Origin of the sequence: Pseudomonas sp. yb_5 (assembly GCF_043103865.1) — a bacterium.
Taxonomy (GTDB): Bacteria; Pseudomonadota; Gammaproteobacteria; order Pseudomonadales; family Pseudomonadaceae; genus Aquipseudomonas; species Aquipseudomonas putida_Y.
The window spans coordinates 1-49,145 of record NZ_JBICKE010000076.1; the positions used below are offsets into that span (position 1 = coordinate 1).

47 protein-coding genes and 1 other RNA gene are annotated in these 49,145 nt (G+C 61.8%); 12 read left to right on the plus strand and 36 right to left on the minus strand.

Annotated features, from left to right (window positions below; translation table 11 throughout):
• Positions 1 to 60 precede the first annotated feature (60 nt).
• A complete protein-coding gene (locus tag ACF8GF_RS11990) occupies positions 61 to 516 on the plus strand; it encodes a DUF721 domain-containing protein (protein ID WP_392487964.1) in 456 nt (151 codons plus the stop codon).
• A 47-nt stretch (positions 517 to 563) separates the two neighbouring features.
• On the opposite strand, the gene lpxC is transcribed toward ACF8GF_RS11990, so the two are convergent.
• The 18 genes from lpxC to rsmI form a co-directional block, all read right to left on the minus strand.
• Positions 564 to 1,475, minus strand: a complete 912-nt coding sequence (gene lpxC / locus ACF8GF_RS11995) for a UDP-3-O-acyl-N-acetylglucosamine deacetylase (protein WP_003251873.1) — start codon at positions 1,473 to 1,475, stop codon at positions 564 to 566.
• 112 nt (positions 1,476 to 1,587) lie between these two features.
• Positions 1,588 to 2,784, minus strand: a complete 1,197-nt coding sequence (gene ftsZ, locus ACF8GF_RS12000) for a cell division protein FtsZ (protein WP_003251871.1) — start codon at positions 2,782 to 2,784, stop codon at positions 1,588 to 1,590.
• A gap of 55 nt (positions 2,785 to 2,839) precedes the next feature.
• Entirely contained in the window at positions 2,840 to 4,102 is a 1,263-nt protein-coding gene (ftsA, locus tag ACF8GF_RS12005; protein ID WP_003251867.1) for a cell division protein FtsA, read from the minus strand.
• Positions 4,103 to 4,116: 14 nt separating this feature from the next.
• Complete coding sequence (locus ACF8GF_RS12010) at positions 4,117 to 4,986, minus strand: cell division protein FtsQ/DivIB (protein ID WP_176682615.1); 870 nt, start codon at positions 4,984 to 4,986, stop codon at positions 4,117 to 4,119.
• Positions 4,987 to 4,991: 5 nt separating this feature from the next.
• Positions 4,992 to 5,948 (minus strand): D-alanine--D-alanine ligase, encoded by a 957-nt coding sequence (locus tag ACF8GF_RS12015; protein ID WP_021784157.1) that lies wholly within the window; start codon positions 5,946 to 5,948, stop codon positions 4,992 to 4,994.
• Positions 5,945 to 7,393 (minus strand): UDP-N-acetylmuramate--L-alanine ligase, encoded by a 1,449-nt coding sequence (gene murC / locus ACF8GF_RS12020; protein ID WP_176682614.1) that lies wholly within the window; start codon positions 7,391 to 7,393, stop codon positions 5,945 to 5,947. Before murC ends, ACF8GF_RS12015 begins: the two co-directional genes overlap by 4 nt.
• Positions 7,386 to 8,465, minus strand: coding sequence for an undecaprenyldiphospho-muramoylpentapeptide beta-N-acetylglucosaminyltransferase (gene murG / locus ACF8GF_RS12025; protein ID WP_176682613.1), 1,080 nt, complete (start codon positions 8,463 to 8,465; stop codon positions 7,386 to 7,388). Before murG ends, murC begins: the two co-directional genes overlap by 8 nt.
• Positions 8,455 to 9,669 (minus strand): putative lipid II flippase FtsW, encoded by a 1,215-nt coding sequence (gene ftsW, locus ACF8GF_RS12030; protein WP_218115239.1) that lies wholly within the window; start codon positions 9,667 to 9,669, stop codon positions 8,455 to 8,457. The genes murG and ftsW overlap by 11 nt, the downstream gene beginning before the upstream one ends.
• Positions 9,666 to 11,012, minus strand: a complete 1,347-nt coding sequence (gene murD / locus ACF8GF_RS12035; protein ID WP_209969721.1) for a UDP-N-acetylmuramoyl-L-alanine--D-glutamate ligase — start codon at positions 11,010 to 11,012, stop codon at positions 9,666 to 9,668. The genes ftsW and murD overlap by 4 nt, the downstream gene beginning before the upstream one ends.
• 6 nt (positions 11,013 to 11,018) lie before the next feature.
• Entirely contained in the window at positions 11,019 to 12,101 is a 1,083-nt protein-coding gene (gene mraY, locus ACF8GF_RS12040) for a phospho-N-acetylmuramoyl-pentapeptide-transferase (RefSeq protein WP_016498046.1), read from the minus strand.
• Complete coding sequence (gene murF, locus ACF8GF_RS12045) at positions 12,101 to 13,468, minus strand: UDP-N-acetylmuramoyl-tripeptide--D-alanyl-D-alanine ligase (protein WP_392487965.1); 1,368 nt, start codon at positions 13,466 to 13,468, stop codon at positions 12,101 to 12,103. The genes mraY and murF overlap by 1 nt, the downstream gene beginning before the upstream one ends.
• The gene (locus tag ACF8GF_RS12050; RefSeq protein ID WP_339444278.1) at positions 13,461 to 14,951 is read right to left on the minus strand and encodes a UDP-N-acetylmuramoyl-L-alanyl-D-glutamate--2,6-diaminopimelate ligase; all 1,491 of its coding nucleotides are present in this window, start codon (positions 14,949 to 14,951) and stop codon (positions 13,461 to 13,463) included. The genes murF and ACF8GF_RS12050 overlap by 8 nt, the downstream gene beginning before the upstream one ends.
• Positions 14,948 to 16,687 carry a penicillin-binding protein 2 gene (locus ACF8GF_RS12055; protein WP_176682789.1) on the minus strand — a complete coding sequence of 580 codons (1,740 nt, stop codon included), beginning with the start codon at positions 16,685 to 16,687 and terminating at the stop codon, positions 14,948 to 14,950. The genes ACF8GF_RS12050 and ACF8GF_RS12055 overlap by 4 nt, the downstream gene beginning before the upstream one ends.
• Positions 16,687 to 16,980: a cell division protein FtsL gene (gene ftsL, locus ACF8GF_RS12060; RefSeq protein ID WP_176682610.1), complete on the minus strand. Its 294-nt coding sequence runs from the start codon at positions 16,978 to 16,980 to the stop codon at positions 16,687 to 16,689. The genes ACF8GF_RS12055 and ftsL overlap by 1 nt, the downstream gene beginning before the upstream one ends.
• Positions 16,977 to 17,924 carry a 16S rRNA (cytosine(1402)-N(4))-methyltransferase RsmH gene (gene rsmH, locus ACF8GF_RS12065; RefSeq protein WP_003251843.1) on the minus strand — a complete coding sequence of 316 codons (948 nt, stop codon included), beginning with the start codon at positions 17,922 to 17,924 and terminating at the stop codon, positions 16,977 to 16,979. Before rsmH ends, ftsL begins: the two co-directional genes overlap by 4 nt.
• Complete coding sequence (gene mraZ / locus ACF8GF_RS12070; protein WP_021784148.1) at positions 17,921 to 18,376, minus strand: division/cell wall cluster transcriptional repressor MraZ; 456 nt, start codon at positions 18,374 to 18,376, stop codon at positions 17,921 to 17,923. Before mraZ ends, rsmH begins: the two co-directional genes overlap by 4 nt.
• A 308-nt stretch (positions 18,377 to 18,684) precedes the next feature.
• An RNA gene (rnpB, locus tag ACF8GF_RS12075) (RNase P RNA component class A) lies at positions 18,685 to 19,061 on the minus strand.
• Positions 19,062 to 19,128: 67 nt separating this feature from the next.
• A complete protein-coding gene (gene rsmI / locus ACF8GF_RS12080) occupies positions 19,129 to 20,004 on the minus strand; it encodes a 16S rRNA (cytidine(1402)-2'-O)-methyltransferase (RefSeq protein WP_176682609.1) in 876 nt (291 codons plus the stop codon).
• A gap of 186 nt (positions 20,005 to 20,190) precedes the next feature.
• On the opposite strand from rsmI, the gene ACF8GF_RS12085 reads away from it, so the two are divergent.
• The 4 genes from ACF8GF_RS12085 (at position 20,191) to ACF8GF_RS12100 (ending at position 23,634) form a co-directional block, all read left to right on the plus strand.
• Positions 20,191 to 22,008 carry a penicillin-binding protein activator gene (locus tag ACF8GF_RS12085; RefSeq protein ID WP_176682608.1) on the plus strand — a complete coding sequence of 606 codons (1,818 nt, stop codon included), beginning with the start codon at positions 20,191 to 20,193 and terminating at the stop codon, positions 22,006 to 22,008.
• Positions 22,008 to 22,379, plus strand: coding sequence for a YraN family protein (locus ACF8GF_RS12090; protein ID WP_392461360.1), 372 nt, complete (start codon positions 22,008 to 22,010; stop codon positions 22,377 to 22,379). Before ACF8GF_RS12085 ends, ACF8GF_RS12090 begins: the two co-directional genes overlap by 1 nt.
• An 86-nt stretch (positions 22,380 to 22,465) precedes the next feature.
• On the plus strand, positions 22,466 to 23,059 hold the full coding sequence (locus ACF8GF_RS12095; RefSeq protein WP_012053657.1) for a phosphoheptose isomerase: 594 nt from the start codon (positions 22,466 to 22,468) through the stop codon (positions 23,057 to 23,059).
• Positions 23,056 to 23,634, plus strand: a complete 579-nt coding sequence (locus ACF8GF_RS12100) for a BON domain-containing protein (protein ID WP_392487966.1) — start codon at positions 23,056 to 23,058, stop codon at positions 23,632 to 23,634. Before ACF8GF_RS12095 ends, ACF8GF_RS12100 begins: the two co-directional genes overlap by 4 nt.
• Positions 23,635 to 23,723: 89 nt before the next feature.
• On the opposite strand, the gene ACF8GF_RS12105 is transcribed toward ACF8GF_RS12100, so the two are convergent.
• The 7 genes from ACF8GF_RS12105 to rplM all read right to left on the minus strand — a co-directional run bounded on the left by ACF8GF_RS12105 (position 23,724) and on the right by rplM (position 28,587).
• Positions 23,724 to 24,155, minus strand: coding sequence for a ClpXP protease specificity-enhancing factor (locus ACF8GF_RS12105; protein WP_176682605.1), 432 nt, complete (start codon positions 24,153 to 24,155; stop codon positions 23,724 to 23,726).
• A gap of 10 nt (positions 24,156 to 24,165) precedes the next feature.
• A complete protein-coding gene (locus ACF8GF_RS12110; RefSeq protein ID WP_392487967.1) occupies positions 24,166 to 24,789 on the minus strand; it encodes a glutathione S-transferase N-terminal domain-containing protein in 624 nt (207 codons plus the stop codon).
• A gap of 116 nt (positions 24,790 to 24,905) precedes the next feature.
• The gene (locus ACF8GF_RS12115; protein WP_392487968.1) at positions 24,906 to 25,685 is read right to left on the minus strand and encodes a cytochrome c1; all 780 of its coding nucleotides are present in this window, start codon (positions 25,683 to 25,685) and stop codon (positions 24,906 to 24,908) included.
• On the minus strand, positions 25,685 to 26,896 hold the full coding sequence (locus ACF8GF_RS12120; RefSeq protein WP_176682602.1) for a cytochrome bc complex cytochrome b subunit: 1,212 nt from the start codon (positions 26,894 to 26,896) through the stop codon (positions 25,685 to 25,687). The genes ACF8GF_RS12115 and ACF8GF_RS12120 overlap by 1 nt, the downstream gene beginning before the upstream one ends.
• Positions 26,896 to 27,489 (minus strand): ubiquinol-cytochrome c reductase iron-sulfur subunit, encoded by a 594-nt coding sequence (gene petA / locus ACF8GF_RS12125; protein ID WP_003251823.1) that lies wholly within the window; start codon positions 27,487 to 27,489, stop codon positions 26,896 to 26,898. Before petA ends, ACF8GF_RS12120 begins: the two co-directional genes overlap by 1 nt.
• A gap of 262 nt (positions 27,490 to 27,751) precedes the next feature.
• Complete coding sequence (gene rpsI / locus ACF8GF_RS12130; protein WP_003251821.1) at positions 27,752 to 28,144, minus strand: 30S ribosomal protein S9; 393 nt, start codon at positions 28,142 to 28,144, stop codon at positions 27,752 to 27,754.
• Between the two features lie 14 nt (positions 28,145 to 28,158).
• Positions 28,159 to 28,587 carry a 50S ribosomal protein L13 gene (rplM, locus tag ACF8GF_RS12135; protein WP_003251819.1) on the minus strand — a complete coding sequence of 143 codons (429 nt, stop codon included), beginning with the start codon at positions 28,585 to 28,587 and terminating at the stop codon, positions 28,159 to 28,161.
• 258 nt (positions 28,588 to 28,845) lie between these two features.
• On the opposite strand from rplM, the gene ACF8GF_RS12140 reads away from it, so the two are divergent.
• The gene (locus ACF8GF_RS12140; protein ID WP_392487969.1) at positions 28,846 to 29,886 is read left to right on the plus strand and encodes an NADP(H)-dependent aldo-keto reductase; all 1,041 of its coding nucleotides are present in this window, start codon (positions 28,846 to 28,848) and stop codon (positions 29,884 to 29,886) included.
• 190 nt (positions 29,887 to 30,076) lie between these two features.
• Complete coding sequence (locus ACF8GF_RS12145) at positions 30,077 to 30,997, plus strand: GlxA family transcriptional regulator (RefSeq protein ID WP_172402841.1); 921 nt, start codon at positions 30,077 to 30,079, stop codon at positions 30,995 to 30,997.
• Between the two features lie 103 nt (positions 30,998 to 31,100).
• Here the strand turns inward: ACF8GF_RS12145 and zapE are convergent, their stop codons facing one another.
• The 3 genes from zapE to ACF8GF_RS12160 form a co-directional block, all read right to left on the minus strand.
• Complete coding sequence (zapE, locus tag ACF8GF_RS12150; RefSeq protein ID WP_014592295.1) at positions 31,101 to 32,195, minus strand: cell division protein ZapE; 1,095 nt, start codon at positions 32,193 to 32,195, stop codon at positions 31,101 to 31,103.
• Between the two features lie 165 nt (positions 32,196 to 32,360).
• A complete protein-coding gene (locus ACF8GF_RS12155) occupies positions 32,361 to 33,710 on the minus strand; it encodes a tryptophan--tRNA ligase (protein WP_392487970.1) in 1,350 nt (449 codons plus the stop codon).
• A gap of 25 nt (positions 33,711 to 33,735) precedes the next feature.
• Positions 33,736 to 34,371, minus strand: coding sequence for an alpha/beta hydrolase (locus ACF8GF_RS12160; RefSeq protein WP_176682598.1), 636 nt, complete (start codon positions 34,369 to 34,371; stop codon positions 33,736 to 33,738).
• A 135-nt stretch (positions 34,372 to 34,506) separates the two neighbouring features.
• Between ACF8GF_RS12160 and ACF8GF_RS12165 the strand changes: the two genes are divergently transcribed.
• Positions 34,507 to 34,944, plus strand: coding sequence for a YhcB family protein (locus tag ACF8GF_RS12165; protein WP_010952432.1), 438 nt, complete (start codon positions 34,507 to 34,509; stop codon positions 34,942 to 34,944).
• A gap of 162 nt (positions 34,945 to 35,106) precedes the next feature.
• On the opposite strand, the gene ACF8GF_RS12170 is transcribed toward ACF8GF_RS12165, so the two are convergent.
• On the minus strand, positions 35,107 to 36,303 hold the full coding sequence (locus ACF8GF_RS12170) for a methionine gamma-lyase (protein WP_392487971.1): 1,197 nt from the start codon (positions 36,301 to 36,303) through the stop codon (positions 35,107 to 35,109).
• 127 nt (positions 36,304 to 36,430) lie between these two features.
• On the opposite strand from ACF8GF_RS12170, the gene ACF8GF_RS12175 reads away from it, so the two are divergent.
• Positions 36,431 to 36,910, plus strand: a complete 480-nt coding sequence (locus ACF8GF_RS12175) for an Lrp/AsnC family transcriptional regulator (protein WP_003251803.1) — start codon at positions 36,431 to 36,433, stop codon at positions 36,908 to 36,910.
• 85 nt (positions 36,911 to 36,995) lie between these two features.
• Here the strand turns inward: ACF8GF_RS12175 and cysN are convergent, their stop codons facing one another.
• From cysN to ACF8GF_RS12190, 3 genes are all read right to left on the minus strand, one after another.
• A complete protein-coding gene (gene cysN / locus ACF8GF_RS12180) occupies positions 36,996 to 38,897 on the minus strand; it encodes a sulfate adenylyltransferase subunit CysN (RefSeq protein ID WP_084852049.1) in 1,902 nt (633 codons plus the stop codon).
• Positions 38,898 to 38,912: 15 nt separating this feature from the next.
• Entirely contained in the window at positions 38,913 to 39,830 is a 918-nt protein-coding gene (gene cysD / locus ACF8GF_RS12185) for a sulfate adenylyltransferase subunit CysD (protein ID WP_003251799.1), read from the minus strand.
• 220 nt (positions 39,831 to 40,050) lie between these two features.
• Positions 40,051 to 40,809 (minus strand): Nif3-like dinuclear metal center hexameric protein, encoded by a 759-nt coding sequence (locus tag ACF8GF_RS12190; protein ID WP_392487972.1) that lies wholly within the window; start codon positions 40,807 to 40,809, stop codon positions 40,051 to 40,053.
• Between the two features lie 168 nt (positions 40,810 to 40,977).
• Between ACF8GF_RS12190 and algW the strand changes: the two genes are divergently transcribed.
• Entirely contained in the window at positions 40,978 to 42,138 is a 1,161-nt protein-coding gene (algW, locus tag ACF8GF_RS12195) for a Do family serine endopeptidase AlgW (RefSeq protein WP_392487973.1), read from the plus strand.
• A 129-nt stretch (positions 42,139 to 42,267) separates the two neighbouring features.
• Here the strand turns inward: algW and ACF8GF_RS12200 are convergent, their stop codons facing one another.
• The 4 genes from ACF8GF_RS12200 to ACF8GF_RS12215 form a co-directional block, all read right to left on the minus strand.
• On the minus strand, positions 42,268 to 43,032 hold the full coding sequence (locus ACF8GF_RS12200; protein ID WP_003251792.1) for an amino acid ABC transporter ATP-binding protein: 765 nt from the start codon (positions 43,030 to 43,032) through the stop codon (positions 42,268 to 42,270).
• A 10-nt stretch (positions 43,033 to 43,042) separates the two neighbouring features.
• On the minus strand, positions 43,043 to 44,140 hold the full coding sequence (locus ACF8GF_RS12205) for an amino acid ABC transporter permease (RefSeq protein ID WP_176682595.1): 1,098 nt from the start codon (positions 44,138 to 44,140) through the stop codon (positions 43,043 to 43,045).
• Positions 44,141 to 44,150: 10 nt separating this feature from the next.
• Entirely contained in the window at positions 44,151 to 45,329 is a 1,179-nt protein-coding gene (locus ACF8GF_RS12210) for an amino acid ABC transporter permease (RefSeq protein ID WP_176682594.1), read from the minus strand.
• A gap of 67 nt (positions 45,330 to 45,396) precedes the next feature.
• Positions 45,397 to 46,425 (minus strand): amino acid ABC transporter substrate-binding protein, encoded by a 1,029-nt coding sequence (locus ACF8GF_RS12215; RefSeq protein WP_176682593.1) that lies wholly within the window; start codon positions 46,423 to 46,425, stop codon positions 45,397 to 45,399.
• Between the two features lie 332 nt (positions 46,426 to 46,757).
• On the opposite strand from ACF8GF_RS12215, the gene ACF8GF_RS12220 reads away from it, so the two are divergent.
• Both ACF8GF_RS12220 and rhlB read left to right on the plus strand, forming a co-directional pair.
• Positions 46,758 to 47,414, plus strand: coding sequence for an alpha/beta hydrolase (locus ACF8GF_RS12220; RefSeq protein WP_021784125.1), 657 nt, complete (start codon positions 46,758 to 46,760; stop codon positions 47,412 to 47,414).
• Between the two features lie 100 nt (positions 47,415 to 47,514).
• Entirely contained in the window at positions 47,515 to 48,957 is a 1,443-nt protein-coding gene (gene rhlB, locus ACF8GF_RS12225) for an ATP-dependent RNA helicase RhlB (protein WP_392487974.1), read from the plus strand.
• Positions 48,958 to 49,145: the final 188 nt, after the last annotated feature.

The window sequence follows — 49,145 nt, forward strand, 5'->3', positions numbered from 1 at the left end:
GAGGCCGGCACAGGCAACGGAGATGTTAGACTGTGCCCACGTCACCTCACGCGTACCCCCATGGCCTATAAACCCTCCCCCGCCCAGCCGCCCTCCGCCCTGCTGCGCCAGGTGCGCCCGCTGCGCCTGCTACTGAACCAGGCCGAGCGCCTGGAGCACTTGCAGCGCCTGCTGGAAAGCCAGTTGCAACCGGCTGCCCGCGAGCACTGCCATGTGGCGTCCTGGCGCGATGGCACTTTGTTGCTGGTGGTAACCGACGGCCACTGGGCAACCCGGCTGCGCTACCAGCAGAAACGTTTGCTGGCGGCACTGCAGGCCATGGAAGCATTCGGCAACCTCAGGCGCATCCTGTACAAGGTACAGCCGCCGCTGGTGCCGGCCAAGCGTGGCGGGCATGCTGCCGAGCTTTCGAACAGTGCGGCCGAGAGCCTGCGCGACACCGCCGAGGGCATTACCGACCCCAAACTGCGCGCAGCACTGGAACGGTTGGCCGCCCACGCCCTGGTCAAGCCATAGAAAAGGCCACCCGAAGGTGGCCTTAATGAACTAGAGAGTGTTCGAACTTACACGGCCGCAACAGGGCGCATGTACGAGATCGGTGCCGTACTGGCATCTTCGAAAGTGACCACTTCCCAGGCATCGGTTTCAGCGATCAGCTTGCGCAACAGCTGATTGTTCAGCGCGTGGCCGGACTTGAAGCCCTTGAACTCGCCGATCAGGCTGTTGCCCAGCAGGTACAGATCGCCGATGGCGTCGAGGATCTTGTGCTTGACGAATTCGTCTTCGTAACGAAGGCCGTCTTCGTTGAGCACGCCGTCCTCATCGACCACGATGGCGTTCTCGACACTGCCACCCAACGCAAGGTTGTGCTTGCGCAGGTACTCGATGTCACGCATGAAGCCAAAGGTACGCGCGCGGCTGACTTCCTTCACGAACGAGGTGCTGGAAAAGTCGACGCTGGCGCTCTGGGTCCGGTTGCGAAGCACCGGGTGATCGAAATCGATCTCGAAGCTCACCTTGAATCCTTCGAAAGGCAGGAACGTGGCGCGCTTGTCGCCCTCCTCCACGGTAACCTCACGCAGGATGCGGATGAACTTCTTGGCTGCGTCCTGTTCTTCCAGGCCGGCAGACTGAATCAGGAATACAAAAGGACCGGCGCTGCCATCCATGATCGGCACTTCCGAGGCGGAGAGCTCGACGTAGGCGTTATCGATGCCCAGACCCGCCATGGCGGAGAGCAGGTGCTCGACCGTATCGACCTTGACGTCACCGTTGACCAACGTCGTCGACATGGTTGTCTCGCCGACGTTGGCCGCACGCGCAGGGATCTCGACCACAGGGTCGAGGTCGGCGCGGCGGAAGACGATGCCGGTGTCAACAGGTGCAGGCTTGAGGGTCAGGTAAACCTTCTCCCCGGAGTGCAGACCGACACCTGTGGCACGGATGGTATTCTTCAGGGTGCGTTGTTTAATCATGGCATTGGCCGCTTCAGCGCAAATTGCGAACAGGTATCAACAAAGGCTGGGGATGATAACAGACCCAACCTTTGATGAATACCAATCACCTTTATACCCCTGATAAATTCCATTAATCAGCCTGACGACGCAGGAATGCCGGGATATCGAGGTAGTCCAGGTCATCCTGAGGGTTCAGTTTAGCGGCTGCGGCAGCACCTGCATGCGCCTGGTTGCGCATGACGGTCGGGCGCTCCAGGTCACGGTAGTTGACCGCTGGCTGCTCCTGGCGCACCGGCGCAGGATTGGACGCTTCGTACGCCTGCTGGGCAGTCTGCAGGGTGTTGTCGACGACCTTCACAGGCTTCTCGATGCGTGCACCCAGACCAGTGGCCACCACGGTCACGTGCAGTTCGTCGCGCATGTCGGGGTCGATCACGGTGCCGACCTTGACCATCGCGTGGTCGGAGGCGAAGGCTTCGATGATGCTACCCACGTCGGAGTACTCACCCAGCGACAGGTCCGGGCCTGCGGTGATGTTCACCAGGATACCGCGGGCGCCCTGCAGGTTGACGTCTTCCAGCAGCGGGTTACGGATAGCTGCCTCGGTGGCTTCACGCGCACGGTTCGGGCCGCTGGCGCAACCAGTACCCATCATGGCCATGCCCATTTCACCCATCACGGTACGCACGTCGGCGAAGTCGACGTTGATCATGCCGGGGCGCTTGATGATGTCGGAGATACCGCGTACGGCACCGGCCAGTACATCGTCAGCCTTGGCGAAGGCGGACAGCAGGCTGGCATCCTTGCCCAGGATGGTCAGCAGCTTCTCGTTGGGGATGGTGATCAACGAGTCGACGCTTTCAGCCAGCATGCGGATGCCTTCATCGGCGATCTGCATGCGCTTGCGGCCTTCGAACGGGAACGGACGGGTCACCACTGCAACGGTGAGGATCCCCATTTCCTTGGCCACTTCGGCAATGATTGGCGCTGCACCGGTACCGGTACCGCCACCCATGCCAGTGGTGATGAACACCATGTTGGTGCCCTGCAGCACTTCAGCGATGCGCTCACGGTCTTCCAGCGCGGCCTGACGGCCGACTTCCGGATTGGCACCGGCACCCAGGCCCTTGGTCACACCCGTGCCCAATTGCAGGATGGTGCGTGCGCCAATGTTTTTCAGCGCCTGGGCATCGGTGTTGGCGCAGATGAATTCCACGCCTTCGATGCTGCTCTTGACCATGTGATTGACGGCGTTGCCGCCACCACCACCAACGCCGATCACTTTGATGACCGGGCTTTGCGGGACGTTGTCTACGAGCTCGAACATTTTCCCTCTCCTTACAGTTCTCTAGTTGTCGCGCCTACCACTACTGCTTTGAAACTTAGAAGTTGCCCTGGACCCATTTCTTGAAGCGTTCAAGCACTGGGGCCTTCGGTTCATCGCCATAGCTGTTGCTGCTGCTGTTGCTGTTACCGGTCAGGGCCAAGTCTTCGGACTGCTTCAGCAGGCCGTAGGTGAGCAAGCCCACACCAGTGGAATAGATCGGGTTGCGCACCACGTCGCTCAGCCCCCGAACGCTGTGCGGCACGCCCAGGCGTACCGGCATGTGGAAGATTTCCTCGGCCAGTTCCACGGCGCCTTCCATCTTCGCGGTGCCGCCGGTGAGGACGATGCCAGCGGGCACCAGGTCTTCGTAGCCGCTGCGGCGCAGTTCGGCCTGGATCAGGGTGAAGAGCTCGTCGTAACGTGGCTCCACCACCTCGGCCAGGGCCTGGCGCGACAGCTCGCGCGGTGGACGATCGCCCACGCTCGGCACCTTGATGGTCTCGCCAGCGCCAGCCAGTTTGGCCAGGGCGCAGGCGTAGCGGATCTTGATTTCTTCGGCGTACTGGGTCGGGGTACGCAGGGCCATGGCGATATCGTTGGTCACCTGGTCGCCAGCAATCGGGATGACCGCCGTGTGGCGGATGGCGCCCTCGGTGAAGATGGCGATGTCGGTGGTGCCGCCACCGATGTCCACCAGGCACACGCCCAGCTCTTTTTCATCATCGGTCAGCACCGAGTAGGCCGAAGCCAGCTGCTCGAGAATGATGTCGTCGATTTCCAGGCCGCAGCGGCGCACACACTTTTCGATGTTCTGGGCGGCGTTGACCGCGCAAGTGACCACGTGAACCTTGGCTTCCAGGCGCACGCCAGACATGCCCAGCGGCTCGCGCACGCCTTCCTGGTTGTCGATCACGTAGTCCTGCGGCAAGGTGTGCAGCACGCGCTGGTCGGCCGGAATCGCCACGGCCTGGGCAGCGTCGAGTACGCGCTCCAGGTCGGCCAGGCTGACCTCGCGGTCACGAATGGCGACGATGCCGTGGGAGTTCAGGCTGCGGATGTGATTACCGGCCACACCGACGAACGCCGAGTGGATACGGCAACCGGCCATCAGTTGCGCCTCTTCCACGGCGCGCTGGATCGACTGCACGGTGGACTCGATGTTCACCACCACGCCTTTTTTCAGGCCACGGGACGGATGGGTGCCGATCCCGACGATTTCCAGGGTGCCGTCTTCGCCCACTTCGCCCACCAGCGCCACCACCTTGGAGGTGCCAATGTCCAGCCCGACGATCATTTTGCCGCTATGCGCGTTTGCCATGGTCCTGCCTCTCTCTAATTCTTCGCAACGGCGGGTTGGGCCGTCGTCGGTGCAATCGGTTCCCGCCAACCAACGGCAAGTCCGTTGGAATAACGCAGATCAATGCGGGCGATAGTGGTGATCTGGTCTTTGAGTGTCTTGTCGTAAATGGCAATGAAACGGCGCATCTTCTCCACCAGATGATCGCGCCCCAGCAGCAACTCGATGCCTGGCCCGGCACTGCTCGCACCGGTGGTCAGGAACCAGCTGCCTCGCTCGCGCAGCTCCAGGCGAGCGATGGAAAAGCCCAAGGGGCGCAGCATCTGGCTCAGTACCTGATACTGCTGCATGACTTGTTGCTGAGCACGCTGCGGCCCGGCCAGCTGCGGCAGGTGCTCATAGTTGGCCAGCTCGCGCGGGGTGAAAGCCTGACCCTGGTTGTTCAGCAGGGCTGCATCACCCCAGCGTGCCACCGGCAGCTGTTCTTCAAGGCGGATCACCACCTCGTCGGGCCACACCCGGCGCACTTCGGCGTGGGCGATCCACGGCATCTGCTCGAGCTCGGCCCGCATCGCCGGCAGGTCGACGCTGAAGAAGCTCGCCGCCACATAGGGCGCGATACGCTGCTGCACCGACTGCTGACTGATGTAGCTAAGGTCGCCCTGCACATCGATCTTGGTGATCGGGCGGTCGGCGTACGGCATCAGGCGAACGGCACCCTCATAGGCACCAAAGCCGGCCGCCACCAGCAACACCGGCCACAGCAAGCGCTTGAGGCCGCCCAGGCTTGGCCGAGGCAGGCGCGCCGATACGGGCTCGTCGGCCACCAGCCGGCTGGCACCACGCGGCACCGGCTTGCTACGGCCGGTAACGGGTTGCTGCTGACGTATCATTGCGCCTTGCATGGTTATTAACCTCGCGTCGCCACGCTTTCGGCCAGGATTGCCAGCACCAGTTGCTGGAAGTCCAGGCCAGCCGCGCGGGCCGCCATGGGCACCAGGCTATGATCTGTCATGCCCGGTGCAGTGTTGACTTCGAGCAGCCAGAACCGGCCCTGCTCGTCCTGCATCACGTCCAGCCGCCCCCAGCCCTCGATGCCAATGGCATTGCAGGCGCGCGCGGTCAGGTCGATCAGTTCCTGTTCCTTGACGCTATCCAGCCCGCACGGGATGCGGTACTGGGTATCGTTGGCGATGTACTTGGCGTCGTAGTCGTAGAACACGTGCGGCGTACCCAGGGCGATCGGCGGCAGCACCTGGCCGCGCAGTACCGCGATGGTGAACTCCGGACCGTGGATCCACTGCTCCACCAGTACCTGGGAATCGTATTTGGCGGCGTCCTGCCAGGCGGCGACCAGTTCCTGGGCGCTGTTCACCTTGGCCATGCCGATGCTAGAGCCTTCATGGGCGGGTTTGACGATAAGTGGGAAGCCCAGTTCCGTACTGGCCTGCAAACAATCGCTTTCGCTCGCCAACACTGCGTGGCGTGGTGTGGGAATGCCCAGGCTCTGCCACACCTGCTTGGTGCGCAGCTTATCCATCGCCAGCGCTGAAGCCAGGATGCCGCTGCCGGTGTAGGGGATGCCCAGGCACTCCAGCAAGCCTTGCATGCTCCCGTCTTCACCGCCACGGCCGTGGAGGATGATGAAGGCGCGGTCGATCTTCTCGCTTTGCAGGCGCGCGAGCAGGTCGTCACCGACGTCGATGGCGACCACGTCGACACCGGCAGTGCTCAGTGCATCAATCACTGCGGCGCCGGACTTCAACGACACCTCTCGCTCGGCGCTCTTGCCACCGTAAAGCACAGCGACGCGGCCGAACGCCTTGACGTCCAGGGTCGAGTGCAGCTTGTCGTAGGCGCTGGTCATTTCGACTTCTCCTGCTTGGCGCCTGCGAACAGCGGGCTTTTCATCAACTGCGGGGCCAGGCCGCCAACATCACCGGCACCCTGGCAGAGCAGGATGTCGCCAGCGCGCAGCAGTGGCTTGACCAGCGGCGCCAGCTCGGCGCCGCGCTCGATATAGATCGGGTCCAGCTTGCCGCGCTGGCGGATGCTGTGGCACAGCTGACGGCTGTCGGCACCGGGGATCGGCTCTTCACCGGCCGGGTAGACCTCCATCAGCAGCAGCACGTTGGCATCACCCAGCACCTGGACGAAATCGTCGTACAGGTCGCGGGTGCGGCTGTAGCGGTGCGGCTGGTAGACGATCACCAGACGGCGGCTTGGCCAGCCACCGCGTACAGCCTTGATCACCGCAGCCACTTCGGTCGGGTGATGGCCGTAGTCGTCGACCAGCATCACACTGCCGCCTTCGACCGGCAGCTCACCGTACACCTGGAAGCGACGGCCGACACCCTGGAAGCCGGACAGGCCCTGGATGATGGCCTCGTCAGTAATGCCTTCGTCAGTGGCGATGGCAATGGTGGCCAGGGCGTTGAGCACGTTGTGGTTGCCGGGCATGTTCACGGAAACCTCCAACGGCTCGCGATCACGGCGCAGCACGGTGAAGTGGGTCTGCATGCCCTGCTGACGCACATTGATGGCGCGGATGTCGGCCTCTTCGCTGAAGCCGTAGGTCACGGTCGGGCGCTTCACCTGCGGCAGGATCTCGCGAACCACCGGGTCGTCCAGACACATCACCGCCAGCCCATAAAACGGCAGGTTGTGCAGGAACTCGACGAAGGTTTTCTTCAGCTTGTTGAAGTCACCTTCGTAGGTCGCCATGTGGTCGGCATCGATGTTGGTGACCACGGCCACCATCGGCTGCAGGTGCAGGAAGCTGGCATCGCTTTCGTCTGCTTCGGCGATCAGGTAGCGGCTGGTGCCCAGCTGGGCATTGGTGCCGGCAGCGGTAAGGCGGCCACCGATGACGAAGGTCGGGTCCAGGCCACCTGCGGCGAACACTGAAGCCAGCAGGCTGGTCGTGGTGGTCTTGCCGTGAGTACCGGCAACGGCCACGCCATGGCGGTAACGCATCAGCTCGGCGAGCATCTCGGCACGCGGCACCACCGGAATGCGCCGTTCCAGGGCGGTGGCGACTTCCGGGTTGGCCGGGTTGATGGCGCTGGACACCACCAGCACATCGGCGGTGGCGGCGTTCTCGGCGCGGTGGCCGACGAAGATCTCGGCGCCGAAGGACTCCAGGCGCTCGGTAACCGGCGAGGCCTTAAGGTCCGAACCGGACACTTCATAGCCCAGGTTCAGCAAGACTTCGGCAATACCGCACATGCCAACGCCGCCGATGCCGACGAAGTGAATGCGGCGAATACGGCCCATCTTCGGCTGGGGCATGGCTTTCTGGCTCTCAACCATGGGCCACCTCCAGGCAGATATCGACCACGGTGCTGGTTGCAGCAGGTTTGGCCAGGCGCCGTGCGGTGCCAGCCATGACGTTGAGTTTCTCGGGTTGCATCAGCACCTCGTTCAGGCGTTCAGCAAGTTGCGCTGCGCCAGTTGTCGCTTGTGGCATCAGGAAGGCAGCGCCTTCGCGGGCCAGATATTGGGCGTTGTGGGTCTGGTGATCGTCGATCGCATGGGGCAAAGGCACCAGCATCGAAGGCAGGCCTGCTGCCGCCAGTTCGCTGACGGTCAGGGCACCGGCCCGGCACACCACCAGGTCGGCCCAGCCATAAGCTTGGGCCATGTCTTTGATGAAGGGCTCTACCTGAGCCGCGACACCCGCCTCGTGATAACGCTCGGCGGTGATCGGCGCGTGTTGCTTGCCGGCCTGGTGGAACACCTCTGGCCGCAGCGCGGCGGGCACTTCGGACAGGGCCTTAGGCAACAATTTGTTCAATGGTTCCGCACCCAGGCTGCCCCCCAGCACCAAAAGGCGTGCACGGCGCTCGCCCAAGGGCGCACGTTGCGCGTCCATGAAGAGTTCCGGGCGCACCGGGTTGCCGGTGGTGCGACGTTTGTCGCTGGCCTCGAAGGTGTTCGGGAAAGCTTCGCAGACCCGCGCCGAGAGTGGCACCAGCAACCGATTGGCGGTACCGGCCCTGGCGTTCTGCTCATGGATCACCAGTGGCACGCCGCACAGCCGCGCGGCCACGCCGCCGGGGCCGGTCACATAGCCGCCAAAGCCCAGGACACATACGGGCTTGAGCTGGCGAATGATGCGCCGTGCCTGCAGTACGGCCTTGACCAAGATGAAAGGCGCCTTGAGCAACGACAGCTTGCCCTTGCCACGCAAGCCGCTGACCTGAATCAGATGCAATGGCAAACCCGCCTGCGGCACCAGTTCGTTCTCGATGCCACGCGGGGTGCCCAGCCAGTGCACGCTGTAACCGCGCGCCTGGAACTCACGGGCGCAGGCCAGCGCCGGGAACACGTGCCCCCCGGTGCCGCCGGCCATGATCAATACATTTTTGCCTTCAGCGGCCATGACTGGTCTCCTCGGCAAAATCGCTTTCGCTGAATTCGTGCTCCTCACTGCCCAGGTGCGTGCGGCTCTCCCACTCGATGCGCAGCAACAGGCCCACGCAGGCGCAGCAGATCACCAGCGAGCTCCCCCCGTAACTGAGAAACGGCAGGGTCAGGCCCTTGGTCGGCAGCAGGCCGACGTTCACACCGATGTTGATCAGGAACTGGCCAATCCACAGGAAAGCCAGGCCGAACGCCATGTAGGCGGCAAAGAACTGTTTGGCTTTTTCGGCCCACAGGCCGATGTAAAGGGCGCGCACGGTGACAAACACGAACAGCGCGACGGTCAGCAGCGAGCCGACCACGCCCAGTTCTTCCGCCAGGACCGAGAACACGAAGTCGGTGTGCGCTTCAGGCAGGTAGAACTGCTTCTGCACACTGTTGCCCAGGCCAACGCCCAGCCACTCGCCACGGCCAAAGGCAATCAGTGCCTGGGTCAGCTGGTAGCCGGAGCCGAACTGATCGGCCCAGGGGTCGGTGAAGGTGATAAGGCGCGCCATCCGGTAGGGCTGCGCCTGCACCAGGACAAATACCGCCAGCACCGCCAGCACCACCATCAGGCTGAAGCGGAACAGCCCCACCCCTCCCAAAAACAACATGGCCGCCGCCGCGCCCATCATCACCACGGTGGCGCCGAAGTCCGGTTCCATCAGCAGCAAGGCGGCCATGGGCAGCAGCACGATGAACGGCTTGAAGAAGCCCATCCAGGTTTCGCGCACCTCGGTCTGTCGGCGTACCAGGTAGCCGGCCAGGTAGATGACCACGAACACCTTGGCGATTTCCGAAGGCTGAACGTTGAAGAAGCTGAAACCGATCCAGCGCATGGAGCCGTTGACTTCACGGCCAATCCCCGGCACCAGTACCAGTACCAGCAGGCCGAAGGCGCCAAGCAGCATCATGAAGCCCATGCGCTGCCAAGTGGCGATCGGCACCAGCAGCGTTGCACCACAGGCCACCAGGCCAAGGAACACGTACACCAGGTGGCGGAACATGTGATATAGCGGGTTGCCGGACTGTACAGCAGCCACTTCCGAGGATGCCGAAGTGATCATCACCAGGCCCAGGCCCAGCAAGGCCAGGCAACCGGCGAGCATCGGGAAGTCCAGGTCGATGCCACGGCCGCTGATCAGCGGCGACGGGTAGGGCTTGAAGATGCCGAAGATCATGCAAGACCTCCCGCTGCCTGGGCGAACAGGCGCCCGCGTTCCTCGAAGTTCTTGAACATGTCAAGGCTGGCGCATGCCGGCGACAGCAGCACGGCATCGCCGGCCCGGGCCAGCTCGGCACACTGCTGTACGGCATCGTCAAGGGTCTTGACCCGAACCAGTGGCACAGCATCGCCCAACGCCTCGGCCAGGCGCTCGGCATCACGGCCAAGCAATACCACGGCGCGGCAGTAACGCTTGACCGGCTCGCGCAACGCAGTGAATTCGGCACCTTTGCCATCACCACCGGCGATCAGCACCAGCTTGCCTTCGATATCGGCGCCCAGGCCTTCGATGGCGGCCAGGGCAGCACCGACGTTGGTGGCCTTGGAGTCGTCGTACCAGTTAACGCCGTTACGCTCGCGCACCCACTGGCACCGGTGGGCCAGGCCACTGAACTCGCGCAGGGCCTCGAGCATCGGCTCGAACGGCAGACCGGCAGCATGGCCCAAGGCCAGTGCTGCCAGGGCGTTGCTCTGGTTGTGGGCGCCGCGAACCTTCAGTTCGCGCGCCGGCATCAATGCCTGGAACTCGAACGCCAGGTATTTTTCACCACCCACTTCGCGCAGGCCAAAGGCTTTGAAGTCCGGCTGGCCGAGGCCGAAGGTCCAGCATGGGCGGCCCTCCACGGGCAATGGCCGGCTGAGGGCATCCTGACGGTTCACCACCACCTGCCTGGCCCCGCGGAAGATCCGGTGCTTGGCCAGGTGGTAGGCCGGAAGGCCGCTATAGCGGTCCATGTGGTCTTCGCTGATGTTCAGAACGGTCGCCACTTCGGCGTTGAGCTGGTCAGTGGTTTCCAGCTGGAAGCTGGAAAGCTCCAGCACGTACAGTTCGATGTCATCGGCCAGCAGGTCGAGCGCCGGGGTACCGAGGTTACCGCCCACGGCCACGCGTTTACCGGCCTTGGCGGCCATTTCACCGACCAGCGTCGTGACGGTGCTCTTGGCGTTGGAACCGCTGATGGCAATGATCGGCGCCTTGGCATGGCGAGCAAACAGCTCGATGTCGCCAGACAGCTTCACGCCACGCGCGGCCGCCTGCTGCAAGGCCGGCGTGGCCAAGGCCAGACCGGGGCTCACGTACAACTCGTTGGCGCGGCACAGGAAGTCCACGTCCAGTTCACCACAGCGCACTTCCACCTGCGGGTAATCACGGCGCAGGGTTTCCAGTTCCGGCGGTTGCTCGCGGGTATCGGCGACCGCAAAGGCAATGCCCCGGCTCGCCAGGAAGCGAACCAGGGACATGCCGCTCTTGCCGAGGCCGACAACGATGCGGAATTGGTCGGAAGCGATCAAAGACACGCTCATCTACCTCAATTTCAGGGTTGCAAGGCCAATCAGTACCAGGATCACGGTGATGATCCAGAATCGGACGATCACCCGAGGCTCTGGCCAGCCCTTGAGTTCAAAGTGGTGGTGAATCGGCGCCATGCGGAACACGCGCTTGCCGGTCAGCTTGAAGGAGGCGACCTGGATGACCACCGACAGGGTTTCCACCACGAAGATGCCGCCCATGATGAACAGCACGATTTCCTGACGCACGATGACGGCGATGGTGCCCAGCGCGGCGCCCAGCGCCAGCGCGCCGACGTCACCCATGAACACTTGCGCCGGGTAGGTGTTGAACCACAGGAAGCCCAGGCCGGCACCGATCAGCGCGCCGCAGAACACGATCAGCTCGCCCGAGCCCGGCACGTAGGGGATCAGCAGGTACTCGGCGAACTTCACGTTACCCGACAGGTAGCAGAAGATGCCCAGCGCGCCGCCGACCATCACCGTCGGCATGATTGCCAGGCCGTCGAGGCCATCAGTGAGGTTGACCGCGTTGCTCGAACCGACAATGACGAAGTAGGTCAGTACGACGAAGCCGACGCCCAGCGGAATGGTGACATCCTTGATGAACGGCAGGATCAGCGTGGTCTCGACGCTGGTTGGCGCCGTCTTGTACAGGAACACCGCCGCCGCCAGGCCGAACACCGACTGCCAGAAGTACTTCCAGCGGCTCGGAAGGCCACGGGAGTTCTTTTCGATCACCTTGCGGTAGTCATCGACCCAGCCAATGGCACCGAACGCCAGGGTGACGATCAGCACAACCCACACATAGCGGTTGCTCAGGTCGGCCCACAGCAAGGTGCTGATGGCAATGGCCGACAGGATCAGCGCACCACCCATGGTCGGGGTACCGGACTTGGACAGGTGCGATTGCGGGCCGTCGTTACGCACGGCCTGGCCGATCTGGCGAATTTGCAGGGTACGGATCATCCAGGGGCCCAGCCACAGCGCCAGGGACAACGCGGTCAGTACACCAAGAATCCCGCGCAGGGACAGGTACTGAAAGACCGCGAAGCCTTTATGGAACTGTTGCAGATACTCGGCCAACAGCAGCAGCATTAATGTTTCTCCCCGCTGGCACCGCACAATGCCGCCACGACGTTTTCCATCGCAGCGCTGCGCGAGCCCTTGATCAAGATAGTGGTGTCACTGGCTTTCTCGGCGCTAACCGCATCGATCAGCTCAGCTTGAGTAGCGAAATGGCGGCCATTGGCGCCGAACGCCTTGACCGCATGTGTCATGTTGGAACCCACTGCGTACAGGGCGTCGACCTTGCCACGCGCGTAGTCACCCACCTGACGGTGGCCTTCTTCCGCCCATTGCCCCAATTCGCCGATATCCCCAAGCACCAGAACGGTGCGTCCGGAAAAGCCGGCGAGTATATCAATGGCTGCGCACATAGAGGTGGGATTTGCGTTGTAACTGTCGTCGATTACCCGTACCCCGTTCGGCGCGATCTGCGCCACGGTACGCCCCTTGACCGGTTGCACGGCCGCCAGGCCTGCGGCAATGCCGCTCAGGCTCAGACCAACGGCATGTGCAGCGGCGGCGGCGGCCAGGGCGTTGCTGACGTTGTGTTCACCCAGCACATTGAGTTGTACGGCTACCGTTTCACGGGCGCCATGCAGGGTGAACGACGGGCAGCCGCGGGCATCGCGACCAATGTCTGAAGCGTGGAAATCGGCCTTAGGGTTGCTGCGTGCAAAACTGACGACCTTGTGCGCACCGGCACGCGCCTTCCAGATGTCAAAAGCTTTGTCGTCCAGGTTGAGGATGGCAATACCGCCCTCGCCCAGGCCTTCGAGAATCTCGCCCTTGGCTTCGACGATCTTGTCCGGGCCGCCGAATTCGCCAACGTGGGCAGTACCGGCGTTGTTGATGATGACCACCTGCGGTTGTGTCAGGCCCACGGTGTAGCGGATTTCGCCAATGCGCGAGGCGCCCAGCTCGATCACTGCTGCGCTGTGCTCCGGGGCGATTTCCAGCAGTGTCAGCGGTGCGCCGAGGTCATTGTTCAAGTTGCCGCGGGTGGCGTGCACCAGGCCACCGGTACGCAGGATGCTGGCGAGCATCTCCTTGACTGTGGTCTTGCCGCTGGAACCGGTAATGGCTACTACAGGCTTGTCGAAAGCCGCGCGGTTCAGGGCGCCGAGCTGACCCAGTGCTGCCCGGCAATCCTTGACCAGCAACTGCGGCAGGTCGACACCGGCCACTTCATGCTCGACCAGGGCGGCTACTGCGCCTTTGGCTTTTACATCAGCCAGGTAGTCATGGCCATCGAAACGCGGGCCGGCCAGGGCGACGAACAGTTGCCCGGCGCTGACACTGCGGCTATCGATGCTGACACCGGTGAACGTGGCGTCGGCACCAATTTGTTGACCATTCAGTGCTGTGGTCAGCTGGCTGAGTGACAGCGGCTTAAGCATGTGGAGCCTCCCAGGCTGCAAGTGCCTTTTCGGCTTCGGTCAAATCTGAGAAATCATGGCGCTCGCCATTGATTTCCTGGTAATCCTCGTGCCCCTTGCCGGCCAGCACGATCACGTCGTTGGCAGCGGCAGTGGCGATCAGGTGCGCAATGGCTTCGCCACGGCCGGCGACGAACTCGACGTCGTCAGGCCTGGCGAAACCGGGGCGGATATCATCGAAGATGCGCAACGGATCTTCAGTACGTGGGTTGTCGTCGGTGACCAGTACGCGGTCGGCCAGGCGCTCGGCCACTTCGGCCATCAGCGGGCGCTTGCCGCGATCACGGTCACCGCCGCAGCCGAACAGGCACAACAACTTGCCATGAGCGTGCGGGCGCAGGGCCTCGAGTACTTTTTCAAGCGCATCCGGCGTGTGTGCGTAGTCGACTACCACCAGCGGCTTGTCGCCGCCACCCAGGCGCTGCATGCGGCCTACCGGCCCCTGCAATTGCGGGGTAACCTTGAGGATCTCGTCCAGCGCATAGTCCAGCGCCAGCAGGGTCGCCACCGCGGCAAGCATGTTGCTCAGGTTGAAGCGGCCCAGCAACTGGCTGCGCAAGATGCGCTCACCTTGGGCAGTGACGATCGTAGCGCGCACGCCATCGTCACTGAACACGGCTTCGCGGCAGAACAGCGAGGCCTCAGGGCTTTCCAGGCTATAGCTCAACAGCCGGGTTTCGATATGGTCGACACTCGGGCGGCGAGCAAAGTCGTCGGCCAGGCGACGACCAAAGCCGTCATCCAGGTTGACCACCTGGCAACGCAGGCTCGGCCAGGCGAACAGCTTGGCCTTGGCGGCCTCGTAGGCCTCCATGCTGCCGTGATAGTCGAGGTGGTCGCGGGACAGGTTGGTCATCACCGCAATGTCAAATTCCAGTGCGGCAACCCGGCCTTGCTCCAGGGCATGGGAAGACACTTCCATGGCCACGGCCTTGGCGCCGCCTTTCTTGAGGTCATTGAGGGTCGACTGCACGGCAATCGGGTCGGGCGTGGTCAGGCGGCCGCTCTGCAACTCGCCGTAGAAACCGGTACCCAGGGTGCCAATCAGGCCGCAGCGCTGGCCAAGCAGGTCGAGCGCCTGGGCTACCAGTTGGGTAACGCTTGTCTTGCCGTTGGTGCCGGTCACACCGACCAGATTCAACTGGCGGCTCGGTTCACCATAGAAGCGCCCGGCAATATCTGAAAGCTGAGCGATCAGGCCTTTGACCGGAATCAGGGGCGCATCGGTCAGCGGCAGCACGTTGGCGCCCTGTTCTTCATAGGCCACGGCGGCAGCGCCGCGGGCCAGGGCATCGGCGATATGCTCGCGACCATCGACCTTGGCACCCGGCACGGCCAGGAACAAGTCCCCCGGGCGCACACTGCGGCTGTCCAGGGTCAGCTCACGGATCAACGGATCACGGCTGGCGTGGGCGAAAAGTTTGCTTAATGGCATTGTCATCATCCACGCCCTCCCTTGGCTGCTGCTGCATTGACTTGCGATGGCACGACTGGTGCCGGTGGCGGCAGGTTGTCTGGCGGCACGTTCATCAGGCGCAGGGTGCCGGACATGACGTTGCTGAATACAGGCGCCGAAACCAGGCCACCGAAGTACCCCCCCTTTCTCGGCTCATCGATGACCACGACGATGGCGTAGCGCGGGTCGCTCATTGGCCCGAAGCCGGCGAACAGCGAGCGGTAGGCGTTTTCGGTGTACCCCTTGGCACCCACGGTGGCCTTGCGCGCGGTGCCGGACTTGCCGGCCACGTGATAGAACGGCACCCGGGCCCGGAACACGCCGCGCGGCGCTTCGATCACCTGCTGCAACATGCCCTGAACAGTTTCGGCGACTTCCTTCGGAATGGCCTGCACGGCTTCCGGCGTCTTGTCGACCTTGATGATCGACAGCGGCACCATCTTGCCGTCGTTGGCCAGCGCCGCGTAGGCATGCACCAGCTGCAGGGCGGTCACCGACACACCGTAGCCATAGGACAGGGTTGCGGTCTCGGCCTTGCGCCACTCGCGGTGGTTGGGCAGGTTGCCGACACGCTCGCCCGGGAAGCCAAGGCCGGTGTACTGACCCAGGCCGACCTGGGACATGACCCGGTAGATGGCTTCGCCGCCAATGTCGAAGGCGATCTTGCTCATGCCAACGTTACTGGAGTTGATCAGGATGCCGGTCAAATCAAGAATCGGGCCCTCGCTGCGCGACACATCCCTGATGGTGTAGCGACCGATCTGCAGGCTGCCAGGGTACACCTCGACCTTGTCGCTCGGTTTCCAGCGGCCGCTCTGCAGCGCTGCACTCATGGTGATCGGCTTGACCGTGGAACCCGGCTCGAACACGTCGATGATCGCCCGGTTACGCATGGCCGCCGGGAACATGCTACGGCGGTTGTTGGGGTTGTAGGTCGGCTGGTTGACCATGGCCAGGACCTCACCGGTCTTGACGTCCATGATCACCAGGCTGCCGGCCTTGGCGTCCTGCTCGGCAATGGCGTTGCGCAGCTCACGGGTAGCCAGGTACTGCAGGCGCAGGTCTATCGACAACGCCAAGGTCTTCCCGGCCTTGGCGTTCTTGGTAACCTGAATGTCCTTGATCAGCCGGCCGCGCCGGTCCTTGATCACCTGGCGTTTGCCGGGCACACCGGCCAGCCACTCGTCATAGGCCAGCTCCACCCCTTCGCGACCGTGGTCATCAAGGTCGGTAAAGCCGACCATGTGCGCAGCCACATCACCGGCCGGATAGAAACGGCGGAATTCTTCCAGGCCGTACACACCAGGTACTTTGAGGTCGAGCACATGCTGGCCCTGTTCGGGGGTCAGCCCTCGGACCAGGTAGATGAACTCCTTGTTGGCCTGCTGGGTCAGGCGCTCGGCAAGCCGCTGCGGGTTTTGCCCCAGCGCTGCGGCCAATTGCGGCCAGCGCTCCCTGGAGGCCTGCATCTCTTTGGGGTTGGCCCACAGGGTGGTGACCGGAGTACTCACGGCCAACGGCTCACCGTTGCGGTCGGTAATCAAGCCCCGGTGCGCCGGGATGGGGATATGACGCAGGCTGCGTGCATCGCCCTGTTCCTTGAGGAAGTCACGGTCAACCACCTGCAGGTCGATGATGCGCCAGCAAATGGCACCGACCATGATCGCCAGCAAACCGATCACCACGCGGAAGCGCCACGGGTAGAGTGCGCCTTCGAGTTTCATCATGGCGCCACCATCCGGACTTCGTCAGCTGACGGCACGCGCATGTTCAACTGTTCGGAGGCCAGGGTCTCGATGCGGCTGGCAGCGGTCCAGGTACTCTGCTCAAGAATCAACCGGCCCCATTCGGCCTGAGCCTTGTCGCGCTCGTTCAATTCACCGTACAGGGTGTTGAGCAATTGACGGTTCCAGTGCGCACTGTAGGACACGGCAATGGCCGAAACCAGTACGCCGATGAACAGCAGAAGCATCAGGAAGCTTCCGCCTGGCAAAGGTTTGGCAAGCAGCCTGCTCACCGCAGCTTCTCCGCCACGCGCATCACGGCACTACGCGACCGCGGGTTGGCCTTGAGCTCGGCCTCGGAGGCGAACTGAGCCTTGCCGATGAGCTTGATCTTCGGCTCGAAGACCTTGTGCTGAACCGGCAGGTTACGCGGCAGGTTGTCGGCCTCCCCCTTCACCAGCTTGCGCATGAACAGCTTGACGATGCGATCTTCCAGCGAATGGAAACTGATGACCGCCAGGCGACCACCGACTTCGAGCGCATCGAGTGCAGCCTCAAGGCCAGCCTCCAGGTCACCCAGCTCGTTGTTGACGTGAATGCGCAGCCCCTGGAAGGCACGGGTAGCCGGGTTCTTGCCCTTTTCCCAGGCCGGATTGGCCACTTTGAGCACCTCCGCCAGGTCGGCGGTACGGGTAAAGGGCTGTTTTTCGCGGCGTTCGACCACTGCACGCGCCATGCGCCCGGCAAAGCGTTCCTCACCGTACTCCTTGAAGACGCGGGCGATTTCTTCCACGGGCGCAGTGGCGATGAACTCGGCGGCACTGATGCCTTGGTCCGGGTTCATGCGCATGTCCAGCGGGCCATCATTGAGGAAACTGAAGCCACGCTCTGGATCATCCAGCTGCGGCGAGGACACGCCCAGGTCCAGCAACACGCCACTGACCTTGCCGTGCAGGCCGCGCGCTGCCACTTCCGCGCCCAACTCGGCAAAACTGCGCTGCACAATGACAAAGCGGCCGTCTTCGGCCGCCAGCGCTTGCCCCGTGGCAATCGCCTGTGGATCTTTGTCGAAGCCCAAGAGCCGTCCTTGCGGCCCGAGCTTGCTGAGAATCAGACGGCTGTGTCCGCCACGGCCGAAAGTGCCGTCCAGATAGCAACCGTCGGCGCGCAGGGCCAATGCCTCGACAGCTTCATCGAGCAGGACGGTAATGTGGTTGAAGCCGCTATCTATGGTCACAGGATCAGGTCACGCAATTCGTCGGGCATGGCGCCCGGTTGTTGGATAGCTGCAAGGTCGGCTGCCGAAACCACGTTCCAGGCATCTTCATCCCACAGCTGGAATTTGTTCAGTTGCCCCACCAGCATCGCCTTCTTGTCGAGCTTGGCGTACTCACGCAGGCGGGGCGGCACCAGGAAACGCCCACTGCCATCGAGCTCCAGGTCAACCGCATTACCGATCAGCAAACGCTGCAGGCGGCGGTTTTCCTCACGCAACGACGGCAAGGCACGCAACTTGGCTTCTATCTGTTCCCACTCGTCGAGGGGATAAACACACAAGCAAGGGTCTACGGCGTCAATGGTCACGATCAGTTGGCCATTGCAACGTGAGTCGAGCTCGTCACGGTACCGGCTCGGCATGGCGAGACGGCCCTTGGCATCGAGGCTGACGGCGTTGGCTCCGCGGAACACGGCTGTGATTCCCCACAATGTTAGCTTTTTTGTGTCAGAAAACCCACTTCATCCCACTTTCTGCCACTTGCGCACACTATAGGAATCCGCCCGCAGCACCGTCAAGGCACGTTCATAAGGAAAAGCCTTACAGGACCGCGATTTAGCGCGACAACGGAATGTGGAAGGACTGCCAGAGAGAAAAAAACACGAGAAAAATCAAACCCACGCAAGCGAATGGAGTTCGAAGTTAAAGTAATTTATTAAGAGTAAGATTTTTTCGGTATTACCAGAGAGGATCTGCTATCGATTCAAGCAGGAAGAGAAAGGTGGAGAGTCGATCTGTAAGCCGGGTTTTGTCGAGGACAGTCATTCCTCTACGACGGCCATCACTGGACGCCTCTAGCAACCTACCCGGTTCCGACGCGGGCCACGCCTGATGGAACCCTATTTGGTCTTGCTCCGAGTGGGGTTTACCTAGCCACGAACTGTTGCCAGCCGTGCGGTGCGCTCTTACCGCACCTTTTCACCCTTACCGGCACCGAAGTGCTTAGGCGGTTATTTTCTGTGGCACTTTCCGTAGGCTCACGCCTCCCAGGCGTTACCTGGCACTCTGCCCTATGGAGCCCGGACTTTCCTCCCCCTGCTGCTCACACAACAAAAAAGTTGCGGAACAAAAACAGGCAGCGACTGTCCGATCGACTCTCCGCCGCCAAGGTTACCGGCACGCGCGCGCAAGAACAAGCGATACCGACATTTATATCAAACTGCCACTACTCAGCTTTCTGCTTTTCCAGGGCAAGTTGATACAACAGGTTCTTGCGCACACCGGTAATTTCCGCTGCAAGCGCCGCAGCCCGCTTGAGTGGCAACTCCGCCAATAGCAGGTCGAGCACGCGCTGAGCTTCGGCACTGATGGCCTGCTCGCCCTCCGGCGCGCTCCAACCGCCGACCAGCACCACGCACTCACCGCGCTGCTGGTTGCTGTCGCCAGCTACGAAAGCCCGCAGCTCAGCCAGCGGCAAGCCCTTGAGGGTCTCGAAGGTCTTGGTCAGTTCGCGCGCCAGCAACGCCGGACGGTCGCCACCAAATACCACCTCCATGTCTTCAAGACATTCCAGGATTCGATGCGGGGCTTCATAGAAGATCAACGTGCGCGGCTCTTCCTTCACCTGCTCCAGCCGCGCTCGACGCCCTGTCTGCTTGGCCGGCAGGAAGCCTTCGAAGATGAAACGGTCCGACGGCAGGCCTGCCGCCGATAGTGCGGCGATCAAGGCACAGGCGCCCGGCACCGGCACCACGCTCACCCCCGCGGCACGCGCCTGACGCACCAGGTGATAGCCCGGGTCGGAAATCAGAGGCGTGCCGGCATCGGAGACCAACGCCACATTTTCACCCGCCAGCAGCTTGGAGAGAAAACGCCCGCCTTCGTCGCGCTCGTTGTGCTCATGACAAGCGGCCAACGGCGTGTCGATGCCAAAGTGTTGCAGCAGGCGGATCGAATGACGGGTGTCTTCGGCGGCGATCAGGGCCACGTCCGCCAGCACCTTCAGCGCCCGGGCGCTCATGTCGTCGAGGTTGCCGATGGGGGTTGCCACCACATACAGCGTCCCCACCGTGGATTTCGAAGCCCCTGCCACATCAGTCACTGCGCACACCTGTCATTCGGATCAAAGGCGCCATTGTAGCCCGAGCGCCTGCAACAGGGCGTAAAGAACTTCGCCGGCGATCAGGAACAAGCCACCTATAGTGAAGGATCGACACAGCAACATCGCGCCCCGGCCAGTGCTTGGGTACAATTGCCGGCCAACTTGATCGAGTAACAGGACCTTTACATGATCGCTTGCCTGCGGCTGCTCACAGCCCTCTGCCTCGCCGCCCTGCTGGCAGCCTGCGCCAGCTCGCCCTCATCCAGCCTGGGCGAACTGCCACGCACCCCGGACGCCAGCATCGAGCAACTGCTCGAAAAGGCCGCTTCCAGCAAGTCTGCGGAAGACGCCGCTCTGCTGCGCCTGAGCGCGGCCGATCTGGCCTACAAGCAGAAGGACTTCCCACGCGCCGCACGCATTCTCGAGCAGGTCCAGCTGGACACACTCAAGCCGGCCCAGCAAGTATTCGCCAGCACCCTCGCGGCCGAACTGGCCATGAGCCGCAACCAGCCCAAGGCGGCCCTGACCGCCCTGGCCCACCCCAGTCTGCAGCGCCTTGCCGAGCTGCCGCCAGAGCAACAGGCGCGCACCTATACCGTGCACGCCGCCGCACTTGAAGCCGATGGCCAGGCCCTGGCTGCCGCACAGCAGCGCATACTGCTGGCGCCACTGCTCAGCGGCCAGGCGGCCAGCGCCAACAATGACGCCACCTGGGCCCTGGTCGCCTCGCTGCCTGCAGAGCAACTGCAGCAGCCAACCAACGATCAGACACTGGCCGGCTGGACCAGCCTGGCGTTCGCCGTGAAAAGCGCCGGCACCCTGGAGCAGCAGCAAGCAGCCATCGAGGCCTGGGTCAAACAGCACCCGGACCACCCTGCCGCCCAGCAACTGCCGGTGGCACTGATCAAGCTCAAGGAACTGGCCAGCCAGCCGCTGACCAGGATCGCCCTGCTGCTGCCTCAGGAAGGCCCACTGGCCGGTGTTGCCCGCGCACTGCGTGACGGCTTCATGGCCGCTCACTTCCAGGCCCAGCAAACCGGCCAGCCAGCGCCTGCGGTGCAGGTGTTCGACAGCTCGCGTATCGGCTCGCTGGACGACTTCTATCGCCAGGCCCAAGCCGCCGGCGTGCAGCTGGTCATCGGCCCGCTGGAAAAACCATTGGTCAAACAACTGGCCGCCAAACCACAACTGCCGATCACCACCCTGGCCCTGAACTACGCTGACGCCGGCCAGAAGGCGCCGCCACAGTTGTTCCAGTTCGGCCTGGCTGCCGAAGACGAAGCCCGTGAAGTCTCCCGCCGCGCCCGCGCCGATGGCATGGTCCGCGCCGTAGCCCTGGTACCGAGCGGCGAATGGGGTGACCGTGTCCTGGCCGCCTTCCGCCAGGACTGGGAAGGCAATGGCGGAACCCTGCTCGCCGCCGAACGCATCGCCCAGCCGGTCGCCCTGGCCCAGCAGATTGCCGACCTGTTCCAGCTACGCCAGAGCGAAGGCCGCGCCAAGAGCCTGCAAAGCACGGTAGGCGGCCGCATCGCTGCACAACCGTCGCGCCGTCAGGACATCGACTTCATCTTCCTCGCCTCGACCCCACAACAGGCGCAGCAGATCAAGCCGACCCTGAACTTCCAGTACGCCGGTGACGTGCCGGTCTATGCCACTTCGAACCTGTACAGCGCCAGCGGCGACGTCAACCAGTACAATGACATGAACGGCATCCGCTTCTGCGAAACACCGTGGCTGCTCGACACCAGCAACAGCCTGCGTCAACAGGTTGTACAGCAGTGGCCGCAAGCCGCTGGCAGCCTCGGCCGCCTGTATGCCATGGGCGTCGATGCCTACAGCCTGGCACCGCGCCTGGGCCAACTGAAAGCGCTACCGGACAACCGCATCCTGGGCCTTTCGGGCAGCCTGAGCATCAATGCCAACCAGCGCGTCGAGCGCCAGCTGCCATGGGCCGAGTTTACCGGCGGCCAGGTCAAGCGCCTGCCTGACACCGTGCGTTGATGGCCTCAGCATCGCCAACCAGCGCCGGGCAAGCGGCAGAAACCCTTGCCCTTGAGTACCTTCAAGGGCAAGGGCTGCAGTTGCTGGCACGCAACTGGCGATGCAAAGGCGGTGAGCTTGATCTGGTCATGCTCGACGCCGATACAGTAGTATTCGTCGAAGTCCGCTACCGCTTGCACGCGGCCTTCGGAGGCGCCCTCGACAGTATCGACGGGCGCAAGCAGAAACGGTTGGTGCTTGCTGCCAGCCTGTTCCTGCAGAAGGAGGCTCACTGGGGCAACCACCCCTGCCGCTTCGACGTAGTCGCCCTGCAGGGCAGCCACCACGCAGGCAGACCGCTTCAATGGCTGAAAAACGCCTTCGAATGCTGAACCCACTTTGTTTTTTTCGCTCTATGTATCGCGGGCTGGTCGTTGTTGCGCGTAGCAAAGGCCACCGCCCCACTTAAGGTCACCAGATGGACATGCAATCCCGAATTCGCCGGCTGTTCGAGGCCAGCATCGAAACCAAGCAACAGGCAATGGACATCCTGGCACCGCACATCGAGCAGGCCAGCCTGGTCATGGTCAATGCGTTGCTCAACGAGGGCAAGATGCTCGCCTGCGGCAACGGCGGCTCGGCCGGCGATGCCCAGCACTTTTCATCGGAGCTGCTCAACCGCTTCGAGCGCGAGCGCCCCAGCTTGCCGGCCATCGCGCTGACCACCGACAGCTCGACCCTGACCTCGATCGCCAACGACTACAGCTACAACGAAGTCTTTTCCAAGCAGATCCGCGCCCTGGGCCAGCCCGGTGACGTTCTGCTGGCGATCTCCACCAGCGGCAATTCGGCCAACGTGATCCAGGCGATCCAGGCCGCACATGACCGCGAAATGATTGTCGTAGCATTGACTGGTCGCGACGGCGGCGGCATGGCTTCGCTGCTGCTACCCGAGGACGTGGAAATCCGCGTGCCTTCGACAGTTACCGCGCGCATCCAGGAAGTCCACCTGCTGGCGATCCACTGCCTGTGCGATCTGATCGACAGCCAACTGTTCGGGAGTGAAGAATGACCCCTATGCGCCTCGGCCTGATAGCCCTGACCCTGTGCCTGAGCGTCACTGGTTGCAGCTCGGTACTCACCTCCACCCGCAATTCGCCGATCGAGGACGATCGCGGCACGCGCACCATTGGTAGCAAGATCGACGACTCGCTGATCGAAACCAAGGCCGCCGTGAACATTTCCAAGGCCAGCCCAGACCTGGACAAAGGCTCGCACATCGTTGTCAGCAGCTACAACGGCATCGTCCTGCTGGCCGGCCAGACCCCGCGCGCCGACCTCAAGAGCCTTGCAGAGCAGACCGCCAGCCAGGTACAGCGCGTCAAGAGAGTGCACAACGAGCTGCAAGTGATGCAGCCTTCCTCCATTCTGGCGCGCAACAACGACGCCTGGCTGACCACCAAGATCAAGGCTCAGATGCTGACCGACAGTGCCGTACCCAGCTCGCGCATCAAGGTGATTACCGAAAACGGCATCGTCTACCTGCTTGGCCTGGTCACCCGTCAAGAAGCCAACTCGGCCACTGCCGTGGTGCAGGGCGTGTCGGGCGTGCAGAAGATCGTCAAGCTGTTCGAGTACATCGATTGAATCAGTGATTGTCTGCGCGGGCCTCTTCGCGGGTAGTCCCGCTCCATCGCAGACACAAAAAAGGCGACCCATCCGGATCGCCTTTTTTGTTACTTGACCACTTTCAGGCTTGGCCGGCCAGTCGGACGCGGCGGCTGCCCTCCATCGTCTGGCGGGCCATCGCCATCCGGCTGTACATCATCGTCTTCCAGCTCGTCGCCATCCATCAAAGGCGGCTCCAGCTCGAAAACCATACCCTGGCCATTTTCGCGGGCGTAGATACCCAGGATGGCACCAACCGGCACGAACAGCGAGTGAGCCACGCCACTGAAGCGCCCCTCAAAGCTGACTGCGTCATTGTCCATGTGCAGGCTGCGCACGGCACTTGGCGATATATTCAAGACGATCTGGCCATCACTGGCGAAACCATCCGGCACCTGAACTTTCGGGAATTCGGCATTGACCAGCATATGGGGCGTGCAATCGTTGTCGACGATCCACTCGTACAGTGCTCGAACCAGATAGGGGCGACTGGAGTTCATCAACGGCTCCTTAAAGCTTGCGCATTTCACGTTCTACGGAGGACAGGCTCGCCTGGAAAGGCTCGCGGGCGAACTGGCGCTCCATGTAATCCAGCAGCGGCTTGGCTTGCCGCGGCAACTCGATACCCAACACCGGCAAACGCCAGAGTATGGGCAATAGACAGCAATCGACCAGGCTTTGCTCATCACTCATGAAGCAGACGAACTCGCTGAACAACGGCGAGACACCGGTCAGGCTTTCGCGCAAGGCCTTGCGCGCCTCGGTTCGGGCAGCTTCACTGCTACGCGGGTCAAGTACGGTATCGGCCAAGGCACACCAGTCGCGCTGGATGCGATGCATCAGCAGACGGCTGTTGCCACGCGCAACCGGGTACACCGGCATCAGCGGCGGGTGCGGGTAACGCTCCTCGAGGTATTCCATTACCACGGTCGATTCATACAACGCCAGGTCACGGTCGACCAAGGTCGGCACGCTGCCATATGGGTTGACCTCGGCCAGCTTCGGCGGCAGGCGGGCGGGATCGACATCGATAAACTGCACGCTGACGCCCTTCTCGGCCAGAACCAGGCGCACCCGATGAGAATAATGATCAGCGGGATCGGAATAGCAGGCTAACCTGTTGGTTGCGCCCATGTAGCGGCTCCTCGCACGGATGCTTGTGCAACTTTAAATGAAAACGCGCCCGGGGTGACCTGGCAATACTGCTAGGCCACCCCGGGCGCGTTCAACAACCAGAAACTACTGCGTGATCAGTGCACGTCCTTCCAGTATTCACGCTTGAGCAAGTAGGCGAATACGAAGAAGAAAGCCAGGTACAGCAACACATAGGTGCCGATGCGCTGGCTCTCCAGCTTGACTGGGTTGGCCGAATAGGCCAGGAAGGTCACAAGGTTCTTGACCTTCTCGTCGAACTGCTCGGTCGTCAGGGTACCGGAATTCGGCGTAATGGTCAGCTGATCACAAGCTTCATGGGTCAACGGGCTGCCGGTCAACGGGTCGAATTGCTTCTTGCCATCGACCACAGTCTGCACCTGCTTGCAACCTACCACCTGGTTGCCTTGCAGACCTACCAGCACGTTAGGCATGCCGACGTTCGGGAATACCTTGTTGTTAACCCCGTAAGGGCGCGATGGATCCTCATAGAAGCTGCGCAGGTAAGTGTAAAGCCAGTCGGTACCGCGTACGCGGGCCACCAGGGTCAGGTCGGGCGGCGCGGCACCGAACCAGGTCTTGGCGTCGCCGGGCTTCATGCCGATCTGCATGTGGTCACCAATCTTGGCACCGGTGAACACCAGCTTCTCGAGCATCAGCTCATGCGGAATCCCCAGGTCATCAGCCACCCGCTCGTAACGCTGGAACTTGGCACTGTGGCAACCCATGCAATAGTTGGCGAAGGTACGCGCACCGTCCTGCATGGCGGCTTTGTCAGTCAGGTCGATATCGACCTTGTCCAGCTCCAGGCCAGTTTCGGCAGCGAAGGAAAAGGCAGGCATCACTGCCAGCAAAAATACTGCAATCAACTTTTTCATCAGCCAGTCACCCTTTCCGGAACCGGTTTGGTCTTCTCGAGCCTTGTGTAGAACGGCATCAGCAGGAAGTAGGCGAAGTACAGCACCGTGCACACCTGCGACAACAAGGTACGCCCAGGTGTCGGTGCCAGTACGCCCAGCACGCCGAGGATGACGAAGGACACGCAGAACACCAGCAGGAAGGCCTTGCTGATCCAGCCCTTGTAACGCATGGAGCGCACCGGGCTGCGGTCGAGCCAGGGCAACACGAACAGCACGGCGATGGCCGCCCCCATGGCAATGACGCCCATCAGTTTGTCAGGCACCGCACGCAGGATTGCGTAGAACGGCGTGAAGTACCACACCGGCGCGATGTGCTCTGGGGTCTTGAAGGCGTTGGCCTGCTCGAAGTTAGGTTTCTCCAGGAAATAACCGCCCATTTCAGGGAAGAAGAACACCACGGCGCAGAACACGAACAGGAACACCACCACGCCAACAATGTCTTTGACGGTGTAGTACGGGTGGAACGGAATACCATCCAGCGGAATACCGTTTTCGTCCTTTTTCTTTTTGATGTCGACGCCATCAGGGTTGTTCGAACCCACTTCGTGCAGGGCGAGGATGTGCAATACCACCAGGCCAAGAATCACGATTGGCAGGGCAACCACATGCAGGGCGAAGAAGCGGTTCAGGGTGATGCCCGAGATCAGGTAGTCACCGCGGATCCACTGGGTGAGGTCATCACCGATCACCGGGATGGCACCGAACAGCGAGATGATCACCTGGGCCCCCCAGTACGACATCTGCCCCCATGGCAGCAGGTAGCCCATGAACGCTTCAGCCATCAGCGCCAGATAGATCAGCATGCCGAACAACCAGACCAGTTCGCGTGGCTTCTGATAGGAGCCGTAGAGCAGGCCGCGGAACATGTGCAGGTAGACCACGATGAAGAACGCTGACGCCCCCGTGGAGTGCAGGTAGCGCAGGATCCAGCCGTATTCCACGTCACGCATGATGTACTCGACCGAGGCGAACGCCTCTTCCGCCGAAGGCGTGAAGCTCATGGTCAGCCAAACGCCGGTCACGATCTGGTTGACCAGCACCAGCAATGCAAGCGAGCCAAAGAAGTACAGGAAGTTGAAGTTCTTGGGTGCGTAATACTTGCTCAGGTGGTCTTCCCACATCTTGGTGGCGGGGAAGCGAGCATCAATCCAGTCCATGAACTTGCTCATCATGCGTTCTCCTGGTCGACGCCAATGACGATGATCTCGTCCGACTCATAAGAGTGTGGTGGCACGGGCAGGTTGAGAGGCGCCGGCTGGGACTTGTAGACACGGCCAGCCAGGTCATAGTGGGAGCCGTGGCACGGGCAGAAGTAGCCACCAACCCATTTCGGCCCAAGGTCAGCGGGTGCCACTTCCGGTCGGAAGGTGGGCGAGCAGCCCAGGTGCGTGCACAGACCAACGAGAATGAGAATTTCCGGTTTGATCGAGCGAACCTCAGGGTCGACGTACGCTGGCTGTACCGAGGCCTTGGACTCGGGGTCGGACAGGTCACCCGTGATTTTTTTCAGATTGCCAAGGATTTCCTCCGTTCGCCGCACGATGAATACGGGCTGGCCACGCCACTCGGCCACCATCTGCTGCCCGGCCTCGACCTTGGCGATGTTGACCTTCACCGGTGCACCCGCGGCTTTCGCCTTGGCACTGGGAAACCATGACCCCACGAACGGTACCGCAGCCCCCACTGCCCCCGCCGCCCCGACCACGGATGTCGCGGCTACGAGGAAGCGGCGCCGGCCTGCGTTGACGCCGTCATTGCTCATTCAGTCCTCTCCCATCAGCTTGCTTGGCCAGTTGGACCTGGCCTGTACTTAGGTTGTGTCAATGGCACTAAAAATTGGCCGCCATGGTAAGAAACAAATCCACACACTGACAAGGTGATTACCCCGGCAAGGGCGACAACCCACGCTTTGCTTGATCTGCGTCTATGCGACAAGCGGCCACTGACTGCTGACAGGTTAGTTCAAGCCCAAAAAAAAAGCCCGGTTCCAAGGAACCGGGCTTTTTTCGACTGCCGAAGCGGTATTAACGCTTGGAGTACTGAGGACGCTTACGCGCTTTACGCAGACCCACTTTCTTACGCTCAACTTCACGAGCGTCGCGGGTGACGTAGCCAGCACGACGCAGAGCGCCACGCAGGGTTTCGTCGTATTCCATCAGAGCGCGGGTGATACCGTGACGGATCGCACCGGCTTGACCGCTGACACCACCACCGGAAACGGTGACGTAGATGTCGAATTTCTCAACGGATTCAGTCAGCTCGAGCGGCTGGCGAACAACCATGCGAGCGGTTTCGCGACCGAAGAACACGTCCAGAGAACGGTTGTTGATGGAGATGTTACCAGTACCCGGACGCAGGAATACGCGAGCGGTTGCGGTCTTGCGACGGCCAGTGCCGTAATTTTGAGTCGCCGACATAATGAACTATCCCGTTAGATCTTCAGTTCTTGAGGCTGCTGAGCAGTGTGTGGGTGAGCAGCACCCGCGTACACTTTCAGCTTACGGTACATGTCGCGACCCAGCGGGTTCTTAGGCAGCATGCCCTTGACCGCAGTTTCGATAACACGCTCAGGGGCCTTGGCGATCAACTTCTCGAAGTTGATTTCCTTGATACCGCCTGGGAAACCGGAGTGGGAGTAGTACATTTTGTCGGAAGACTTGGCACCAGTCACACGAACCTGCTCGGCGTTGATAACGACGATGTAGTCGCCGGTGTCAACGTGAGGGGTGTATTCTGGTTTGTGTTTGCCACGCAGACGGGTAGCGATTTCGGTAGCCAGACGACCCAGGGTCTGGCCAGCGGCGTCGACTACGAACCACTCGCGCTTTACTGTTTCCGGTTTAGCAGTAAAAGTTTTCATTCTCTAAAGCCTCAGAGGCCGCCCAGCGAAAAATAGACGGCGAATCTTACTGGATAGTGCACAGCTTGCCAAGGGCAAGCGCGCAGCCGAACACAGACGCTTTTGGGGGCTCGGGTCGGGCACGCCAATGTTCGACGGGGTTCTTCCTGCGTGATGGTGCATCACTTCCGCCACGCGGAGAGGGGCTGAATTATCCAGATTGCGCGAAAAATTTCAACCTGCTTTGATGAGCATCCATTGCCAAGGAGTGACTAACCGATGGAATACCGCCAGCTCGGCCGTACCGATCTCAACGTCAGCGCCCTGTGCCTGGGCACCATGACCTGGGGCGAGCAGAACATCCAGGCCGAGGCCTTCGCACAAATTGCCCGGGCCAAAGCCGCCGGGGTCAACTTCATCGACACCGCCGAGATGTACCCGGTCCCTCCCCGCCCGGAGACCTACGCGGCCACCGAGCGCATCATCGGCAACTGGTTCCGCGAACATGGCGACCGCGACGCGTGGATCCTGGCCAGCAAGGTTGCAGGCCCGGGCAACGGCATCAGCCATATCCGCGACGGGCAGCTCAAGCACAACCGTCAGCACATCGTCGCGGCGCTGGACGAGAGCCTGAAGCGCCTGCAGACCGACCGAATCGACCTGTACCAGTTGCACTGGCCAGAGCGCAGCACCAACTTTTTCGGCAAGCTGGGCTACCAGCACCTGCCGCAGGATCACTTCACCCCACTGGAAGAAACCCTCCAGGTGCTCGACGAGCAGGTACGTGCGGGCAAGATCCGCCACATCGGCCTGTCCAACGAAACACCGTGGGGCACCATGAAATTCCTGCAATTGGCCGAGAACCATGGCTGGCCGCGGGCGGTATCGATCCAGAACCCGTACAACCTGCTCAACCGCAGCTTCGAGGTGGGCCTGGCAGAAGTGGCCATACGCGAACAGTGTGGCCTGCTGGCCTATTCGCCGCTGGCCTTCGGCATGCTCTCGGGCAAGTACGAGAACGGCGCACGGCCGGACAATGCACGCCTGACCCTGTTCAGCCGCTTTGCCCGTTACTCCAACCCTCAGACCGTGGCGGCCTGCAGCCGCTACGTGCAGCTGGCCCGCGAGCACGGCCTGGACCCGGCGCAAATGGCCTTGGCGTTCGTCACCCGACAGCCGTTCGTGACCAGCAACATCATTGGCGCCACCAGCCTGCAGCAGCTGGACAGCAACCTGGCCAGCCTTGAACTGAACCTGAGCGCCGATCTGCTGACAGCGATCGAAGCCATTCATCAGGAGCAACCCAACCCGGCGCCTTGATCCAAACACTGCGCACCGCCTCGCGCCGCTGCTCCATGGGGTAGACACAATCGCCAAAAAATAAGACGATCCAGCCGGTGATTGACCACTCTACCCTATAAGAACAATGACAATGATGTTTACCCAACCCTCAGCGTCGCTGCGGCGCGTCAGCATCCTGGCCATTGACAAGGTGTTTGCTTCGACCTTGATGCAGGCCAAGGACTTCTTCCACCTCGCCAGCCTGCGCTACAGCAAGCAGCTGGGCCTGGGCTTGCAGCCCATGTTCGAAATCCGCCTGGTGAGCCCCGACAGCCAGCCCGTGGACAGCTTCAGCAATGTGCAGTTACCGGTTGACGGCGGCCTGGACGACGCTGATGTGATCATCCTTCCGGCCTACTGGGATGATTTCGACAACCTGCTGCAACGTTATCCACAGGTGCTGCCGTGGCTCCGTGAACAGCACGCGCGTGGCGCGGTGCTGTGCGCCGAGGCCAGTGGTGTGTTCTGGCTGGCCGAATCCGGTCTGCTCGATGGCAAGGAGGCGACCACCTACTGGCGCTTCTTCAACAGCTTTGCCGAACGCTTCCCGCAGATCCGCCTGAACCAGGACAAGCACCTGACCGATGCCGACAATATCTATTGCGCCGGCGGTGCAACTTCAGCCTGCGACCTTTACATCTACCTGATCGAACGCTTTTGCGGCGCCAACGTGGCCCGTGCGGTGTCCCGCGATATCCTTTACGAAGTGCAGCGCAACTACACCCCGGGGCGCATGGGCTTTGGCGGGCAGAAGCTGCACCAGGACCTGATCATCCTGCAGATCCAGCACTGGCTGGAGGAGCACTTCGCCGACAAGTTCCGCTTCGAGGATGTGGCTCGCAACCACGGCATGAGCATCCGCAACTTCATGCGCCGCTTCCAGGGCGCAACAGGTGACAAGCCGCTGCACTACCTGCAACGGCTACGCATCGAGACAGCCAAGGGGTTGTTGTCGAGCACGCGCAAGAGCATCAAGACCATCAGTTACGAGGTGGGGTATGACGATGCCAGTTTCTTTGCGCGACTGTTCCGCCAGCACACCGAGTTGTCGCCGAACCAGTATCGGCAGCAGTTCATGCAGGAGGCCTGAGAGGCTTCCAGAGCAGCAGGCTTCGCGCTTGAAGCGACAAGGAAAAACCAGAGCGGATCGCGCATTGCCCTGAATTTTCCTTGCCGTCTGAAGCTTGCTGCTGTTAAGGCTTGTGCGCGCGCGCCAGGAATTCGTGCGACTGCATCTCCAGCAACCGGCTCAGGGTACGCTGGAACTCGAAGCTCAGACGCCCACCGGTATACAGGTCCTTCAACTCCACCTCGGCCGAGATGATGAGCTTGACGTTGCGATCGTAAAACTCGTCCACCATGTTGATGAAGCGGCGGGCGATGTCGTCGGTGGTGACGCCCATCTGCTCCACGTTGCTCAGCAATACGGCGTGGAAAATCTTGCCCAACTCAATATAGTCGTTCTGGCTACGCGGCCCGTCGCACAGGGCGCGGAAGTCGAACCAGGCGACGTCGTCGCAAGTACGCAGGGCATTGATCGGGCGGTTCTCGATCATCAGCACGTCGTTTTCTATCGCCTGGGTGCACTCGGGGGTGAGCGCCTTGAAGCTGGCGCGCATGCTCTGGTGCGCCGCGTCATCGAGCGGGAAGTGGAACAGTTCAGCCTGCTCCAGATGACGCAAGCGGTAGTCGACCCCGCTATCGACGTTAACCACGTCGGTGTACTGCTTGATCATGGCGATGGCCGGCAGGAAGCGCGCACGCTGCAGGCCGTCCTTGTACAGGCCGTCCGGCACGATGTTGGAGGTCGCCACCAGCGACACGCCATTCTTGAACAGCTCTTCCATCAAGGTGCCGAGGATCATGGCGTCGGTAATGTCCGACACGAAGAATTCGTCGAAGCAGATCACCTTGGCTTCTTCGCTGAAGCGCTTGGCAATGATGGTCAGCGGGTTCTTCTCGCCCTTGAGGGTTTTCATTTCCTCGTGCACACGCTTCATGAAGCGGTGGAAGTGCGTACGCATCTTCTGCTTGAACGGCAGCGCTTCGTAGAAAGTATCAACCAGGTAGGTCTTGCCTCGCCCTACCCCACCCCAGAAGTACAGGCCCTTGACCGGGGTCTGCTCCTTCTTGCCGAACAGCTTGCCGAACACGCCCGGCTTGTTGTTCTGCGCGTGCACCAGGTCGTCGTACAGGCGCTGGAGGTGACGCACCGCAGTTTCCTGCGCCGCGTCATGGAAGAAGTCGGGACGTTTCAGATCTGCTTGATAGCGTTCTAAGGGAGTCATGATTCGTTAGCGAGGCAACAAAAAACGGGCCGTCACTGTAGCGACAGGCCCGCTTAATGGCAATCAGTCTGTGGGAGCGGGCGTGCCCGCGAACACCGGCAAAGCCGGTGCCATGCACCGCGGCGCCTGTTTCGCGGGCACGCCCGCTCCCACCGTTTGCCAACCTCAGTCCTGCTGTGGTGCCAAGGCTTCGTTCAGGCTCTGAATGGCCGCATCACGGGCTTCAGCGTTGTCGAACTGCGGCCCTTCGGCGACCTGCTCGCCATTGAGCCACAGGCCGAAGCTCAGGCCTTCGACGCGGACATCGGCCTCGCCACCCTGCTGCAACTGCTTGCTCACGGCGCCGGCACTCTTGCCGTCGGCGAAGCTGCGCGACAGCAGCAGTTGCTCACCGTCGGCGGCCAGCAGGCGGAAACGGAAGCTGCCGTCTTCGTCACGGAAGCTGACGAAGCGTGCGCTCTTGGCAGCCTTCTTCTTCACCTCGGTGCTGGCCTGCACGCTGCTGCGGAACGAACGCAAGCCAACGGCCTCGCGCAACTGCTCGAGGAACGGCGTGGCGATCTTGCGGGCCTTGGCGGCGCCGGCCAGCAGGATGTCTTCCAGGTCCGCCGGACGGGCGATCAGCTGGTGATAGTACTCGCGCTTCTCGGCCAACTGGCCGTCCAGCAGCTGGAACAGGCGCTGCTTGGCATCGCCCCAGCCCAGGCCCTGCAGCAGCTCTTCGCGGAACCCGGCGCATTGCTCAGGCGTCGAGAAGGCCTGGTACAGGGTGAACAGGTGCGCGTTGTCCGGGTCTTTCGCCTCACCTGGCGCGCGCGAATCGGTGACGATGCGCGAGATGGCGTCTTTCATGTCCTTGGCGCTGGTGAACAACGGGATGGTGTTGTCATAGCTTTTGGACATCTTGCGCCCGTCCAGGCCCGGCAGGGTCGCCACGCTTTCCTCGATCACCGCCTCCGGCAAGGCGAAGAAGTCCTTGCCCTGACCGAACAGGTGGTTGAAGCGCTGGCCGATATCGCGGGCCATTTCCACGTGCTGGATCTGGTCACGGCCGACTGGCACCTTGTTGGCGTTGAACATCAGGATATCGGCGGCCATCAGCACCGGGTAGCTGAACAGACCCATGGTCACGCCGGCGTCCGGGTCTTCGCCGCTCTCGACGTTCTTGTCCACCGAGGCCTTGTAGGCATGCGCACGGTTCAGCAGGCCTTTGGCAGCAACGCAGGTAAGCAGCCAGGTCAGCTCGGGGATTTCCGGGATGTCAGACTGGCGATAGAAGGTCACCTTGTCCGGGTCCAGGCCACCGGCCAGCCAGGTGGCAGCAATTTCCAGGCGCGAACGCTGGATGCGCAGCGGGTCGTCGCACTTGATCAGGGCGTGGTAGTCGGCCAGGAAGTAGAACGAGTCGACACCGGGCTGCTGGCTGGCACGGATCGCCGGGCGGATGGCGCCGGCGTAGTTGCCCAGGTGCGGAGTGCCGGTGGTGGTGATACCGGTAAGAATGCGCGTGGTCATGGGTGTTCGCTTATTCAGGCTTGGCTCAGTTCGAAAGGCGCGGCAGCAGCAGATCCTTCAGATCGGTCAGCTTGCCATGGAAGAAGTGTCCGCATTCTGCCACTTTCAGCAGCTCATGGGGACGCGACAGGCTGTCGGACCATTCGTAAACCAGCTGCGGCGCGACGACTTCGTCGGCGTCCGGCTGCACCACGGTGATCGGGCAGCGCTGCGGCAGCGGAAATTCGGCGGTCAGGCGCATGACTGCCGGGGCGATCATGAACAGGTGCTGCAGCTCGACACCTGCGGCTTCAAGGCGCCCGGCCAGGCTGGTGGCAACGAAACCACCGAACGAAAAGCCCATCAGCACCAGCGGTAGCCCGGGGTGCCTGGCACGCAGCCATGCTGCAGCTGCCTCTGCATCGGCCACTTCACCAGCGCCCATGTCATGGCTGCCAGCACTTTGCCCGACGCCACGGTAGTTGAAACGCAAGGTCACATAACCGGCATCACGTGCGGTGCGCTGCAGGGTCGAGACAACCTTGTTGAGCATGGTGCCGCCCTGGACCGGGTTAGGATGGCAGATCAGCACCGCGCCACGGGCTTGCGCCACGTCGAGGTACAAAGCTTCAAGCTGGCCGCAAGGGCCATCGATGAACAAGGGGGTTTCGCGGACAAGCAAGGCACTACTCCGTGACCTCGGGAAGGGTCGATTCGTCTAGGTGTGAAATTCTGTTCTGATTTGCGATCGCTCGCGGTATACAGCGCAGGTCTGAGCCGTTAACGTAAAGCAAAGCCGTTTATAGAGGAAGGACTCGTGGAACTCTCGCTCCTTGTTTGGTTGTTGCCAACCCTGGCCCTGGTCATCGGTGTGGCAGTCGGTTTCATTGTTGCCCGCCTGCTGCCCAATGCGGCGCCGAGCAACACCCAGCGTCAACTGGATGACATCCAGAAGCGCTTCGACAGCTACCAGAACGAAGTGGTCACCCACTTCAACAGCACCGCCATGCTGGTCAAGAAACTGACCCAGAGCTACCAGGACGTACAGGATCACCTGGCTGAAGGCGCCAACAGTCTGGCCCTCGATGACGTCACTCGCCAACGCCTGCTGGCTGCGCTGCACTCCGATGCACCGCAAGGCCCGCGTGACCGCCTGACCCCACCTAAAGACACCGCCGAAGTGCCGCGCGACTATGCGCCGAAAGCGCCCAACTCGCCAGGCATGCTGGATGAGAGCTACGGGCTCAAGCGTTGATCTGCTGAACATGCAAAAGGCCTCGCAAGAGGCCTTTTTTGTGGGCTGGATTCACTGGCCCCTTCGCGGGCACGCCCGCTCCCACAGGTACACCACAGCATGTGAAACTTGTGGAATACCTGTGGGAGCGGGCGTGCCCGCGAAGGGGCCAGTGCAGGCAACCTAACAGCAGGCCTGCAATGCCTGTTCGACATCTGCCAGCAGGTCCTCCACATCCTCCAGCCCCACCGACAGACGCACCAGCCCCTCCGATATCCCGTGATGCCCCCGCTCCTGCGGCGTGTAGCTAGAATGCGTCATACTCGCCGGGTGCTGTGCCAGCGACTCGGCATCCCCCAGGCTCACCGCCCGGGCAAAGAGCTGCAGCGCATTCATGAACCGCCGCCCCGCCTCAATGCCACCCTTGAGCTCAAACGCAATCATCCCCCCAGGCAAACGCATCTGTCGCTGGGCCAACGCGTACTGGACAAAAGACGGTAGCCCCGGGTAATGAATCAATTCCACCTGCGGCTGCCGAGCCAGAAACTCGGCCACCTTCTGAGCATTGGCGCAATGCCGGTCCATTCGCAGGGCCAGGGTCTTGATACCGCGCATCAGCAACGCCGCGTCATGGGGCGACAGCACTGCCCCGGTCATATCCTTCAGCCCTTCCAGGCGAATGCGATCGACCAACGCCTTGCGCCCCACCACCAAACCCGCAGTGATATCACCGTGGCCACTGAGGTACTTGGTTGCCGAGTGCACCACCAGGTCCGCCCCCAGCTCCAGTGGCCGCTGCAGGTACGGCGTACAGTAGGTGTTATCGACCACCACATGCACATCATGCCCCCGCACCGCCTCGACAACCGCCTCAATGTCCACAAGCTGCATATTGGGGTTGGCCGGTGTTTCGAAGTAGATCATCCGTGTTTTGCTGTTGATCGCCGCCTTCAGGGCCTTGGCATCGTTGAGATCGACATGGCGTACTTTGACGCCGAACTCACCAATACCGTGGTGCAGAAAAGCGAAGGTGCAGCCATACAAGGTGCGCCCCACAATCAGCTCATCGCCAGGCCGTAGCAGGGTCCAGATGGTTGAGGTAATCGCACCCATCCCTGATGCCAACGCCAACCCCGCCTCACCACCCTCAAGCGAAGCCATGCGCTGCTCCAGCAAGGCCAGCGTGGGGTTGGAAATGCGGCTGTAGAAATGCCCCGCCTCCTCTCCGGCGAAGCAGGCAGCGCCGTACTCAACAGTGGGGAAGGCATAGGTGGCCGTCTGGTACACCGGCGGCACCAAGGCGCCACCGTGGGACAGCGGGTCGTAGCCATGGTGAATGGCCCGCGTGGAAAAACCGGTGTTGTCGTGGGAGTCGCGCATGGCAACGGCCTCTTGTGGTTTGTTGTAAGCTTATGCCACCGAGCTGCCCAATTTTTTCCAAAATAGCCTACACATAGGCGTGCTTTCTGGAACAAAAACAACAATCACCGGACCAGGAGGGCAAAATATGCCTTCAAGCCTCGACCGCACCGACCGTGCCCTGCTCGCCGCCTTGCAGGACAACGCCCGCCTCACCGTTGCCGAACTCGCCGACCAGGTGGCACTGACCACCTCGCCCTGCTGGCGACGGGTCAAGCTGCTGGAAGAAAACGGCTACATCACCGGCTACCAGGCCATCCTCTCGCCCAAGTCGCTGGGGTTTGGCGTGACCGCATTCGTCAGCATCATGATGGACTCGCACACCAAGGACATGGCGCTGGCGTTCGAACAGCGGCTGATGGAAATTCCCGAAATCGTCGCCTGCCACAACATCTCCGGGCGCTATGACTTTCTGCTGGAGATCCTGGCACGGGACCTGGAGTCGTTTGGGGAATTTACCCGGGAGGTGCTGCAGCGGTTGCCGGGGGTGAAGGAGATCTATTCGAGTTTTTCGTACAAAGCAGTTAAGGAAAGGCGGGTGATACCGGTGTCGGAGAAACATATCTAGGACAGATCTTTCCGAACAGTGGGAAGGATCCTGAACGCGAGACAAAAAACCCCGCCGAAGCGGGGTTCTCCTTGCAGGCTAGCGCTTAGATCGCGCCACGCTGACGCAGCACGTCCAGCACCTGTTTCACGCCTTCGTCCACGCTGGTGGCCTGGGTGTCGATCACAAGATCAGCATCCAGCGGCACATCGAACGGGAAGCTCTCGCCCGGGATGTTGTCGCCACCGGCAGCGTACAGGCCTTGCGGGTCACGCTCGCGGCAGACCAGCGGCGAGGCCTGGACGTAAACGGTCACCAGGCGCTCCTTGCCGATCAGCGCCTTGGCCTGTTCGCGGCCTTCGGCATCCGGGGCCACGAACGCAGCCAGGGTCAGCATGCCGGCTTCGTTGAACTGGCGCGCCACGTGGGCGGCGCGGCGCCAGTTCTCGGTGCGGCCGGCGCGGTCCTGTGGCAGGCCCTTGTTCAGGTCGTGACGCAGGTTCTGGCCGTCGAGCACGTACACCGCGCGACCCATGTCGAACAGCTTGCGCTCCACGGCATAAGCCAAGGTGCTCTTGCCAGCACCGGACAGGCCGCTGAACAGCACGGTGGCTGGCTGCTGGCCGAAGCGCAGGGCGCGCTCTTCGGTGGACACGTGGGCCTGCTTGCCATGATGGCCGGTGCTGCCGTGTGGCAACACGGGCGGGGCGATGATCATGCCGGCGCCAACGGTACCGTTGGTCAGGCGGTCGATGACAATGAACGCACCGGTGGTGCGGTTGCTGTCGTAACCGTCCAGGGCAATCGAGGTGTCCAGGGCAACCTTGACGCGGCCGATTTCGTTCAGTTGCAGTGCGCTGGCAGCGCCCTGCTCCAGGGTGTTCACATCGACCTTGTGGGTGATGCTGGCAATCGAGCCTGGCACGTAGCTGGTGGCACGCTTGATGTCGTATTTCTTGCCCGGGAGCATCGGCTCCTCGGCCATCCACACCAGCATGGCGTCGAAGTGGTCAGTTACCGGCGGGACGTTGTCGGCATGTACCAGCAGGTCGCCACGGGAGATGTCGATCTCGTCTTCCATGGTCAGGGTCACGGCCTGGCCTGGGCCGGCGTTTTCCAGTTCACCTTCGTAGGTGACGATGGACTTGACCCGGCTGCTCTTGCCCGACGGCAGCACGACAATCTCGTCACCTTTGTGCACCACGCCGCTGGCGATGGTGCCAGCAAAGCCGCGGAAGTTCAGGTTGGGACGGTTGACGTACTGCACCGGGAAACGCAGGTCGGTGAAGTTGCGGTCAGCCGAAACCTCGACGGTTTCGAGGATTTCCATCAGCGTCGGGCCGGCGTACCACGGCGATTGCTCGCTGTGGTTGACCACGTTGTCACCCTTGAGCGCCGACATCGGCACGAAGTGCAGGCTGCTCGGGGTCAGGTTGATGGCTTCGGCAAACTTCAGGTAGTCGGCCTTGATCGACTCGAAGACGCCTTCATCGAAGCCCTTCAGGTCCATCTTGTTGACCGCGACCACGATGTGCTTGATGCCCAGCAACGACGCGATGTAGCTGTGGCGACGGGTCTGGGTCTGCACGCCGTAGCGGGCATCGACCAGGATGATCGCCAGGTCGCAGGTGGACGCACCGGTGGCCATGTTGCGGGTGTACTGCTCGTGGCCCGGAGTGTCGGCGATGATGAACTTGCGCTTGGCGGTGGAGAAGTAGCGGTAGGCGACATCGATGGTGATGCCCTGCTCGCGCTCGGCCTGCAGACCATCTACCAGCAACGCCAGGTCGACTTCTTCGCCGGTGGTGCCGACTTTCTTCGAATCACGGGTGATGGCCTCGAGGTGGTCCTCGTAGATCATCTTCGAATCGTGCAGCAGGCGCCCGATCAGGGTGCTCTTGCCGTCGTCAACGTTGCCGCAAGTCAGGAAGCGCAGCAGTTCCTTGCGCTCATGCTGGGCCAGGTAGGCGAGGATGTCCTCGCTGATCAGATCAGATTGGTGCGACATGGAGTAACCCTGAAATTAGAAGTAGCCTTGGCGTTTCTTGTCTTCCATGGAACCGGCGCCATCGTGATCAATGACACGGCCCTGGCGTTCGGACGTACGGGTCAGGAGCATTTCCTGAATGATGTCCGTCAGGGTCTCGGCTTCCGATTCGACAGCGCCCGTCAGCGGGTAGCAGCCGAGGGTACGGAAACGCACCTTCTTCTTGACGATGCGGGCTTTTTCTTCCTCGGAGAGGTGCTCGAGGATGCGCTCGTCGTCGATCATGATCAGGGTGCCGTTCTTCTCGATGACTTCACGCTCGGCGGCGAAGTACAGCGGCACGATCGGGATGCCTTCAAGGTAGATGTACTGCCAGATGTCCAGTTCGGTCCAGTTCGACAACGGGAAGACGCGGATCGACTCGCCCTTGTTGACCTTGCCGTTGTACACATTCCACAGCTCGGGGCGCTGGTTCTTCGGGTCCCAACGGTGCTTGCTGTCACGGAACGAATACACACGCTCCTTGGCCCGCGACTTCTCTTCGTCGCGGCGCGCACCACCGAAGGCAGCGTCGAAACCATGCTTGTCCAGCGCCTGCTTCAGGCCCTGGGTCTTCATGATATCGGTGTGCTTGGAGCTGCCATGGGTAAACGGGTTGATACCCTGCGCCACACCCTCGGGGTTGACGTGGGTGATCAGCTCCAGGCCCATTTCCTCGACCATTTTGTCGCGGAAGCTGTACATCTCCTGGAATTTCCACTGGGTGTCGACGTGCATCACCGGGAACGGCAGCTTGCCCGGGAAGAAGGCCTTGCGCGCCAGGTGCAGCATCACGGCGGAGTCCTTGCCGATCGAGTACAGCATCACCGGGTTGTCGAACTCGGCGGCCACCTCGCGGATGATGTGGATGCTCTCCGCCTCCAGCTGTTTCAAGTGCGTCAGTTTGTCGACCATGGCTACTCACGAAAAACGATCTTATGGACGGCCTGCGGGCCGTGTTCGAGCGAGCCACTCTATCACAGCGGCTGCTTCTATTTAGGAGGCTGGCTAGATCGAAAAAATCTAACGATATGACTGGGGGTTTGGGCTGGCAGGGCCGTCCTCTTCACGGGTGTACCCGCTCCTACAGGCCCGTGTAGGAACGGGTTCAGCCGCGAAGAGGGCGATACCGCTATCAGATGGGATTAGGGCAATCGATGAACAGGTGCTCCAAGGCAAACCGTCGTGCCAGGTAATCGCCCAGTGCCTGCACCCCGTAGCGCTCGGTGGCATGGTGCCCGGCAGCAATGAAGCTGACGCCATTCTCGCGCGCACTGTGGTAGGTCTGCTCGGACGCCTCACCGGTCAGGTACAGGTCCACCCCGGCGGCAATCGCCGTGTCGATATAGCCCTGCCCGCCGCCGGTGCACCAGCCCACCCGGCGGATCATGTCGTTGCCTTCGACCAGCAACGGCTCACGCCCCAGCACGCCTTGAACCCGACGGGCAAAATCGCGCGCGGTCATGGATTCGGCCAGCGAACCGATCAGCCCGACCACTTTGGGGTTTTCCGGGTCAAGTGGCCCTTCGACAGTGATCTCCAGTTGCCGCGCCAGTTGCACGTTGTTGCCGACTTCCGGGTGCACATCCAAGGGCAGGTGAAACGCCAGCAGACTGATATCGTTATTCAGCAAGGTCTTCAGGCGACGCTGGCGAATCCCGGTGATGCACGGGTTCTCGCCCTTCCAGAAATAACCATGGTGCACCAGCACCAGATCGGCCTCGGCTTCGACCGCGGCATCCAGCAATGCCTGGCTGGCGGTAACACCACTGACAATGCGGCTGACCTGCGGCCGGCCTTCGACCTGCAGGCCATTTGGGCAATAATCCTGGATCTTCGCGCTGCCCAGATAACGCTCGGCTTCCTCGACCAGGGTACTTAGAGCAACGGCCATGAAAATCTCCTCGAAAACTGCGCTTTTCTCGGGCGCAACGCCTGACGAACGCCCGTATAATGCCGGCCATTATGGGCCGTCGCCGTCACTGGGGGAACCGGTGTATGATCGCGCGCGCTCATGCCCCACTGCCAGGCCGCTGGCCCCTGCTCTTTCCAGGATTCGTTCATGTTCAAGGCTTTGCGTTACTTCGGCTGGCCCCTGCTTACCGGCATACTGATCGCCATGCTGATCATCCAGCGTTTTCCGCAATGGGTCGGGCTGCCCAGCCAGGACGTCAACCTGCAGCAAGCGCCACAGACCACGCGGATCATGCAAGGTCCGGTGTCGTACGCCGACGCCGTGACCCTGGCCGCCCCGGCGGTGGCCAACCTGTACACCACCAAGGTGGTGAACAAAAGCGCCCACCCGCTGTTCGAGGACCCGCAGTTCCGCCGCTTCTTCGGTGACAACCTGCCCAAACAGCGCCGCTGGGAATCAAGCCTGGGCTCGGCGGTAATCATGAGCCCTGAGGGCTACCTGCTGACCAACAACCATGTCACCAGCGGCGCCGACCAGATCGTCGTCGCCCTGAAGGATGGCCGCGAGACTTTGGCCCGCGTGATCGGCAGCGACCCGGAAACCGACCTTGCGGTGCTGAAGATCGACTTGAAGAACCTGCCGGCAATCACCATCGGCCGTTCCGACAACATTCACATCGGCGACGTGTCGCTGGCCATCGGCAACCCGTTCGGCGTCGGCCAGACTGTGACCATGGGCATCATCAGCGCCACTGGCCGCAATCAGCTGGGGCTTAACAACTACGAAGACTTCATCCAGACCGACGCGGCGATCAACCCAGGCAACTCCGGTGGTGCGCTGGTGGATGCCAATGGCAACCTGATCGGCATCAATACCGCGATCTTCTCCAAGTCCGGCGGCTCGCAGGGCATCGGCTTCGCCATCCCGGTAAAGCTGGCACTGGAGGTGATGAAGTCGATCGTCGAACATGGCCAGGTGATACGTGGCTGGCTGGGCATCGAAGTACAGCCACTGAGCCAGGAGCTGGCAGAGTCGTTCGGCATGAAGGACCGCCCAGGCATCGTGGTGGCGGGCATCTTCCGCGAAGGGCCAGCCGCCAAGGCCGGGCTGCAACTGGGTGACGTGATCCTGAGCATCAATGGCGAGCCGGCCGGCGACGGGCGCAAGTCGATGAACCAGGTAGCGCGGATCAAGCCCAACGAGAAGATCACCATTGAGGTGATGCGCAACGGGCAGCCGTTGAAACTGATCGCCGAGGTGGGGCTGCGGCCGCCGCCGGCGCCGGCTGCCAGCCAGGAAAATAAATAAAGCCGGGGCCGCGTTGCGGCCCTTCGCGGGCACGCCCGCTCCCACAGGATTTAAGTAGGCTCCAAAGCCAACGCTAAACCTGTGGGAGCGGGCGTGCCCGCGAAGGGCTGCCGCGCAGCCCAAACAGCATCAGTGGAGGATCTGGCTGAGGAACAACTTGGTCCGGTCACTGCGCGGCCGGTCGAAGAAATCATCCGGCGCGGCCTGCTCCACAATCTCGCCCTTGTCCATGAAGATAACCCGGTTCGCCACGGTACGGGCAAAGCCCATTTCGTGGGTCACACAGAGCATGGTCATGCCATCCTCGGCCAGGCCCACCATGGTATCGAGTACTTCCTTGACCATTTCCGGGTCCAGTGCCGAGGTCGGCTCGTCGAACAGCATGATCTTGGGCTTCATGCACAACGCGCGGGCAATGGCCACACGCTGCTGCTGGCCGCCGGACAACTGCCCGGGGTACTTGTGTGCCTGCTCCGGAATCCGCACACGCTCCAGGTAGTGCATGGCAATTTCCTCGGCCTTGCGCCGTGGCATCTTGCGCACCCACATTGGCGCCAGGGTGCAGTTCTCCAGAATGCTCAGGTGCGGGAACAGGTTGAAGTGCTGGAACACCATGCCCACCTCGCGGCGGATGGCCTCGATCTGCTTGAGGTCGTTGGTCAGCTCCACGCCATCGACCACGATGCGCCCTTGCTGGTGCTCTTCCAGGCGGTTAAGGCAGCGGATGGTGGTGGACTTGCCCGAACCGGACGGCCCGCACAGCACGATGCGTTCGCCCTGGCGCACGTTCAGGTTGATGTCCTTGAGCACATGGAACTGGCCATACCACTTGTTCACACCCTGCATCTGGATGATGCCTTCGGGGCCAGCAGGCTGCTTGATCGCTTCACTCATTTCGAAACTCCTAACGCTTGTGGCCAGTGTCCAGCTTGCGCTCCAGATGCATGGAGTAGCGGGACATACCGAAACAGAAAATCCAGAACACCAGGGCGGCGAACACGTAGCCCTCGGTGGCCATGCCCAGCCAGGCCGGGTCTGCGGCGGCTTGCTTGACGCTGTTGAGCAGGTCGAACAGGCCGATGATGATCACCAGGCTGGTGTCCTTGAACAGGGCAATGAAGGTGTTGACGATGCCGGGAATCACAAGCTTCAGCGCCTGCGGCAGGATCACCAGCCCCATCGAGCGCCAGTAGCCAAGGCCCATGGCCGCGGCGGCTTCGTACTGGCCCTTGGGGATGGCCTGCAGGCCGCCGCGCACCACCTCGGCGATGTACGCCGACTGGAACAGGATTACACCGATCATCGCCCGCAGCAGCTTGTCGAAGCTCATGCCTTCGGGCAGGAACAACGGCAGCATCACCGACGACATGAACAACACGGTGATCAGCGGTACGCCGCGCCAGAACTCGATGAAGGTCACACACACCACCTTCACGGCCGGCATCCTCGAACGCCGGCCCAGGGCCAGCAGGATGCCCAAAGGCAAGGCGCCGACAATGCCCACGGTGGCGATCACCAGGGTCAGCATCAGCCCGCCCCACTGGCTGGTGGGTACGTTTTGCAGGCCCAGATACCCCCCATGCAGCAGGGTATAGGCCAACACCGGGTACAGCACCAGGAAGGCCAGGCCGTAGAAGGCCTTGCGCGGGAAACGCTTGATGAACAATGGCGCGGCGCCGATGACTGCAAGCCACACGGTCAGGTCCACGCGCCAGCGCAGCTCGGCGGGGTAGTAGCCGTACATGAACTGGCCGAAGCGCTGCTGCACGAACACCCAGCAGGCGCCCTCCTTGGTGCAATCGGCACGGGTGGTGCCGACCCAGTTGGCGTCGAGCAACGCCCACTGTAGCAATGGCGGCACAATCAGCCATATCAGGTAGATCGCGAACAGGGTCAGCAGCGTGTTGAGCCAGTTGGAGAACAGATTGGCGCGCATCCATGCGAGCACGCCGACGGTTTTCACCGGTGGCGGCATGTCAGGTTTGAAAACATGGGCATTCACGGGCGTATCCTCATCGCTCGATCAGCGCAATGCGCTTGTTGTACCAGTTCATCAGCAGCGAAATGCTGATGCTGATGGCGAGATAGACGCTCATGGTGATGGCAATCACCTCGATGGCTTGTCCGGTCTGGTTGAGCACGGTACCGGCGAACAGCGAGACCATCTCCGGATAGCCGATACCGGCCGCCAGCGACGAGTTCTTCGCCAGGTTCAGGTACTGGCTGGTCAGCGGCGGAATGATCACCCGCAGTGCCTGGGGGATGATCACCTTGCGCAGGGTCGGGCCTTCGCGCAGGCCCAACGAGCGAGCCGCTTCGGTCTGGCCATGGCTGACCGAACGGATGCCGGAACGCACGATTTCGGCGATGAAGGCTGCCGTATAGATAGTCAGCGCCAAGGTCAGCGCCAGCAGCTCTGGGATCAGCACCCAGCCCCCGACGAAGTTGAAGCCCTTGAGCTGCGGCATATCCCAGGTTACCGGGCTGCCGAACACCAGCACGCTCAGGCTCGGGATGGCGATGAACAGCAGCAGCCCCGCCCAGAACTTGTGGAACGGCACGCCAGTTTCGTTGAAGCGCTTGTTGGCGTAGCGCACCATCACGGCTATAGCGGCAATGGCGATTGCCAAGGCCACCACAAATGGCCAGAAGCCATCAGCCATGGACGCGCCAGGCATGTTCAAGCCACGGTTGCTGATGAAGAACTTGTCATCGAAGTTGATGCTGCCCCGCGGTCCCGGCAGAGTCAGGAACACGGCGAAGTACCAGAACAGGATCTGCAACAACGGCGGAATGTTGCGGAAGGTTTCCACATACACGGTCGCCAGTTTGTTGATCATCCAGTTCGGTGACAGGCGAGCCACACCGATGATGAAGCCCAGTATCGTCGCCAGAATGATGCCGATGAAGGTCACCAATAGCGTATTGAGCAGGCCGATGACGAACACCCGCGCATAACTGTCGGATTCCACATAGGGGATCAGGTGCTGGGCGATACCGAAGCCGGCACTGCGGTCGAGGAACTCGAAGCCCGAGGTGATGCCCCGGTGTTGAAGGTTGGTCTGCGTGTTGTGGAACAGGTACCAGCCCAGACCGACCACGAAGACGATCGTGAGAATCTGGAACAGCCACGCGCGCACACGCGGATCATTCAGGGATAGCCCCTTTTGTGCGCCGATTTGATTTTGCATGAAGTGCCCCGGAAAGAAGGGTTCCGAACAACCTGCGGCGGCCGAATGCCGCCGCAGGGTGCAGCCATCAGCGCACTGGAGGCGCGTACTGGATGCCGCCGTTGTTCCACAGGGCGTTCATGCCACGGTCGATCTTCAGGTTAGTGCTCTGGCCCAGGTTCTTCTCGAACACTTCGCCATAGTTACCCACTTGCTTGACGATCTGCACTACCCAGTCTTTGGGCAGCTTGAGGTCCTTGCCGTACTCGCCATCCGCACCCAGCAGTCGGGCGACATCCGGGTTCTTGGTGGACTTGGCTTCGGCCTCGACGTTCTTGGAGGTGATGCCCGCCTCTTCGGCGTTGAGCATGGCGAACAGGGTCCACTTGACGATGCTGAACCAATCCTCGTCGCCTTTGCGCACTACCGGGCCCAGCGGTTCCTTGGAGATGGTTTCCGGCAACACCACGTATTCGGTCGGCGCGGCCAGTTTGGAGCGCTGGGCGAACAGCTGCGATTTGTCCGAAGTCAGCACGTCGCAACGGCCAGACTCCAGCGATTTGGCGCTCTCGTCAGAGGTGTCGAAGGTAATCGGGGTGTACTTCAGGCCGTTGGCGCGGAAGAAGTCCGATACGTTCAGCTCGGTGGTGGTACCGGCCTGGATGCAGATGGTCGCGCCATCGAGCTCTTTGGCGCTGGAAACGCCGAGCTTCTTGTTGACCAGGAAGCCAACGCCGTCATAGTAGGTGACACCCGTGAATACCAGGCCCATGCCGGCATCGCGCGAGCTGGTCCAGGTGGTGTTACGCGACAGCACATCGACCTCGCCCGATTGCAGGGCGGTGAAGCGTTCCTTGGCGTTGAGCTGGCTGAACTTGACCTTGGTGGCATCGCCGAATACGGCGGCAGCCACGGCGCGGCAGACATCGGCGTCGATGCCGACGATCTTGCCCTTCGCATCAGGTACCGAGAAGCCTGGAAGACCGTCGCTCACGCCACACTGGACGAAGCCCTTCTTCTTTACCGCATCGAGGGTGGCGCCGGCCTGGGCATTGCTCACGGCGCCCAGCGCGGCGGCAGCGGTCAGGACTGCCAGGGTGGTTTTCAACATCTTCATTCACAACCTCCAAATCGCTCTTGTTGTATCGAGCCGGAATTGCACCGCACCCTTTTGAGGCGTATCCGACCCGTATTGGCTTGTTATTGGGTCAATTGGCGCAATGGACTGTTCTGTGACAGCCTTCGCGTGCAGAGGGTGTTACCGTCACGGCCTGCCCTTTGCATCACAGGTTGAGTTGCAAAGCGCGTACCAGATTGTCGCGCTGTAGCGTTTAAGCGCTCGTCAAGTAGGAAAAGTTGTATCGTTGCGACATTCTTTTTCCGACAATCATTCCCGGTGCCTACTTTTCACGCACGCCATAACAAGACCCGCACATTTTCGGAGCAGTCATGACCAACCCGCTGATTCTCGAACCACAGAAAACCGCTGACGCCTGTGTGATCTGGTTGCACGGTCTGGGGGCCGACCGTTACGACTTCCTACCTGTGGCCGAATTCATGCAGGAGCGCTTGCTCAGCACGCGCTTCATCATGCCCCAGGCACCGACCCGGCCCGTGACCATCAATGGCGGCTATGCCATGCCCAGCTGGTATGACATCAAGGCCATGACCCCGGCCCGCGCCATCGACGAAGCGCAGCTGGAAGAGTCTGCCGAGCAGGTGGTCGCACTGATCAAGGCCGAGCAGGCCAAAGGCATCAACCTGTCGCGGATCTTCCTGGCCGGCTTCTCCCAGGGCGGCGCGGTGGTGCTGCACACTGCCTATATAAAGTGGCAGGAAGCACTGGGCGGGGTGATCGCCCTGTCCACCTATGCCCCCACTTTCAATGACCAGCACCAGTTGAGTGCCTGCCAGCAACGCACCCCGGCCCTGTGCCTGCATGGCGTGCATGACCCAGTGGTAATCCCGTCCATGGGCCGTACCGCCTTCGAGTACCTGAACATCTGGGGCGTCGCTGCCCGCTGGTACGAATACCCGATGGAACACGAAGTGGTGGTCGAAGAACTGAACGATATCCACGACTGGCTGAGCAAGCAGCTGCAATAGGCAGCCTCGCTTGTAGTTGTGGGCGTATTCCGCTACGCCGCGCCCGGATCTTGCATTACACTGCCCGGCGTACATTCCTTAATCAGTTGATGAGACGACCGTGCTCAAAGCACTCAGAAAAATATTCGGCAAGGGAGAGGCCGCGCCGCAAGCCGCCGCTCCTGCTGCCAGCGTGACGCCGGAAGCCCGGCCCGCGGCAAAACCGGCCGCACCACATGCCACCCCCGCCCCCAAGGCTGAGCCACCTGCCGCCGCTACGCCACCTGCCGACCAGCCGGCCAAGGACAAACCGCGCCGCGAACGCAAGCCCAAGCCGCAGGCGAGCCTGTGGAAGCCCGAAGACTTCGTGGTCGAGCCACAGGAAGGCAAAACCCGCTTCCACGACTTCAAGCTGTCCAACGAGCTGATGCACGCCATCCACGACCTGGGCTTCCCGTACTGCACGCCGATCCAGGCGCAGGTCCTGGGTTACACCCTGCGGGGCCAGGACGCCATCGGCCGGGCCCAGACGGGTACCGGCAAGACGGCCGCCTTCCTGATCTCGATCATTTCCCAGTTGCAGCAGACGCCACCGCCTAAAGAGCGCTACATGGGCGAACCGCGCGCGCTGATCATTGCCCCCACCCGCGAACTGGTGGTGCAGATCGCCAAGGACGCCGCTGCCCTGACCAAGTACACCGGCCTGAACGTGATGAGCTTCGTCGGTGGCATGGACTTCGACAAGCAGCTCAAAGCCCTGGAAGCGCGCCACTGCGATATCCTGGTGGCTACCCCTGGCCGCCTGCTGGACTTCAACCAGCGCGGCGAAGTGCACCTGGACATGGTCGAGGTGATGGTGCTTGACGAAGCCGACCGCATGCTCGACATGGGCTTCATCCCCCAGGTCCGCCAAATCATTCGTCAGACACCGCCGAAAAGCGAGCGCCAGACCCTGCTGTTCTCCGCCACCTTCACCGACGATGTGATGAACCTGGCCAAGCAGTGGACCACCAACCCGGCCATCGTCGAGATCGAGCCGGAGAACGTGGCCAGCGAAACGGTCGAGCAACACGTGTATGCGGTGGCCGGCAGCGACAAGTACAAACTGCTGTACAACCTGGTGACCCAGAACAAGTGGGAACGGGTGATGGTGTTCGCCAACCGCAAGGACGAAGTGCGGCGCATCGAGGAGAAGCTGGTACGCGACGGCATCAATGCCGCCCAGCTGTCGGGCGACGTGCCGCAGCACAAGCGCATCCGAACCCTGGAGAGCTTCCGCGAGGGGCGCATCACCGTGCTGGTGGCCACCGACGTGGCCGGGCGCGGGATCCATATCGATGGCATCAGCCACGTGATCAACTTCACCCTGCCGGAAGACCCGGACGACTACGTGCACCGCATTGGCCGTACCGGCCGTGCCGGCACCAGCGGTGTGTCGATCAGCTTTGCCGGTGAGGATGACTCGTATCAGCTGCCGGCGATCGAAGCGCTGCTGGGGCGCAAGATCAAGTGCGAGATGCCGCCGGATGAACTGCTCAAGCCGGTGCCGCGCAAGCATCACTGACCTTCAGCGGGCTACACGCCCCCTGTGGGAGCGGCCTTGTGTCGCGATTGGGGCGCACAGCGGCCCCGGGATTTCGGCTTTGATGCGCAGATTATCGGGGGCCGCTGTGCGGCCCTTTCGCGACACAAGGTCCCCCCTGTAGGAGCGGGTTTACCCGCGAATACGGTAGTGGCGGCAACGGTGAACGG

Excerpts from the sequence above, each read along its gene's own strand:
- ACF8GF_RS11990 (WP_392487964.1), top strand. The coding sequence starts at position 61 with ATGGCCTATAAACCCTCCCCCGCCCAGCCGCCCTCCGCCCTGCTGCGC.
- lpxC (WP_003251873.1), bottom strand. The coding sequence starts at position 1,475 with ATGATTAAACAACGCACCCTGAAGAATACCATCCGTGCCACAGGTGTC.
- ftsZ (WP_003251871.1), bottom strand. The coding sequence starts at position 2,784 with ATGTTCGAGCTCGTAGACAACGTCCCGCAAAGCCCGGTCATCAAAGTG.
- ftsA (WP_003251867.1), bottom strand. The coding sequence starts at position 4,102 with ATGGCAAACGCGCATAGCGGCAAAATGATCGTCGGGCTGGACATTGGC.
- ACF8GF_RS12010 (WP_176682615.1), bottom strand. The coding sequence starts at position 4,986 with ATGCAAGGCGCAATGATACGTCAGCAGCAACCCGTTACCGGCCGTAGC.
- ACF8GF_RS12015 (WP_021784157.1), bottom strand. The coding sequence starts at position 5,948 with ATGACCAGCGCCTACGACAAGCTGCACTCGACCCTGGACGTCAAGGCG.
- murC (WP_176682614.1), bottom strand. The coding sequence starts at position 7,393 with ATGGTTGAGAGCCAGAAAGCCATGCCCCAGCCGAAGATGGGCCGTATT.
- murG (WP_176682613.1), bottom strand. The coding sequence starts at position 8,465 with ATGGCCGCTGAAGGCAAAAATGTATTGATCATGGCCGGCGGCACCGGG.
- ftsW (WP_218115239.1), bottom strand. The coding sequence starts at position 9,669 with ATGATCTTCGGCATCTTCAAGCCCTACCCGTCGCCGCTGATCAGCGGC.
- mraY (WP_016498046.1), bottom strand. The coding sequence starts at position 12,101 with ATGCTGCTGCTGTTGGCCGAGTATCTGCAACAGTTCCATAAAGGCTTC.
- murF (WP_392487965.1), bottom strand. The coding sequence starts at position 13,468 with ATGCTTAAGCCGCTGTCACTCAGCCAGCTGACCACAGCACTGAATGGT.
- ACF8GF_RS12050 (WP_339444278.1), bottom strand. The coding sequence starts at position 14,951 with ATGATGACAATGCCATTAAGCAAACTTTTCGCCCACGCCAGCCGTGAT.
- ACF8GF_RS12055 (WP_176682789.1), bottom strand. The coding sequence starts at position 16,687 with ATGAAACTCGAAGGCGCACTCTACCCGTGGCGCTTCCGCGTGGTGATC.
- ACF8GF_RS12085 (WP_176682608.1), top strand. The coding sequence starts at position 20,191 with ATGATCGCTTGCCTGCGGCTGCTCACAGCCCTCTGCCTCGCCGCCCTG.
- ACF8GF_RS12090 (WP_392461360.1), top strand. The coding sequence starts at position 22,008 with ATGGCCTCAGCATCGCCAACCAGCGCCGGGCAAGCGGCAGAAACCCTT.
- ACF8GF_RS12095 (WP_012053657.1), top strand. The coding sequence starts at position 22,466 with ATGGACATGCAATCCCGAATTCGCCGGCTGTTCGAGGCCAGCATCGAA.
- ACF8GF_RS12100 (WP_392487966.1), top strand. The coding sequence starts at position 23,056 with ATGACCCCTATGCGCCTCGGCCTGATAGCCCTGACCCTGTGCCTGAGC.
- ACF8GF_RS12105 (WP_176682605.1), bottom strand. The coding sequence starts at position 24,155 with ATGAACTCCAGTCGCCCCTATCTGGTTCGAGCACTGTACGAGTGGATC.
- ACF8GF_RS12110 (WP_392487967.1), bottom strand. The coding sequence starts at position 24,789 with ATGGGCGCAACCAACAGGTTAGCCTGCTATTCCGATCCCGCTGATCAT.
- ACF8GF_RS12115 (WP_392487968.1), bottom strand. The coding sequence starts at position 25,685 with ATGAAAAAGTTGATTGCAGTATTTTTGCTGGCAGTGATGCCTGCCTTT.
- ACF8GF_RS12120 (WP_176682602.1), bottom strand. The coding sequence starts at position 26,896 with ATGAGCAAGTTCATGGACTGGATTGATGCTCGCTTCCCCGCCACCAAG.
- petA (WP_003251823.1), bottom strand. The coding sequence starts at position 27,489 with ATGAGCAATGACGGCGTCAACGCAGGCCGGCGCCGCTTCCTCGTAGCC.
- rpsI (WP_003251821.1), bottom strand. The coding sequence starts at position 28,144 with ATGTCGGCGACTCAAAATTACGGCACTGGCCGTCGCAAGACCGCAACC.
- rplM (WP_003251819.1), bottom strand. The coding sequence starts at position 28,587 with ATGAAAACTTTTACTGCTAAACCGGAAACAGTAAAGCGCGAGTGGTTC.
- ACF8GF_RS12140 (WP_392487969.1), top strand. The coding sequence starts at position 28,846 with ATGGAATACCGCCAGCTCGGCCGTACCGATCTCAACGTCAGCGCCCTG.
- ACF8GF_RS12145 (WP_172402841.1), top strand. The coding sequence starts at position 30,077 with ATGCAGGCCAAGGACTTCTTCCACCTCGCCAGCCTGCGCTACAGCAAG.
- zapE (WP_014592295.1), bottom strand. The coding sequence starts at position 32,195 with ATGACTCCCTTAGAACGCTATCAAGCAGATCTGAAACGTCCCGACTTC.
- ACF8GF_RS12155 (WP_392487970.1), bottom strand. The coding sequence starts at position 33,710 with ATGACCACGCGCATTCTTACCGGTATCACCACCACCGGCACTCCGCAC.
- ACF8GF_RS12170 (WP_392487971.1), bottom strand. The coding sequence starts at position 36,303 with ATGCGCGACTCCCACGACAACACCGGTTTTTCCACGCGGGCCATTCAC.
- ACF8GF_RS12175 (WP_003251803.1), top strand. The coding sequence starts at position 36,431 with ATGCCTTCAAGCCTCGACCGCACCGACCGTGCCCTGCTCGCCGCCTTG.
- cysN (WP_084852049.1), bottom strand. The coding sequence starts at position 38,897 with ATGTCGCACCAATCTGATCTGATCAGCGAGGACATCCTCGCCTACCTG.
- cysD (WP_003251799.1), bottom strand. The coding sequence starts at position 39,830 with ATGGTCGACAAACTGACGCACTTGAAACAGCTGGAGGCGGAGAGCATC.
- ACF8GF_RS12190 (WP_392487972.1), bottom strand. The coding sequence starts at position 40,809 with ATGGCCGTTGCTCTAAGTACCCTGGTCGAGGAAGCCGAGCGTTATCTG.
- algW (WP_392487973.1), top strand. The coding sequence starts at position 40,978 with ATGTTCAAGGCTTTGCGTTACTTCGGCTGGCCCCTGCTTACCGGCATA.
- ACF8GF_RS12200 (WP_003251792.1), bottom strand. The coding sequence starts at position 43,032 with ATGAGTGAAGCGATCAAGCAGCCTGCTGGCCCCGAAGGCATCATCCAG.
- ACF8GF_RS12210 (WP_176682594.1), bottom strand. The coding sequence starts at position 45,329 with ATGCAAAATCAAATCGGCGCACAAAAGGGGCTATCCCTGAATGATCCG.
- ACF8GF_RS12215 (WP_176682593.1), bottom strand. The coding sequence starts at position 46,425 with ATGAAGATGTTGAAAACCACCCTGGCAGTCCTGACCGCTGCCGCCGCG.
- ACF8GF_RS12220 (WP_021784125.1), top strand. The coding sequence starts at position 46,758 with ATGACCAACCCGCTGATTCTCGAACCACAGAAAACCGCTGACGCCTGT.